The sequence below is a fragment of the Cyanobium sp. NS01 genome (assembly GCF_014280235.1).
Lineage (GTDB): Bacteria > Cyanobacteriota > Cyanobacteriia > PCC-6307 > Cyanobiaceae > NIES-981.
Genome location: NZ_CP047940.1, coordinates 496,763 through 553,152, shown reverse-complemented (window position 1 = coordinate 553,152; position 56,390 = coordinate 496,763). Strand labels below are relative to the sequence as shown.

Genomic DNA, 56,390 nt, shown 5'->3' with positions numbered 1-56,390 from the left:
CCCTTTATCTTGGTATCAGCGAAGATCCTTTCGAAGAGGATTACTTCTCCAACTTCGATGTGCAGCTGGACCTAGACGAAGAAGGCTACCGGGTGCTGGCTTCCAAGATCATTGTTGAGGAAGTGGAGAGCGAAGACCACCAGATTGCCCTTTCTGAGGTTCAGCAGGTTGCTGAGGATGCCCAGATCGGCGACACCGTGGTGCTGGATGTAACTCCGGAGAAAGACGACTTCGGGCGCATGGCCGCAGCCACCACCAAGCAGGTGCTCGCCCAGAAGCTGCGCGACCAGCAACGGCGGATGATCCAGGAGGAGTTCGCCGATCTGGAAGATCCTGTGCTGACCTCCCGGGTGATCCGCTTCGAGCGCCAGAGCGTGATCATGGCCGTGAGCAGCGGCCTCGGGCGCCCCGAGGTGGAAGCCGAACTGCCGCGCCGTGACCAGCTCCCCAACGACAACTACCGCGCCAACGCCACCTTCAAGGTGTTTCTGAAGGAAGTGAGCGAGGTGCCCAGACGCGGCCCGCAGCTGTTTGTGAGCCGCTCCAATGCCGGGCTGGTGGTCTATCTGTTTGAAAACGAAGTGCCCGAGATCCAGGAGGGCTCCGTGCGCATCGTTGCCGTGGCCCGGGAAGCCAATCCGCCCAGCCGTTCAGTTGGACCACGCACCAAAGTGGCCGTTGACTCAGTGGAGCGGGAGGTGGATCCCGTGGGGGCCTGCATCGGCGCTCGTGGTTCGCGCATTCAGCAGGTGGTCAACGAGCTGCGCGGCGAAAAGATCGATGTGATCCGCTGGTCCCACGATCCGGGGCAGTACATCGCCAATTCGCTCAGCCCGGCCCGGGTGGAGGCCGTGCGCCTGGTGGACCCCGACGGGCAACACGCCCACGTGCTGGTCCCCCCCGATCAGCTCAGCCTGGCGATCGGCCGCGAGGGCCAGAATGTCCGCCTGGCGGCCCGGCTCACCGGCTGGAAGATCGACATCAAGAATGCCCATGAGTACGACCAGGCCGGTGAGGACGCGGCCGTGGCCGAACTGATTGCCCTGCGGGAAGAGGATGAGGCGCTGCAGGCCGAGGCCGAGGCCCGGCTGGCGGTGGAGCAGGCCACCCGCGCCGAGGAAGATGCCCGGCTCAGGGAGCTTTACCCCTTGCCTGAGGACGAAGAGGGTGGGCCCTATGGCTATGGCGGGGGCAACCTGGGCGAGGCCGAGGCTGGGGCCACCGATCCCCAGGCCGTCGAACCCGCAGACACGCAACCTGCAGACGCGGAGCCCGCAGAGGCGGAAGCCCGGTGAGCCCCTCCTCAGCCCCGCCAGTGGTGCTGCGGCGCTGCGTGGCCTGCCGGGTCCTCGCCGATCGGCGTGGACTCTGGCGAGTGGTCCGCCTGGCCTCCGGGGGCCTGCAGCTGGATCAGGGGATGGGCCGCTCGGCCTATCTCTGCCCCTGCCGCGACTGCCTGGAGGAGGCCCGACGGCGGCGGCGTCTGCAGCGATCCCTGCGCTGCCAGGGGGCCGACGCTCTGCTCGATGTGCTGCGCGAGCGTCTGGATGCGACGCCTCAGCCAGCCCCCGGGGCCAGCTCTGAGGCAAGATGAACCTTGGCTGCAGCTTGCGTGCAGCCTCGTGCCCACGGCCCCCTCGAGAGGCCGGAGCCCGGACCATTGGAGACTTGAATGACCAGCAGCGGCAAAGTCAGAATCTATGAGCTTTCCCGGGACCTGGGCCTGGAGAACAAGGACGTGCTGGATGCTGCCGAGAAGCTGGGGGTGGCGGCCAAGAGCCACAGCAGTTCGATCAGTGACGGCGAAGCCAGCCAGATTCGCCGGCTGATCCAGCAGGGCACCAACGGTGCTCCCCAGCCAGCCGCGGCAGCTGCCCCACGACCCGGCAAGGCCATCCTCGCTGTGCAGAAGGCGGCACCAGCCGCTCCTGCACGCCCGGCGACTCCCGCTGCAGCGGCGCCCAGTCGTGCCGCGGCAGCACCGGCCCGGCCCGCAGTTCCTGCCAAGCCGCCCGCCTCGCCGAAGCCACCTGGCGCCGAGTCCCGCCAGCCCCGGCCCACCCTGCAGAAGCCCGCCGTGACAGCGGACACCAGGCCAGTGGTGAAGCCCGCCGCCCCGCCTTCCGCCACCGGCTCAACCGACAAGGCCCCGCTCAAGCCGGTGGTCAAGCCGGCAGCCATGCCCGCTGGGTCCAAGGCTCAACCCGCTCAACCCGCTCAACCCGCCCAACCCGCCCAGCCCGCCCAGCCCGCCCGCCCGGCGGCCGCGCCGCTCCGGCCTGCCGCCGCCAAGCCGGCAGCCAATCCATCTCGACCGGCGGCCGCTCCAGGTCGGCCGGGTACGCCGGCTCGACCACCTGTGGTGATTGCCTCACGGCCGGCCCGGCCGAGCACCCCAGCCCCCAGCCGCAAGCAGGAAGCTCCTGCCCGTCCAAGCAGCGGCAGACCTCAGCTGGTCGGCAGGCCCATCAGTCCCACGGCCGGCAGCAGCAGGCCGCCGGGTCCGGGCACGCGACCCTCCCCTCCAGGCAGCAGGACGCCCCAGGGCCAACGCCCCGCCCCACCCCAGCGGGCCGGCGCGCCGGCCCCGATCCGCCCCGGCCAGGGCGGCGGTGGCGGGCGTCCCGCCCCCACCCCGCTGGAACTGGTGGGCAAGCCCATCCGCCGCGACAGCAGCGGGCCCGCTGGCCCCAGGGTCGCCGGTCCCGGCCGTCCCGGCATGCCGGCCGGCATGCGCAAGCCCGTGGCCCCAGGCGAGCTGATGCAGCTCCAGAAGCCCGGTGGACGCACCCCGGCTCCGCCACCGCGCCGCCCCGGGGATCGCCCCGCGGACAGCGGCACTGGCAGCGGCAACACCCCCGATCTGGTCCGCCCGAACGCCGCGCCGGCGGCAGCCCCGCGCCGCCCGGGCTTTCGCGCCCCCGTGCCCGCCGGGCGCCCGCGGCGTCCCGACTGGGATGACAGCGCCAAGCTCGAGGCCCTGCGCAGTCGTGCACCCCAGCGGCAACGGCCCAAAGTCCACATCATTGGCGACAACGACGACGCCCTCACGGCCGAAACCGGCGGCTACGCCGGTGAACAGGAGGCGGTGGTGCTGCAGGCCAGCCTGGCCCGCCCCTCCAAGGCCAGAGTGCGCACCGCAGCCGCGCCCAGGCCCACGGTGGCGGCGCGCAAGCGCAAGAAGGAAACCACCCGTCAACGCCAGCGACGCCGTGCCATGGAACTGCGCGCTTCCCGCGAGGCCAAGCAGCAGCGGCCCGAGATGCTGATCGTGCCGGAGGGCAACCTCACGGTGCAGGAACTGGCTGAAAAACTCGGTCTTGAGAGCTCCGAGATCATCAAGAGCCTCTTCTTCAAAGGCATCATCGCCACGGTGACCCAGAGCCTGGATCTCTCCACGATTGAGGCGGTGTCCGAGGAATTCGGTGTGCCTGTGCTGCAGGATGACGCCGAGGAAGCCGCCGCCAAGACGGTGGAGATGATCGAGGCGAGCGACCTCGAGCACCTGATCCGGCGGCCCCCCGTGGTGACGGTGATGGGCCACGTGGACCACGGCAAAACCAGCCTGCTCGATGCGATCCGCAAGACCAGGGTGGCCGCTGGAGAGGCCGGGGGCATCACCCAGCACATCGGCGCCTACCAGGTGGAGATCGAGCACGAGGGGGAGCCGCGCAAGCTCACCTTCCTGGACACCCCAGGCCACGAGGCCTTCACGGCCATGCGGGCCCGGGGCACCAAGGTGACCGACGTGGCCGTGCTGGTGGTGGCCGCCGACGACGGCGTGCGACCCCAGACCCTGGAAGCGATCAGCCATGCCCGGGCCGCCAAGGTGCCGATCGTGGTGGCGATCAACAAGATCGACAAGGAAGGGGCTTCGCCGGAACGGGTGAAGCAGGAGCTCTCCGGTCTCGAGCTGGTGGCTGAAGACTGGGGCGGCAACGTGGTGATGGTGCCCGTGAGCGCCATCAAAGGCGAGAACGTGGACAAGCTGCTGGAGATGATCCTGCTGCAGTCCGAAGTGGAGGACCTTCAGGCCAACCCCGATCGCCGCGCCAAGGGCACCGTGATCGAGGCCCACCTGGACAAGGCCAAGGGTCCGGTGGCCACCCTGCTGGTACAGAACGGCACCCTCCGCCCCGGCAATGTGCTCGCCGCTGGCCCGATCCTGGGCAAGGTGCGGGCCATGGTGGATGACACCGGCAAGCGGGTCAAGGAAGCCGGCCCCTCCTATGCCGTGGAGGCGCTGGGCTTCAGCGAAGTGCCCACCGCGGGCGATGAGTTCGAGGTGTTCGCCGATGAGAAGTCGGCCCGGGCCGTGGTGGGCGATCGGGCCAATGAGGCCCGGGCGACGCGCCTGGCCCAGCAGATGGCCTCCAGGCGGGTGTCCCTGGCCTCGATGTCCGGCCAGGCCAGCGAAGGCGAGCTCAAGGAACTCAACCTGATCCTCAAGGCCGACGTGCAGGGCTCGGTGGAAGCGATTCTGGGCTCCCTCGAACAGCTGCCCCAGGGCGAGGTGCAGGTGCGGGTGCTGCTCTCGGCGCCAGGAGAGATCACGGAAACCGACGTGGATCTGGCCGCCGCCTCCGGCGCGGTGATCGTGGGCTTCAACACCTCGATGGCCCCCGGTGCCAAGCGCTCTGCCGACGCCACCGGCGTGGACGTGCGCGACTACGACGTGATCTACAAGCTCCTGGAGGACATCCAGCTGGCCATGGAGGGCCTGCTGGAGCCGGAGCTGGTGGAGGAAGCCCTCGGCGAAGCCGAGGTGCGGGCGGTGTTCACCATCGGCAAGAGCGCCGTGGCGGGCTGCTACGTGACCACGGGCAAGCTGCAACGCAACTGCAAGATCAGGGTGCGCCGTGGCCGCGAGGTGGCCTACGAGGGCGATCTCGACTCCCTGCGCCGCAACAAGGACGATGTGAAGGAGGTGGCCACCGGCTTCGAGTGCGGCATCGGCTGTGATCGTTTCACCGGCTGGCAGGAAGGGGATCGGGTGGAGGCGTACAAACTGGTCACCCAGCGACGCACGCTCAGCACCTGAGCGCCGCCCTCTCCTGAGCCCTCCAGCCTTGACCCCCCGCAGCGAGCCCCTGCTCTGGCTTCAGCTCATCGCCCTGGGGGCCATCCCCCTGGAGCTGGTGCTGCTGCTCCTGCTACTGGCTGGGGCCGACCCGGGGCCGGCTCCAGCCCTGGAGCGTCTTCTGATCTGGGGTCTTGGCGTTCTGGCCCCGTCACTGCTGCTCTGGCGGCAGCCGGCCGACTGCTGTTCGCTGTTGCTGGTTCAGGTGCCGCCGGGGGGACGCAGCCCGCTGCAGAGCCGGCTCGCTGCCCTGCAGGACGCTCTGCCGGCCAGGCTGCTCTGTGCTCTGGGTGCCCTGGGGCTGCTGCCCCTGCTCTGGACACTGGACGCAAGGGCCGCTGCCGTCTCGGGCTTCTCTCCCCTGGCCCAGAGCAACCGCCTGGTGGTGCTGCTGCTGAGCGTCCCGCTGCTGGCGGTACTGCTCTGGCAGTGGCACCAGCTGACCCAGGGCTTCTGGCTGCTGAGCCGCAGCAAGGAGCAACTGGAGCAGGCGGTGCCGCTCAGCGCCGCGGAGCTGGCGCAACGACGCCTCTCTCTGGGCTTGCCCCTGCTGCTGCTGGGCCCGCTGGTTTCAGTCGGGATCGGCGGCAACAGTGCGGTTGCGATCGAACCAGAGCAATCCCCCGAACAGGACGAGAGCACTGATCTGGATGAGCAGGTCAGCTGAGGCCACCTCGGCTCCAGAGGCCCCGCGCATCGCCATCGTGGCCAGCCCCACGGCGCCGGAGGCCGCCAGAGCCAGCCACAGGGCACGGCGTAGGCCGCGCCAGGGGGTGCGCAGTTCCTGCATCAACCGAGCCCTGAGCTCTGGGTCTATCGGGCGTGGCTGGTTCCCCATGGGCGGCCTGGTTGGAGCGGACCCCACAATGCTAATTTCGATCCGGTGCCGGTGTAGCTCAGCGGTAGAGCAACTGATTCGTAATCAGTAGGCCATCGGTTCAAATCCGATCATCGGCTTCAGCCATCCCAAGCAGCTTGAATCAGACGCGCCGTGCTCATCAGCTTCAGGAGCCTGATGGTGACAGCCACTGGGGTGCGAGTCGTCTCCAAGGCGGCTCACCTTTCACCCTTGATCCAGGGCGCCTCAAGGGGTAGAGCTAGGAGCAAGAGACGCGTTTGAGATCATGACCACAACGGAGAAAAGAAGCCTGTTGAGCACCTGAACCACGGCTCAGCATGGCTCGAGGACACTAATCACAGGCCATCAGAACATTCAGCCGTAATAGTAGAGCTTCAATTCTCCATCCAATCATGGATAGAGGCAGGCAAGCGGCCTGATCGTTCCAGAAGTGAGTCATCCAGGCACCGCTCCGATAACCCTAGGAGCCACCATTCCATTAGCCCCCCCTCTCCAGGGGGCTGTTGTCGTGGTGGGTCTGTCTGATCTTGGTGCATCGGCTGGGAGCACCAGCCGTTTGCAGTTCCAGCGCATCAGTGGCGCTGGATGCAATCAGCGGGGGTTGTGGGGAGCCAGATCGCTGGGGCGGGAGAGAACGAAGCCCACCATGGCGGTGAGCACGATCACGAGGCCAGTGAGCCCGGCGATAGCTGCGGAATAGTCGGTGCTCATGGCGATCAACCCAGACCGATCTGGGAAAGGATGCCCTGGCCGGTGAGCAGCTCGGTGCCGAGGCCGATCACGAAGCCGAGCATGGCCAGGCGGCCGTTCCAGGTCTCTGCGAAGGCGCTGAAGCCAAAGCGTGTGGTGGTGTCGTCCATGGAGATCACGAAGTGTTGAGCCTAGTGTAACAGACTGTAAAGGGGTCGTGGCTGGCCAGGGTGGCCAACCGGGCCAGTAGCGCCGGCGTGCGGAGTGCTCACAGAAACCTGGCGCACTCAGCGGGCAGGTCGATGCGCTCCGGACTCTCGGCAAGGAGTTCGAAGTCGTCGAACTCGAAACCGGGGCTCACGGTGCAGACCACCAGGCTCCAGCCCCCGCAACTGCAGGCGGCCTGCCACCAGTCGGCCGGCACGACAGTCACGGGGTTGGGCGGGCTGGCTTGCGGGCTCGTGGCGCCAGGCCGGGCCAGGGCCGTGAGGCTCGACACGCTGGCTTGTCCCCCCGTGGGCCGCATCTGCCAGAGATCGAGGGGGTCGCCGCCGAGATGCTGCCACGACTCTTCCGCCTGCCTGACACGGTGCCAGCGGCTGACCCCGCCTGCAGCGAGCAGAAACAGGATCTGAGTGAAGGCGCAGCGCCTGGCTCCATCGGGCCGCCTCACCGCCAGGCTGCTGCGGTGCAGTTCGCGATACCAGCCCCCCTCCGGGTGGGCCTGGAGCTGGAGCTGCTCCACCAGGGCAGCGATCTCAGGGTCTGAATGCATCCGCTCGGGCCTTGCAGGTGAAACCATCAAAAAGCCCCCCTGCTGAGAGGGGGACTGGGGGGATTCCGTCAGGTCTGGAACTGATGAGGGCTGAAGCCTCAGCCGATCGCAGGGGCGGTCAGAGCCACGGGGGTGGCTTCAGCAGCCGCCAGGTCGAGGGGGAAGTTGTGAGCGTTGCGCTCGTGCATCACTTCCATACCCAGGTTGGCGCGGTTCAGCACGTCGGCCCAGGTGTTCACCACACGGCCCTGGCCGTCGAGGATCGACTGGTTGAAGTTGAAACCGTTCAGGTTGAAGGCCATCGTGCTCACGCCCAGGGCGGTGAACCAGATGCCGATCACCGGCCAGGCAGCCAGGAAGAAGTGCAGGCTGCGGCTGTTGTTGAAGCTGGCGTATTGGAAGATCAGGCGACCGAAGTAACCGTGGGCAGCCACGATGTTGTAGGTCTCTTCCTCTTGGCCGAACTTGTAGCCGTAGTTCTGGCTCTCGCTCTCGGTGGTTTCACGCACCAGCGAGGAGGTCACCAGTGAGCCGTGCATGGCGGAGAACAGCGAGCCACCGAACACACCGGCCACACCCAGCATGTGGAAGGGGTGCATCAGGATGTTGTGCTCAGCCTGGAACACCAGCATGAAGTTGAAGGTGCCGCTGATGCCGAGGGGCATGCCGTCGGAGAAGGAGCCCTGACCGAAGGGGTACACCAGGAACACAGCCGAAGCAGCAGCCACGGGGGCGCTGTAGGCGACGCAGATCCAGGGGCGCATGCCGAGGCGGTAGGAGAGTTCCCACTCGCGGCCCATGTAGCAGAAGATGCCGATCAGGAAGTGGAAGACAACCAGCTGGTAAGGACCGCCGTTGTAGAGCCACTCGTCGAGGCTGGCAGCTTCCCAGATGGGATAGAAGTGCAGGCCGATGGCGTTGCTGGAGGGCACAACAGCACCGGAGATGATGTTGTTGCCGTAGATCAGCGAACCAGCGACCGGCTCACGGATGCCGTCGATGTCGACAGGGGGAGCGGCGATGAAGGCCACGATGTAGCAGATGGTCGCAGCCAGCAGGGTGGGGATCATCAGCACGCCGAACCAGCCCACGTAGAGGCGGTTGTTGGTGGAGGTGACCCACTCGCAGAACTGCGCCCAGCTGGAGGCGCCGGAGCGCTGCTGGAGAGTGGTGGTCATGAGAACAGGTGATGGGTGCTCGAAAGAGCAGGTAAGTAGGACGGCAAAAGCACTTCAGGCCAGAGCCCGGAAGCAGAGTCGGCCGCGGGACGGAACCCCGTCGCTGCTTAACGTAACAGAACATTGCGGGGTTGGTGAAGAGGGGTGTCCAGGTTTGTGAAGAGGAGTGTCGCGGTGGGAGGCGATCGGCCCCCAGCGATGGCCTCTCCGCTATGTCTGCGAGACCCTTATGCGATCAAGGCATGGCCATGCCAGCCCACCCGGCCCGCTTTCAGGTCCGCCTGCCGCTGGCCCTGGCGCTGACGCTGGCGGCGGCCTTCGCCCTGGGCGCCTGTGAGAAGAAGCCCTCCGCCGAGCTGCAGCAACTGCAGCAGCGCCTCGAGCAGCAGGACCTCAAGATCCAGCAGCTGGAGCAGAAGCTCAATGCGGTGACGCCCAGGGGAGCAGCCGACAGCAGCGGCAAGCCCCCGGCCGGACCGGTGAAGTCGCTCACCTACAGGAGCGGCACCAGCGACGACCGCCTGCGCATCTACTGGGCCGACGGCACCAAGAGCGATCTGCCCTGCACCGAGGAGCAGGCCACCCTCGTTTGTGGCTGATCGAGCCTTCCGCAGGAGCGGCGAAAGCTCCAGCCTCTGGTGATTCCAAGAGCCGCAGGCCTTCCTCCATGGGGCGCTCCACCACCTGCCATCTCCAGAGGTCCTGTCGGGCCACCCAGGCCATGACCGGCCCGCTGCTGAAGCGCGCGGGGCGGCTGGTGACCCGCTGCCTGCTCAGCTCAGGCCTCGTGCTGGCCGTCAGCGTGCTGGAGGCCCCCCTCGGCCGGGCCCAGGAGCCATCACCGGGAAGCCTCACGGGCCAGACCCTGCAACGGATCGAACAGATCATGGGCGAGGCGGCGGGCCTGCAGCGGGGCATCAACCTGGCCCGGGGCACCGCCGCCAAACTCAACGGCGGCCTGAGCGCCTACCGCCCAGCGGTGTGCATGTTCCAGGGGGTCAGCAACAACCCCTGCCTGGTGGATCGCTCCGAGGCGGGATTCACCTTCCGCTTCCTGGGGGGCAGCCCTGGCTGGGAGCAGCTGCAACTTCCTGCCACGGTGGAAACCGAGCTGGTGATCTCCCCCGACGGCCGCAGCGTGGTGCAGATCCTCTACAACGGCTTTCCCAGGCCAGAGCCTGCCCCCACGCCTGAGGCGGCCGCTCCTGATGCCGGCAATACTGCATTCTGATTCTCTGGCTCAGCGGCGGCCGCGGCTCAGCTCAAACCCAGCCCAGCGGCCACCTGCGCCAGGGCCTGCCCCCAGGACTCCTCGACACTCCAGAGCTGCCGCCGGGTGAGGCTCAGGGCAATGCCCTTCTCGCCATAGGCGGCCTCATTGATGAACACCGCCACCGGCGGCTCGCCGCTCTGCTCGGCCTCAAAGCGCAGCACCGTGCCATCGGCATCGAGGAAGAGGGGATCGCCGTCGTGCAGCGGCACCCAGTCGCGCGACTGCAGCGCCGGGTGAATGCAGGCCCGGGGCGACCCATCGGCGCGGCGGGGCACATCGAGGCTGCCCAGATGGCAGTGCACCACCAACTCGGGGGGCAGCCGCAGCGTGCCGGCCCGGGCGGCCGCCAGCACCGCCAGGGCCGCCTCCAGCCCCAGCTGGGTCTGCCGGCAGATCCGGGCCTGGAGCACCCCCTGAGGCACGGGGCCCACCTCGATCACCACCCCACAGGGCCACTGCTCCAGCAGAAAGCCCGTCTGGCTGGCATCCCCCTCATGCAGGTAGATCGGCAGGCCCAGACGGCCCTGGATGCCGGCGGCCAGGGCCAGATCGGCGGGGCGCCGGCCGTAGACCACCAGGCAGTTGCCCATGGCGCTGGTGGTGCTGTGCAGATCGATCACCGCCCCACAGGGCGCGGTGCCCTTGGGGCCATGGCTGGCGATCAGCTCGCGGGCGCGGCGCACGTCGAGGCCCTGCTCGGCGGGGTCCTGCAGCAAGGCCTCACGGAAACAGCGGTTCAGGTCGCGCTCCAGATAGCGGCGGTTGCAAGCGTAGGCGGCGGGGTTGCCGAGCACCAGGTGCAGGGGCAGTCCTGCGGAGGCGAGGGTTTCGGGGCGCTGCTGCCAGTGCTCCAGCAGCCAGGGGGCATTGCGCTCATTGCCATGGGTGCCCGCCACCACCAGCACGCCGGCGGCCTGACCTGAACGCTCCTGCACGGGCCTCTCCCTGGCGTCTGGCCCCAGCCTGGCGCAGAGTCGAAGCAGCAGTGAGGGCAGGCCGATGGCACCAGCACCGATCCTGGTGCGCAGCGCCCGCTGCGCCTGGCAGTGGCAATGGCGGCAGCTGATGGGGGGCCTGGCGCCCGCCGATGCGGCCGGCAACTACCGCCGCCCTGAGGGGGTGTTCACCTCCCCACCCCCGCCGCCGCCGGACGCCGCTGAACCCGGTGCCCATGTGCTGATCGTGGGCAGGAGCTGCCCCTGGGCGCACCGGGCCTGGCTGGTGTGGAGCCTGCGCCAGCTCGGCGGCAGCATCAGCCTGCAGGTGGCGGAGCCCGATCCGGAGGCGGGCCGCTGGCGCTTCCGGCAGCCGTTCCTGGGCTGCGACAGCCTGCAGGAGCTCTACCGCCTGTGCGGGGCCCCGGCCGGGGTGCGGGCGACGGTGCCGGTGCTGGTGTCGCCGCGGCGGGGCGAGGTGCTGGTGGGCGAGAGCGCCCGGCTGATCGAACTGCTCAACCGCTGGCCCTCCCCTGTCGACTGCGACCTCGACCCTGCCGCCCAGCAGGAGCTGAGCCAGGCCTGGCGGCAGCGGCTCCAGCACGCTGTGAACGACGGCGTCTACCGCTGCGGCTTTGCCCGCAACCAACGGGCCTACGACCGTGCCGAAGCCGCCCTGTTCGCCACCCTCACCGAGGCCGAGCAACAGCTCGGCGACAACGAGGCCACCAGCCCCTGGCTCAGCGGTACCCAGCCCAGCCTGGCCGATGTGCAGCTGTTCCCCACCCTGATCCGGCTGGAGCTGGTGTACGCCCCCCTGTTCGGGGTGAGCCGGCTGCCCCTGAACCAGCTGCCGGCGCTGTGGCGCTGGCGCTCGCGCTTCCATGCCCTGCCCGGGGTGGCGGACACCTGCTGGCCGGACGCCTGGCGGCAGGACTACTTCGGAGCCCTGTTTCCGCTGCATCCCTCGGGGATCGTCCCGGCCGGCCCGCCCCTGGCCACACTGGTGGGAGATCCACCCGCACCTGGGGCGCCATGACGGACTCAGCCATTGATCCCACCAGGCCTTCCGCAGCGGAGCCGGTGTTCCAGGGCGTCTATGGCCCGTTCACGATCACGGCCGAGGACCGCCGCGAGGTGCTGGGCTACCGGCTCAGCCTGCTGCTGGTGGCCCTGGCTCAGATCGCCCTGCTGGCCCAGTGGCGCTGGCTGGGGGATGGCTGGCTCTGGCCCTGGCTGCTGCCGATGGCAGCGGGCCTGGGGCTGGCCCTGCGCTGGATTCACATTTATCTCAGGCCCCTGCATCAGGCCCTGAGGGCCTTCTGGCTGCTGGGCTGCGGCGGCTTTCTGGCCCTGGCCATCCAGGCCGGTCCCGTGGCCATGGCCACGGCCCTGCAGGCCGACGGCCGCTGGATCTGGGCCGTGGGACCCTTCTTCGCGGCCCTGGCGGGGATCGGCTTCAAGGAGTTCTTCTGTTTCCAGCGGCCCGAGGCGATCGGCGTGACCCTGCTGTTGCCCCTGGCCCTGCTCGGCCAGCTCAGCGGCCTGCTATCGCCGACGGCCAGCGGCAGCCTGCTGGCCGTCGAGGCGGCGCTGCTGCTGGTGCTCTGCCTGCGCAAGTTCCCCATGCCCGCCGCAGCCGACGTGGGCGACAAGAGCGTCTTCGCCGCGCTGCAGGATCGCCGCCAGGGCGCCGGAGCCTGACGTGAGCCTGATCAGCCTGGTGGACGTCCGCAAGGACTTCGGCATCCGCACCCTGTTCGAGCAGCTCACCCTGCACATCGGCGAGCGCGAGCGCCTGGGTCTGATCGGACCCAACGGCGCCGGCAAGAGCACCCTGCTGAAGCTGCTGGCCGGCGAGGAGCCCCCCGGCGCCGGGCAGCGCCGCACCCTGCCCCAGGCCCGCGTCGTGCTGGTGAGCCAGGACCCGGTGCTCGATCCGGAGCGCACCGTGCTCGACCAGGTGTTCGAGGGCAGTGGCGAAAAACTGGCCCTGCTGCGCCGTTATACGGCGGTGAGCGATGCTCTGGCCCACGCCCGGGGCGATGACGCCACGGCCCTGCTGGCGGAGCTGGGCGAGCTGAACAGCCGCATGGACCAGAGCCAGGCCTGGGGCCTGGAGCAGCAGGTGCGGGAGGTGCTGGATCGTCTCGGCGTCGACGGCGTGGGGCGCCGGGTGGGGGAGCTCTCGGGGGGGTTCCGCAAGCGCCTCGCCCTGGCCTCCGCCCTGGTGGCCGAACCCGATGTGCTGCTGCTGGATGAGCCCACCAACCACCTCGATGCCGACTGCATCCAGTGGCTGCAGGGCTACCTGGGGCGCTTCCCCGGGGCCCTGGTGCTGATCACCCACGACCGTTACGTGCTCGACCAGGTGGCCGATCGGATCGTGGAGGTGGACCGCGGCGAGGCCAGGAGCTACGGCGGCAACTACGCCACCTACCTGGCCCGCAAGGCCGAGGACGAGGCCTCAGCCGCATCCAGCGAAGCCAAGTTCAAGGGGGTGCTGCGGCGGGAGCTGGAGTGGCTGCGGCGCGGTCCCCAGGCCCGCAGCACCAAGCAGAAAGCCCGCATCCAGCGGATCGAGGCGATGCAGGAGGCGCCACGCCGCCAGAGCCGCGGCCAGCTGAGCCTGGCCAGCAACCAGCGCCGGCTGGGCAAGCGGGCGATCGAGGCGGAGGCCCTGAGCGCCTGGGCCAACGAGGCCTGCAGGCAGCGGGGCGAGCCCCCGCTGCTGCGGGAGTTCAGCTACGACTTCAGCCCCGAAGACCGGGTGGGGATCATCGGCCCCAACGGCTCGGGCAAATCCACCCTGCTGGACCTGATCGCCGGGCGGCGTCCGGTGCAGGAGGGCCGCCTGGAGCTGGGCTCCACCGTGAAGCTGGCCTATTTCGACCAGCACAGCGACGTGCTGGGGGAGGAGCGCGATGCGGCCGGCCGCGAGCGCAAGGTGATCGACGTGGTGACCGAGGCGGCCAGCAGCGTGGAGCTGGAGGGCAGCCGGATCAGCGCCTCCCAGCTGCTGGAGCGCTTCCTGTTCCCCCCGGCCCAGCAGCACCAGCCGGTGAGCAGGCTCTCGGGCGGCGAGCGGCGGCGGCTGCACCTCTGCCGGCTGCTGATCGAGGCCCCGAATGTGCTGCTGCTGGATGAGCCCACCAACGATCTGGACGTCCAGACCCTCACGGTGCTCGAAGACTTCCTCGAGGACTTCCGCGGCTGCGTGGTGGTGGTGTCCCACGACCGGTACTTCCTCGATCGCAGCGTGGACCGGCTGTTCGCCTTCCATGACGGCGTGCTGGAGCGATTCGAGGGCAACTACAGCGCCTACCTGGAGCAGCAGCAGCAACGGCGCAGCAGGGCCCGGGACAGTTCGCGGACGAAGCCGGAGGCCTCGCTGGTCGGCCCATCAGCACAGGACGGCCCCCGCACCGCTGCGCCCGAGCCCAAGGCCCTCCAGACCACAACCAGCGCCATCCCAGAGCAGAAGCGACGGCGCAGCTTCCGGGAAAGCCGCGAGCTGAGCCAGATCGATCACGATCTCCCCGTGTGGGAGGAGCACTGCCGGGTGCTGCAGCGGCGGATGGCCGAAGCGAGCAGCGACTACGCCGCCCTGGAGGCCCTGACCCAGGAGCTCTCGGAGCTGAGCGGCCGCATCGCCAGGGCCGAGGAGCGCTGGCTCGAGCTCAGCGAGCTGGCCGGCTGACGGCGCCAGGGCTCCATCAGCGGCCCACCACAGAGCCACGATCAGCAGGCATCCGGGCTTGCATGGCCCGTAAGGTGGGCGTCAATGCGCTTCGGACCGACCCGGCCGGCAACTGCATGAACAACATCGACGAGCACATCCAGAAGGACGAGACCGAGATGGAAGCGGCGAAAGCTGCCGGCAACCTCGGCAAGGCCCGCCATCTGGAGGATGAGCTCAAGGGGCTCCAGGAGTACAAGGCCCACCACCCCGAAGACAGCCACGATCCCTCACCGCTCGAGGTGTACTGCGAGCTGAACCCCGAAGCCCCCGAGTGCCGGGTCTACGACGACTGAGCCCCTCAGGACTCAGACCGTGCTGAAGCTGGAGCCGCCAGGGCCAGAGCCTCTGGCCGCTTCACTGCCCCCAGAGCCGTAGCGGCTGCCTCTTCATCCCTACGGACCGCAGCGGCGGCGTCGAGTTCTCGCCACACCACAGCCAGCAACTGGTCCAGGTTTTGGGATGTGGCGCCGGAGACGGCGAGTACTTCCTGAATTCCAGCCTTGAAGGTGGTGCCATCTGGGCGGCAGTGCTCGCAGACCTCTTCCTTCAGGCCTGCCAGGATCTCCGGATCCAGCAGCTCAATCTTGTTGAGCGCCACCAGCCGGGGCCGCTCGCTGAGCCCATGGCCATAGGCCTTCAGCTCGCTTTCCACCACCTTGAGGTCCTCGAGCACCGAGGCTGAGGCGGCGTCGACCAGATGCACCAGCAGCCGCGTGCGCTCGATGTGCCGCAGGAAGTCGTGGCCGAGTCCGGCGCCCTGGGCGGCCCCGGCGATCAGGCCAGGGATGTCGGCAAACACGGTGCCATCGCCACTGGGGCGACGCACCACCCCCAGGTTGGGCACCAGGGTGGTGAAGGGGTAGTCGGCGACCTTCGGCCGGGCGGCTGAGAGCACCGAGATCAGGGTGCTCTTGCCGGCATTGGGCAGGCCGATGATCCCCACCTCGGCCAGCAGCTTGAGTTCGAGCTGCAGCAGCCACTCCTCGCCCTCCTTGCCCTCGGTGAACTTCTCTGGCGCCCGGTTGCGGTTGCTGAGGTAGTGGGCATTGCCCAGGCCACCGCGGCCGCCCAGGGCCACCAGCAGCTCATCGCCCGGGGCCGTCAGATCCCCGAACAGGATGCCGGTGCGGGAGTCGCGCACCTCGGTGCCACAGGGCACCTTGATGCGCAGCACATCGCCGCCGGCACCGCTGCGGCGGTTGGGCCCGCCGCGGCGGCCATCGATGGCCTGGAACAGGCGCCGGTAGCGGAAATCCAGCAGGGTCTGAAGGTTGGCGTCGGCCTGCAGCAGCACATCGCCGCCGCGGCCGCCATCGCCACCGGAGGGGCCGCCGGCTGGAACGTATTTCTCCCGTCGGAAAGCCACGATGCCATCGCCACCGCGGCCGGCCTTGACGGCGATTCGGGCCTGATCGATGAACTGCATGGCCCAAACCTAGGATTCCAGCTGAAAGCGGGCCACGTGGGAGCAGGTTTGGCGGAGGTTCGGTTCCACGGCGTCGGCAAGATCTATCCACCCCGCCGGGGCGGAGCGCCGGTGGAGGTGCTGCGGCAGCTGGAGCTGCATGTGCGCGACGGCGAATTCCTGGTGCTGGTGGGGCCTTCCGGCTGCGGCAAGAGCACCCTGCTGCGCCTGCTGGCCGGGCTGGAGCAGCCCACTTCCGGCACGATCTCAGTGGGGGAGCGCGACGTGACGGGGCTGCGGCCGGCCCAGCGCGATGTGGCCATGGTGTTCCAGAGCTATGCCCTCTATCCCCACCTGACGGTGGCCGGCAACCTGAGCTTTGGGCTGCGGCGCAGCCGGCCCCGCACCGCCATCCAGCAGCTGCAGGACAGGCTGCACCTGGCCAGCCAGCATCTGCCCCGCCCCCTGCGCGTCCGCTCGCCCCGGGAAGAACGGATCGCCGCCCGGGTGCGCCAGGTGGCCGGCAGCCTCGAACTCGATCCGCTGCTGCAGCGCCTGCCCAAGGAACTCTCCGGGGGGCAGAAGCAACGGGTGGCTCTGGGGCGGGCGATCGCACGCCAGCCAGCCGTGTTCCTGATGGATGAACCGCTCAGCAACCTCGATGCCAAGTTGCGCGCCGGCACCCGCGCCCAGATCGTGGAGCTGCAGCGCTCTCTGGGCACCACCACCCTCTACGTGACCCACGACCAGGTGGAGGCGATGACGATGGGCCACCGCATCGCCGTGCTCAATGGCGGCAGGCTGCAGCAGCTGGGCACGCCGCTGGAGCTCTACCAGTGGCCCGCCAACCTGTTCGTGGCCCAGTTCATCGGCAGCCCGCCGATGAATCTGCTGCCGGTCGCCGCCGTGGCGGCGGGGCAGCTGCAGCTGGGGGGCCGCAAGCTGCCGGTGGAGGGGCCCATGGCCGAGGTGCTTGCTGCCAAGGCTGGCCAGGAGCTCACCGCCGGGCTGCGGCCGGAGCACCTGCGGCTGGCCCCGGCCACGAACCGCAACCTGGCGGCGGAGGTGCAGCACGTGGAGGCCCTGGGCAATGAGCAACTGCTGAGCTGCCGGCTGGAGGCCGGCGACCATCTGGTGCAGGTAAGGGTGGCGCCGGAGGAGCGCCTGGCCGCGGGGCACACCATCCATCTCGATCCAGAGCCGGCGGGCTGGCGCCTGTTCGACGCCGCCGGCAACGCCCTGGCGCCGGAGAGCCAGCCGGCCCTGAGCCTGCCGGATCTCTAGCGCCGGCGGCTCTCTAGCGCAGATGGATCACGCTGCAGCCGGGGCCGCCGTCGCCCTGGGCCGCGTCGTCCACCCGCTCCACGTAGGCCACGCCCCGCAGCCACTCGCGCAGGCCGCGCTTGAGTTTGCCGGTGCCGATGCCGTGGATCACCCACACCGGCCCGCTGGCCCGGCGCAGCTGCTCCTCCACGGCGGCTTCCGCCTCATGCACCCGCAGCCCGCGCACGTCCACGGTGTTGCGCTCGGTGCGCACGTCGGCGCCCCGGCCGCCGAGGCCCGAGCGGGCCCGCACCTGCACCTCGGGGGGCGGCGGTGGCGAGGGCTTCTCGCCATTCAGGCCTTCGATGCCCTCCAGGGGCACGTTGAGGCGCATCACGCCACAGCGCACGCTGAGCTCCCGGCCAGCCTCGCTCAGGGCCAGCACCTCGCCGGCCTTGCCCAGCGAAAGCACCCGCACCCGCTCTCCCACCCCCGGCATCCAGCCGCCATGGTTGCGGCGCTCAGGCTCCGGCCGGTGCTCCAGCTCCAGCTGCCGCAGCCGCTGGCCGGCCTGGCGGGCCGTCTCGCCGAGCGGGCGGCTGGCCTCCCCCCCCTGGCGCAGCCGGTGGATGATGCGGCGCACTTCCTGCTGTCCCTGGCGAATCGAGCGCTCCAGATCGCGGCGGCGCTGGTGCTGCAGCTCGGCGCTCTGCTGCTGCTGCTGCTGCCAGCGCAGCAGCAGTTCCTCGTGCAGCAGCTCGGTGCGGGCCAGCAGGGCGGCCGCCTCCTCAGCCGCCTCCTGCTGCCGCTGGCGCTGGCTCTCCAGGCCCACGATCACCTGGTTCACCTCCCCCTCGCCCAGGGAGCCGAGCTGTCTCTGGGCCTCCTCCAGCACGGCCTCGCTGAGGCCGAGGCGTCGGGCAATGGCGAGGGCATTGCTGCGACCGGGAATGCCCCACTGCAGGCGGTAGGTGGGCGAGAGGGTCTCCACGTCGAAGGCCACCGAGGCGTTCTCGAAGCGGGCATCGGCGTACTTGAGCGCCTTGAGCTCACCGAAATGGGTGGTGGCCAGGGTGAGCCGGGCCCGCTCGGCCAGGTGGCGCAGCAGGGCGGCGGCCAGGGCTGAGCCCTCCACCGGATCGGTGCCGGCGCCCACCTCATCGAGCAACACCAGCGAAGCGCCCGGAGCGGGGCTGCTGAGGGCGGCCAGGATCCTGGCGATGCGCCGGATGTGGCCGCTGAAGGTGGAGAGGTTCTGCTGCAGCGACTGCTCATCGCCGATATCGGCCAGCACCTGGCCGCACCAGGGCAGCCGCGGCGTGCCCGAGCAGGGCAGGAACAGGCCGGCGCGGGCCATCAGCACGGCCAGCCCCAGGCTCTTGAGGGTCACGGTCTTGCCGCCGGTGTTGGGGCCGGTGATCGCCACCACCCGCAGCTCCGGCGCCACGGCGAGGGTCACGGGCACCACCGGGTGGCCTCCCTGGCGCCGCTGTTGCCAGAGCAGCAGCGGGTGGCGCAGGTCCACCAGGGAGAAGGGCGCCAGGGGGTCGGCCTCCAGTTCGGGCCGCACGGCCCCGAGCCAGGCGCCGTAGCGGGCCCTGGCCAGGCCGGCATCGAGGCGGCGCAGCACTTGCTGCAGCTGTGCCAGCGCCTCGGCCTCCTGGCCCACCAGGCCACTGAGCTCCCTGAGCACGGCCTGCTCCAGCTCCCGCTCCTGCCCCTCCAGCTCCCTGAGCCTGTTGCCCAGACCAATCACCGCCTGGGGTTCCACAAACACCGTGCTGCCGGAGGCGGAGCTGTCATGCACCAGCCCCGGCACCCGGGCCGCGGCCCCGGCCTTCACGGCCAGCACGGGCCGGCCGGCCCGCTCGGCCGCCACCGTGTCCTGCAGCAGGGGCGCGTAGCGACGCAGCAGCTCGGCGAGGCGATCACGGCGATCGCTGCGCACCCCCTGCAGCTGGCGGCGCAGCCCCGCCAGCTCGGGGCTGGCGCGATCGGCCACCCGGCCACCCTCATCGAGGCAGAACCGCAGCCGCTGCTCCAGCTCCGGCAGGGTGCGCAGCTCGGCCACCAGCGCCGCGCACACCGGCCGCAGCTGGGGGTCGTCGAGCTGGCGGCGCAGGCGACGGGCCGCCGCCAGGGTGGCCGCCAGCTGCAGCAGCGGTTCGCCCGCCGCGCAGCCGCCCTTGGCGCAGAGGAGCACCAGGGAGGCGATGTCAGCCACGCCCTCAAAGCTGAGCCCCCCCTCCAGCAGGCCGTCGAGGCCCAGCAGCTCCGTGGTTTCGGCCAGCAGGGCGCGGCTTTCCGGCAGGCTGGCCGCCAGGGGCAACTCCAGGCAGTGGTTGCGGCCGGCCACGGTGCTGGCGAACCCCGCCAGCTGCTCGGCCAGCCGCGGCCACTCCAACAGCTCAAGCGCCTCCTGCTCAATGCCGCTCAGCAGCTCAGGCCCTCTGCCGTTCACGGCAACGGGGGCGGAATGGGCGCCTGGCCGGCCACATTGCTGGGGATGCCGCCGGGGGGTTCGTAGAGCATCTCGAGCCAGTTGCCTTCGGGATCGCGCAGGTAGAAGCTGGCCGTGCCGTCGCGGTGGTCATGCACCGGACCGCAGGCGTGGCCGGCGGCGCTGAGGGCGCCATGCACGGCATCCACCTCAGCGCGATCGCGGAAGTGGAGCGCCATGTGGGGACCGGCAGCCGTGTAGGTGGGGCTGAGCAGGGCGATGCCCTCGCCGCTGCCGGGCCATTGCAGGTAGGCCCAGTCCTCGGCCTGCCAGGTGAGCCGCAGGCCGAGGCCCACGTAGAAGGCCGTGGCCCGCTCCATGTCCTGCACCCTCAGGGCCACATGGCCGAGGCGGTGGGAAGCGGCAGCGCCGCCTGGATCCCTGGGGGCAGCCGCCGGGGAACGCTCGGAGGGCAGGGGCGCTCGATGGGAGCCGGCCATAGCAACACGATCCGTGGGATGCGGAGTGGGAACGGAGAACGTGGACGCCATTCTCTCGAGAGCGGATGGCCCGCCGTGGCGGCCTCAGGCCTGCCGCAGCCAGGCCGCGGCGTCGCAGGCGTGGTAAGTGAGGATCAGATCTGCTCCGGCCCGCTTGAAGCAGAGCAGGGTTTCGAGCACCACGGCCCGCTCGTCGATCCAGCCCCGCTCGGCGGCAGCCTTCACCATGGCGTATTCGCCGCTCACGTTGTAGGCGGCGATCGGCTGCTCACTCTCGGCGCGCAGCCGGTGGATGATGTCGAGATAGGCCAGCCCAGGCTTCACCATCAGGATGTCGGCCCCCTCACCCTCATCGAGCTGGGCCTCCAGGATCGCCTCGCGGCCATTGGCCGGATCCATCTGATAGGTGCTCTTGTCCTTGGGGATCGGCTTGCCCGGGGCCGCCCTTGGAGCGGAATCGAGGGCTTCGCGGAAGGGGCCGTAGTAGGCGGAGGCGTACTTGGCCGTGTAGCTGATGATGCCCACATGCTCGAAGCCCTCCTCATCGAGGGCCTCGCGGATGGCAGCGACGCGGCCGTCCATCATGTCGCTGGGGCCGATCAGATCGGCACCGGCGCGGGCCTGGGCCACGGCCTGGCGGCAGAGGATCTCCACGGTGTCGTCGTTGAGCACCACGCCCTCGGGGCTGACGATGCCGTCATGGCCGTCGCAGGAGTAGGGATCGAGGGCCACGTCGGTCATGATCGCCATCTCCGGGTGCACCTCCTTGAGACGGCGGATGGCGCGGGGAATCAGGCCATGCTCGTTGAAGCACTCGGCGCCGTCTTCACTCTTGAGGCCATCGGCCACCTTGGGGAAGAGCACCACGCAGCGGATGCCCAGCTGCCAGGCGCGGCCCACCTCCTCCACCAGCCCCTCCAGGCTCCAGCGCTGGCAGCCGGGCATGGCGCCGATCGGCTCGTTCGTGGCTCCCTCATGCACGAACAGCGGGTAGATGAAGTCAGCAGCGCTGAGCTGGTGCTCCCGCACCATCGCCCGCAGGGCCGGCGTGCGGCGCAGTCGGCGGGGGCGGTAGCTGAGCTCCATGGAACCAGATGTGCTGAGGCGGATCCTAGGGAGGGGCAGGTCGCCGCTCCAGCGCAGAATCCGCTGAGCGCCCTCACCTCAGAGCCTGGCCGCCTCCATCCAGCCGGCCCGCGGGTCGGCACTGCGGGCGCTGCGCAGCTGCTGCAGCAGCTGCCGCTCCTCCTCGCTGAGGGTCTCGGGCAGGCGCAGCACGGGGGTGAGCAGCAGGTCGCCGCGGCCGTCCTTGAGGGGCCAGCCCTTGCCCTTGAGCCGCAGGCTGCGGCCCAGGGTCATGCCCGGCGGCACCTGCACGGAGGCCTCGCCATCGGGGGTGGCCACCCGCACCTCACCGCCGAGGGCCAGTTCATCGAGGCTGAGGGGCAGTTCGGAGCGCAACTGGTCGCCATCGAGCTTCCACACCGGGTGGCTCTGGATCTGGAGGTTGAGGTAGAGGTCGCCGCGACGGCCGGTGCCGGGCTGCAGGTTGCCCTTGCCCTTGAGCCTCAGGCGGCTGCCCTGGCGGACGCCGGCCGGGATGCGCACCTGCACCCGCTCATCGTTCACCGCCAGGGTGCGCTCACAGCCCCGGAAGGCATCTGAAATGCCGAGCGAGAGATTGGCCTCGGCATCGAGGTTCACCGCCGCAGCGCGGCCGCCGGGGCCGGCGAAGCCACCGGAACCGAAGCCGCTGCCCCCGAAACCGGCTGGGAAACCACTGCCGAAACCAAAGCCCCCCGGCGCGCCGGCAGCCCCGCCGCTGGCCCCGAAGCGGCCGAGCAGGTCGTTGATGAAATCGTCGAAGTTGCCGTAGCGGCCGAAGTCCACATCCATGCCGCCCATGCCGCCGCCAGCGCCGGCCTGGCTCCAGTACTGGCCGAACTGCTCGTAGCGACGGCGCTTGTCCGGGTCAGAGAGCACCTCGTAGGCCTCGCTGATCTCCTTGAAGCGCGCCTCGGCGCTCTTGTCGCCGGGATTCACATCCGGGTGGTACTGGCGGGCCAGCTTGCGGAAGGAACGCTTGATCGCGTCGGCATCGGCGCCCCGCTCCACACCCAGCACCTTGAAGTAGTCGCGGTAGCCGTTGGCGGTCATCAACTGGGGCTCGAAGGCAGGCTGGAAGGCGGAGGAGATGGACGGGATCCGGCCCACCAGTGCGTTCAGTCTCTCAGCCGCAGCGGCGATCCGGCGCCGGCGCACGGGGCGGAAGCCCGAACGGGGCCGAGCCAGCAGCAGGGCAGCCCGTCTAGCTTGCTGCCTGATTCATTGCACCCCAGGTGAGCGCTCCTCCTCGTCATTCGGCCCTGCTCGGCAGCCTGGCCCTGGGCTTGCTGGCGGGGGTGCTGACAGCCTGCGCCGATGCCCGAGGCAGCGCGGTGGCGAACTCAGGGTCCACTTCCCCCCATGTGGGCGAAGCTCTGAACAAGTCCACGGCGGAGCAGCGCTCGCTCAGCGCCCATCTGGCGGCCGAGGGAGCCATCTTCTACGGGGCCTGGTGGTGTCCGGCCTGCTTCCAGCAGAAAAACCTGTTCGGCAAGGAGGCTGGCAACAGCCTCCCCTATGTGGAGTGCGACAAGAGCGACGAGGGTCGCCAGCGCTGCCAGGCCGCAGAGGTGCGCGCCTTCCCCACCTGGGATCTGGAGGGCAAGCCACGGCTGGAGGGGGTGCAGAGCCTCGACGAGCTCAAGGCCTGGAGCGACTACGGCAGTGCCAGCCGCGCCTCCCAGCCCTGATCTGGTTCAGGATGGGAGCCAAGGCCCAGGGCGACCTGCCATGTCCTGCTTGCCCTTCGTTCTTCCCACCTGAATGGCCCTCTGTTCCCCACAAGCCTGGCCGCGACTAGTGCTGCTGGCAGCGCTGTGCTCACCCACGGCAGCCCAATCCCAGGGCCTGGCGGGCAGCGCCGGAGCGGCCGCGATCCAGGGCAGCCTCAACACCGTGCCTGTGCCAGGCGCCCAGTCCACTCTCAATCAGGTGCAGCGGAACAGAGCGGCCTTCAATGCGCTGAATGGATCGGCCTCCGGTGACATGGTGCCCCCACCTGAGCCCCCACCCGCACCGGCCACCGCCGCCAGCGCCCCTGCAGCGGCAGCGGCACCAGCCGTCAGCGGCGCCCGCATCAACGGCCGCCTGGTGCCCTACTGCTCCCATGGTGCGCTGTGCCACGGAGCCATGCTGAGGGCAGTGGGTCTGCGCTGAACCGCCAACCTGGGTGTCCCTCGCAGCTCTGTCCGATTACGATCGGATTCCTGCACCACGGGCCTGATGATCATCATCAAGGTGAGCAATCCTTCCGACGTTGTGGCTTCTCGCATTGGCCGATTCCTGGCTGATCTCACCCCCAGCGGCTTCGACCAGAGCAAGGTGGAAATCGAGCTGATCAAGCAACTTGTGGAACAGATGGCCGCCCAGGGCCTCCAGGGCGAGGTGGCCTCGGTGCGCGGACTGGATCTCCACAACAAAAAACTCCAGGTGGGCTCTGAACTCCAGGTACGGCACCACAAGGTGATCTGAACCTGCTGACTCTGCGGCGCTGAACACTCAGAAGAAGCTGGCCACACCGGCCCCATTCACATCGAGAATGCCGGTGCGCAGCGCGAAGGAACGGCCACGGGTGCCGCCGATGCGCTCGAAGCGGTTATTAACTGAAAGATCATTCACCATTCACCATTCCACTTCCAGAACCCATCAGAATTCCAGATCCGTCATCACGGCGAATACCTGAAGGCTGAGCCCTGCCGACGACACGATCATTGCCGGCACCCAGGCTGATCACCCTACCTCTATCGCTGTCTGTGCATTCATTATCAGGCGAAGCACCTTCAATTCTATCTTTTCCCTAGCTGGTCAGAATATGTCCAGAACTAGAAATTTCGTCCCCCCCGTGAAAGCTGTGCCGCGGGCGAGATCGTTACCGCACCTCGCATTCACGGTACGGTTAGCAGCCAGCGTCCAGCCATCATTGGAGATGGCACGATCTCTCCCGTTGGCAAAGAAAACTGAAAAGATCAGCCATGCGTACGACCCCAATAATGTCCGAGATCTAGCACTTTGCACCTAGGAGTCAGGAGTGGTTTTCATTTTGCGCTCAATGATCTTGACCAGCCGGCCCTCTCAGCCCGGAGAACACCATCCCCCAGGTAAATACTCCTGTACCAGGTGTTTCTGATCTGGCGATGCATCCTTCATCACATCCCGCAGCGCCCCCCCCCCCAACAACCCCCCTAGGAGCCTGTCGCGCGTAGATCACGCCCAGCCTCTGCACAGACGCCTATCAATCTGCCCGGATCCCAGTGACAGCAGTGGATCTGAGCGAGAAAATGGGGCATGCAGAAGCCCAAGTCCTTCCGTCCCTGGCAGCCGGAGCAGACCACCCTGCTGCCGCCGTCACCCCGTGAGTGGCTCTCGGAAGACCACCAGGTGTATTTCCTGCTGGATCTGGTGGATGAGCTGGATCTCTCGGCCATCCTGATCCCTGCTCAGGCCAAGGACCCGCGTGGGGGGAAGGGTGTTGACCCCAGGATGATGACGCTCTTGCTGCTCTACGCCTACTGCGTGGGCACCGTCTCCTCCCGCAAAATTGAGCGCGCCTGCTACGAGGATCTGGCCTTCCGGGTGTTGACCGGCAACCAGCAGCCCGACCACAGCCGGATCAGTGAGTTCCGCCGGCGCAATCTTGATGCCCTCAAGGATCTGTTCATTCAGATTCTGCGGCTGTGCCAGAAGGCCGGCATGGTGAGCCTGGGCCATGTGGCGCTGGATGGCACCAAGGTTCAGGCCAATGCCTCCAAGCGCAAGGCGATGAGCCACGAGCGGATGCTCAGGACCGAGAAGGAGCTGGAGAAGGAGATCAACGCCTTGATGGGCAAAGCCGAGATCCTCGACGCCCAGGAAGATCGCCGCTACGGCAAGGGCAAGCTGGGCAGCGAGTTGCCGGATGAGCTGAGGAGACGGCAGGACCGCCTGGCCAGGATCCGCCAGGCCCGCAAGGAGATGGAAGCGGAGACCGCAGCAGCTGCGGCGCGACAGCGACGGGAGGAAGCAGAAGAGGCCAGGGCCAAAGCGGCGTCTGCGCATGAAGCCGATGCACTGGCTGCTGAGCAGGCCGAGCTGAACAGAAAGGCGGAGGCGGCAGCAGCCAAAGCCATGGCGGCCCGTGAGGCGGCGATCGAGGCCGCTGAGCAGGCGGGCCTGGAACCCCCGGATCTGGAGCCATTGGCGGCTGACGCCATGCCCAAGCGCGGGCTGGCCAGGAAAGCTGATGGTGCACCAACCAAGAAGACTCAGCGCAATTTCACGGATCCCGACAGTCACCTCATGCAGTCAGGTGGGTCCTATCTGCAGGGCTACAACTGCCAGCTGGCAGTCGACAGCGACCATCAGGTGATCGTGGCCGTGGGCGTCAGCAACCAGCCGCCGGATGTCGAGCACCTGGAGCCCATGCTGCAGCGCATCGCGACAAGCGCCGGTGCCTTGCCGGATGTGATGACGCTGGATGCGGGCTACTGGAGCGAGGACAACGTCAAGGTCTGCGCCGATCAGGGCATTGATGCCTACATCGCCACCGGCCGCCTGCCGCACGGGCAGCCCCCGCCGCCGCAGCGAGGACCGCTCCCCACAGATGCCGATGCCAAAACCCGCATGGCCCGCAAGCTCAGAAGCAAAAAGGGCTCAAGGATCTACGCCCAGCGCAAGGCGATCGTGGAGCCGGTGAACGGGCAGATCAAGGAAGGGCGTGGCCTGCGGCGCTTTCTGTTGCGCGGCCTGGAGAAAGTGAACGGCGAGTGGCACCTGATCGCTGCAACCCACAACCTGCTCAAGTTGTTCCGGTTCAGGCGATCACAACAACAGGCGCAGTGGGTAGCCACGGCATGAAGGGCCATGGCCCTGGCGGGGGCGGCCAGCGATGAATCGGCCAACATCCAATGGCACAACCAGCAGAAGAGCGAACCAGCAGAGGACCAGCTGACCCGCGGTATTCGCTGCGTCAGAAGGCCTGAAGCTCTATCGGCAACAACCCCCCTAGGGAGAGCCCATCTGGCCTGAACGTAACCCCAAAGACCGATCCAATGGTGAAGGATGGGCCCATCGCCAGGGGTCCATGTCTGATCCGGTTGCGCCGGCCTTGCCGGCCCTGTTCGAGCGGCTTCACACCGATGGCCAGGGCCTGAGCAGCCGCGAGGCCGGCGAGCGTCTGCAGAGCTTCGGGCCGAATGCTCTCCAGGAGCACAGCCGCAGCCGGCTGCAGATTCTGCTCTCCTACCTGTGGGGGCCGATGCCCTGGATGATCGAGGTGGCGATCCTGCTTTGCGCCTTGGTGGGCGACTGGGTGGATTTCCTGATCATCTCGGCCCTGCTGCTGGGCAACACGGCAATCGCCTACCTGGAGGAAACCTCCGCCGGCGATGCCGTGGCCGCGCTCAAGGCCCAGCTGGCGCTGGAGTCTCTGGCGAAGCGCGACGGCCGCTGGACCTCCATCCCCGCCAGCCAGGTGGTGCCCGGCGATCGCCTCCGCATCGCCCTCGGCGATGTGATCCCCGCCGACATGGTGCTGCTAACAGAGGATCCGATCGAGGTGGACCAATCCGCCCTCACGGGGGAATCCCTGGCGGTGGAGCATCGCAGCGGCGAGCTCATCTATTCCGGCTCGATCCTCAAGCGTGGCCGCGCCGAGGGGATCGTGGCCGCCACAGGAGCCAACACCTTCTTCGGCAAGACGGCCACGTTGGTGTCGGAGGCCACCAGCACCGATCACCTGCAGGCGGCGGTGCTGAAACTTTCCGACTACCTGATCGTGGTGAATCTCGTGCTGGTGGGCACGATTCTGGTGGTGCGGATCCAGCTCGGGGACGACTGGCTGCGGGTGCTCAAGTACTGCCTGGTGCTCACGGTGGCCTCGATTCCGCTGGCCACCCCCACCGTGCTGGCGGTGACCATGGCGATCGGCGCCCAGGCCATGGCACGCAAGGGGGCCCTGGTGACCCAGCTGGGCGCCATTGACGAACTCGCCAGCGTCGACATGCTCTGCTCCGACAAGACCGGCACCCTCACCCTCAACCAGCTCAGCCTCGGCGATCCCTTCACCCTTGATGGCATCAGCCCCGCCCAGCTCCTGCTGGCGGCTGGCCTGGCCAGTGAACAGCAGGAGGGGGATGCGATCGATCAGACGATCCTCAACGCCCTCGGCGCCAACCAGGATCTGGCGCGCTACCAGCGGGGTCACTTCACGCCGTTCGACCCGGTGAGCAAGCGCACCGAGGTGGCTGTGATCGATCCCCAGGGAAGAAAACTGCGCTTCAGCAAGGGAGCGCCCCAGGCGATCCTGGCCCTGGTGCAGGAGCCGCAGCCCATCCAGGAGCCGGTGGAAGAGCGGATCAAGGAGCTGGCCGGCAAGGGCCTGCGGGCCCTGGGGGTGGGGCAGGCAGTGGGGGATGGGCCCTGGCAGATGCTGGGCATCCTCTCGCTCTTCGATCCGCCCAGGCCGGATTCAGCCCATACCATCGCTGCGGCCCAGCAGCTGGGGGTGCCGCTGAAGATGGTCACCGGCGACCAGGTGCTGATCGCCCGCGAAACCTGCCGCCAGCTGGGTCTGCGCGACAACGTGCTCGATGCCTCCCTGTTCCGCCACACCCCGGCCACCCAGCTGGGGCAGCTGGGGCAGCAGATCACGGCGGCCGATGGCTTCGCGCAGGTCTACCCCGAAGACAAGTTCCACATCGTGGAGTCGTTGCAGAAGAGCGGCTTCGTGGTGGCCATGACCGGAGACGGCGTCAACGACGCTCCGGCGCTCAAGCAGGCCGATGCGGGGATCGCGGTGTCTGGAGCCACCGATGCGGCCCGGGCCGCGGCCAGCATCGTGCTGACGACACCTGGGTTGTCGGTGATCGTGGATGCGATCCAGCTGAGCCGCAAGATCTTCCTGCGCATGAACAGCTATTGCCTCTACCGGGTGGTGGAGACGGTGCGCATCCTGATCTTCACCACGGCAGCCATTCTCTGGCTGAACGACTATCCGGTGACCGTGGTGATGCTGATCCTGCTGGCCGTGATCAACGACGGATCGATGGTGACGATCGCCTACGACAACACGCTCACCCCAGCCTTGCCGCAACGCTGGAACATGCCCTATCTGATCCTGGTGGCCTCGGCAATCGGGCTGGTGGGTGTGGTGGAAACCTTCCTGCTCTATCTGTTCACCGCCCAGCAGCTGGGGCTTCCGCTCAGCACCGTGCACACCCTGGTGTATCTGCACCTGGCGGTAGGCGGAATGATGACCATCTACGCCACCCGCGTCCAGGGGCCGTTCTGGTCGATCAAGCCGAGCGCCCGGATGCTCTGGGCCACGGGGGCCTCGGTGGCGGTGTCCACCCTGCTGGCCCGGTTCGGCTGGCTGATGGCCCCGATCGACTGGGCCTGGATCGCCGCCAGCTGGGGCTATGCCTTTGTGTGGTTCCTGGTGTTCGACGTGGTGAAGCTGGGGCTCTACAGGCTGATCGATCCCAGTCACTTCGTGATGCATGGGGCCGGCTATCTCAGGCGCTGGCGGGGCCTGAGCCCCAGCCCCTGAACCCCTGCCCGATCCGTTGGCCCCGCTGATCCGCAAGCACAGCATTGAGCGGAGCATGGGGGGCGGTGAGTCGCCAAGCTGATCACACCTGCCGGAGGTTCCCCTGGCCACTCCTCTGCTGCGCTGGCTGGGCTGGGCCGGCTGGCTGGCTCTGGGCTACGGCGGGATCTGCCTGCTGATGGCCGTGGCCCAGCGCTCCTTCATCTACCTGCCCCGGCCCGCCGCTGACCCCACCGGACAGCTGGAGCTGCCGGTGCAGGGCAAACGGGTGCTGGTGGCCCATCGGCCCCACGCCGGCCCCCGGGCGCTGATCTACTTCGGCGGCAACGCTGAGGATGTGTCGCTCACCCGCGCCGAGCTGGCCGCCCTGCTGCCGAACACCGCCCTCTACCTGCTCCATTACCGCGGCTATGGCGGCAGCGAGGGCCGCCCCAGCGAAACGGCCCTGCGCGCCGATGCCCAGGCCCTCTACGCCCAGGTGGCCCGGCGCCACAGCGCCGTGACGGTGGCCGGCCGGAGCCTGGGCACCGGACCCGCCGTGCACCTGGCCGCCACCCAGCCGGTGCAGCGGCTGGTGCTGCTGGTGCCGTTCGACAGCCTGCTGGCGGTGGCGCGCGGTGCCATGCCCTGGCTGCCGGTGGACCTGCTGCTGCGCGACCGCTGGGAGGCGGCGGCCGAAGCCCCCCTGGTGGAGGCCCCCACCACGATCGTGGCGGCCCAGTTCGATGCGGTGGTGCCGCTGGCCCGGGCCCGGGCCCTGCACCGCGCCTTCCGGCCGGGCGTAGCGGAGCTGCTGGTGGTGAACGAGCTCGACCACAACACCCCGATCCTGACTGCCGAGGCCTTCCGCACAGCGCTGACGGCGCACCCCGCACCTAGCCTCCCAAGGTGACCCTGCGCCGCCGTTCAGGCCTGGAATGATGTCCGAGATCAACCTGCGGCAGGTCATCCTCGGCGTGCTCACCGTCGTCATCTCCCTGGTGCTGCTGGTGGTCGCGGCGGTCAAGCTCTATCCCACCCAGAACGCGGAAGCCCCTGCCGCCGATGAGGCCGGCCAGCTGCTGTCCCTGGAGATGGGAGTGTCCTCTGAGCTGGATCCGTGAGGTGATCGACACCTTCACTGAGCTGGTGGGGCACACCCTGCGCCTCCAGCCCGACGCCTTCCAGCTGCTCGGCGCCGGCGAGCTGTCGGCCTGGTGGGGGGTGCTGATCGCCCTGCTGGCCGGATTGTCTCAGGCGATCGGCCACGGCTTCATCCTGTTTGTGAATCGGGTGTCGCCGCTGCGCTTCGGCCTCAGCCTGGTGGTGGAGGCGGTGCTGGTGGTGGTGGGCTTTCTGTTCTGGGCCCTGAGTACCTGGCTGGTGGCGCGCCTGGGCTTCGGCGTGGCGATCAGCCCCACCACGGTGGTGCTGGCGCTGGGGGTGGCCCATGCCCCGGAGCTGCTGGCCTTCCTCGGCGCCTTGCCCTACCTCGGCGTGCCCTGGCTCACGCTGCTCTCCCTCTGGACGGCGGTCGCCTTCGTGGTGGCGATGGTGGAGGTGGCCGGCCTGGGGGCCTGGCAGGCCTTCATCGCCCTGCTCGGCGGCTGGCTGGTGATGCTGCTGCTGCAGCGCCGCGCCGGTCAGCCGCTGATGCGTCTGGGGCGCGGCCTGCTGAATCGCACCGCCGGGGTGCAGCTGGTGCAGGACCGCCGCGCCCTGAGCCTGTTGCTGGATGCCGACCCCCGCGCCCGGCAGCGGCGATGAGGCTGTGGGTGCGTCGCCATCGCCGCTGGCTGCTGGGCGGCCTGCTGCTGGCCCTGGCGGTGCTGCTGCCGGGCGCGGGCCTGCTGCTGGCCCTGGCCCGCCACACCCTGGTGCGCAGCTTCGGGGTGGTGGTGGACCTGGTGGGCATCGGCCTGGTGCTGTTTCTGGTGGCCGCTCTGCTGGCACCGCTGCAGGCCCTGGGCTGGTGGGCCGGCTGGTTCGGCGACGCCGAGGAGGGCCCCTCAAGCCTCGGGCAGCTGGCGGTGCCCGTGGCCGAGGGCCGCAGCATGCGGCGCTGGGTGGTGTATCTCGACGGCATCGGCCAGGCCTCCCAGCAGGCCCTGCCGGAGGGCGAAGACTTCCTGCGCCGGCTGGCGGCCGCCCTGCCGGGTGACATCGCCATCCTGCGCGGGATCATGCCCTACTCGATCACCAACCAGCCGCTCACCGAGGGGCGCTGGCTGGCCCGGTTCTGGCGCTGGGTCGACGCCTGGCGGGTGCGCCGTCCCCTGGCCTGGCTGGGGCTGCTGGTGAACCTGCGCAACCTCACCGTGGTGGCGGTGTCGGCCGATGGCCGCTATGGCCCGCTGTACAACGCCGGCATGGCGGAGCTGATCGTGGGCTCCCTGCTGGTCAACGGCTATGCCCCGGGCAGCGGCACGCCGGTGACGCTGCTGGGCTTCAGCGGCGGCGGCCAGATCTCCCTCGGCGCCCTGCCCCATGTGCGCCAGAGGCTCGCCGCCCCGGTGCAGGTGATCTCCCTGGCCGGCGTGTTCGCGGGCAACAACCGGGTGCTGCAGGCCGAGCATCTCTTCCATCTGGTGGGAGCCCGCGACCGGGTGGCACCCCTGGGCTCGATCCTGTTTCCGCGTCGCTGGCCCATCTATCTTTTCTCCCCCTGGAACCGGGCGTTGCAACGCGGCCGGGTGAGCCTGGTGCCGCTGGGGCCGGTGGGCCATGAGCTGCCGGGCGGGGTGATGGAAACCCGGCTCACCCTCCCCGATGGACGCACGCCCATGCAACAGACCGTGGACCTGGTGAGTGCCATCCTCGCCACCCCGGACGGCGGCCCTTCGGCCCTGGCGGCGGCCGGCGGCAACTACAGCCGCTTCATCACCAACCCCTGGCACCGGCCTGATGCCCGCCGCGACCTGGCCCCCCTGCCGGATCCGCGCCTGCAGAGGCGGCCCCACTGGATCGGCCGGCTGATCCTGCCGGAGGCGGCCAGGCGCGATGGCTCCGTGGGCTTCGAGGTGCTGCAGACGCCGCCCGGCTGGGGCCACTGCCGCGGCCGTATCGCCGCCCTGCGCTGGCGGGATCCGGCCATGGCCCAGGTGACCATGGACGTGTGCTTCAGCGACGAGGCCCGCGACAGCGCCCGCTCCGGCAACCTGCACCCGCTGCGGCTGGATGGCTGGGCCCAGGTGACGCCGCTGGAGTCGCTGGCCGGGGCCCATCCCCACGACGACATCCTGGTGCGGCTGCCCGAACCGGTGGCCGTGCTGCACGACAGGACGCCAGCGGCGGAGGGCGAGCCGCTACAGCTGGAGGTGAGCGCCGAACCGCTGCAGACCGCTGGCCTGGCCAGGGCCCTGGTGCGGTTCGTGAGACCCCTGGAGGGCGACGCCTGGGAGGCGCTGGTGTTCGATCCGGCCTGCGCCGCCTTCACGGGGCCGCCCCTGCGGCTGAGGCTTCCCCAGCCGGTGGCCAATGCGGAGGGCATCCTGCCCGCCTGCGCCACTGGGCTGGCGGAGGGGGAGCTCAACCAGGAGGGCTGGGAGGTGAGCGGGGTGCCAGACGGCAGTGGCGCCTTTGTGGTGCAGGCGCTGCTGCCGCGGCGGCTGCGGCGGCTGGCCCCCGAGCGGCTGATCCCCCAGCGCCGCGCTGCCTGGCGCTACCTGCGTCACCAGGCCTGGGGCGACACCACCGCCGGCGCCGCCAGTTCGGTGCTGATCGCGGGGCGCCGTGGGGAGACGACCGATGGACAGGCGCTGCTAGCCGAGTGGCAGGAGGGCGACCGGCTGCTGGTGCTGCACGTGTTCGGCGGTATCGGCGGCGAGCAACGGGAGCAGGCCCTGCGCGGCGGCCTCTGCACAGGACACTTCGCCTACGGCTTCGGCAGGGTGCTGCGCAATCCCCTGGCCGGTGGCGAGCTCTCCGTGGCGGTGGACTACCGCCAGGTGTATGCCCACAACCCCGATGGCGTCGTGGCCGGCGCCCAGGACCGCTGGCGCTATCTCGGCGAGCGCCAGTGGGGCTGGCTCGGCTACCGGCCCGTGGCCGACATTCTGGTGCGCTTTCCGCCCTTCACCGGCAGCTACAGCCTCGGGCCAGCGGGCGCCGAGCGGCAGCGCTCTCCGCTGGAGGCCTTCGGCCGCCAGCTCACCGCGATGATGGCCCGCTACCGCATCGGCGACGGCAGCGGCGGCAGCTTCGTGGGGCCGGCCCACAACTGCGCCCAGGATTCCAACCTGGCCCTATTCGCCGCAATCCGCGATCTGGACCGCGACATCCGCGGCGCTGAGTCACAGCGCCTTCAAGATTGGGAGCAGCGCCATCCCGAGCAGGCCGCACGCCTGGACGCCCTGCTGAAGCTGGAGCGCATCCTGCGGGGCCGGCTGCTGCCGGTGCCGCCCATGCGCGGCGACTGGCAGCGGGGGTCGTTTCAGCTCGGCAGCAGCCTCGACGACCAGCCGCTGCACGATCTGCTCCAGGGCCTCGGCAGCTGGCGTTCGCTGCTGCCACGCCTGGCCTGCGAGTCGGTGCTGAAGGTGTTCCTCGATCAGGGGGCCACGGCCCTGGTGCTGCGGGCGAACCAGGTGGGGGGGCACAACCCGCGCATTGCCCCGGTGGCGCCGTTCACGCTGGGGTGCTGACCGGCCAGTCCACCAGCCATCGGTAGCGAAAGGAACATTGCGTTAACGGGTCCGCATAAGCTGCCAGGGCTTTAAAGCTTCTGCCTCAAAAGCCTGCTTTGGCAAGGAATCGACTTGCGGGCAGAACATGGCGAGGAGCTTATGCTGGCAAGAGGGCTCACTTGCAGGTGGATAACGGACCCATCCATTGAGCGTTGCTTCGACCGTGTTTTTACGGTTGTTCACGGTGCCTAGGATATCTGCACGGCTAAGCAACAGCAAGCTCGAGCCGACACCGCCTGCTAGCCGAACGACGTTCGTCAAGAACGGCGGTGCGGCTCAGCTAATCGTTAGGGTGACACCAAGCTTGGTCATTCCTTCTTCTATTGCAAAAGCCACCACCCGCCGATGCAAAACTCATACAATACAGCTACACCGAGTCTAAACGAACCTCAACAGGCGTCTTAATCGAGAAATCTTCTGAAGAATTATGGCCACGTCAGCAAAAAAGCGGCTTGATCTCCAAGCAGAGACTATTTCAGTTGAGGCATTAATTCGTGAAACCAAGCGTGGCTTAATACGAGTTCCTGATTTTCAGCGACCACTCCGATGGGAATCAGAGGACGTGAAATTGTTTTTTGACAGCATCTATCAAGGATATCCTGTTGGCTCATTTTTGATGAGAAGGGCGTATGCTCCTGCTTCTGCACTACAATATGGAGCTGTTAGAGTCGATGCATCAGAGTCAAATACAGCATTATGGGTTGTCGATGGACAACAACGGTTGACTGCGCTTGCTGCTGGATTGGCGCGTGATAAAGAAATGCCAGTAACTCCAGATGATCCCTGGGTTCTTTACTTTGATGCTAGTAAACAAGTCTTTCATGTCCCACCCAGAAGCGGCAATATCCCCACAACATGGGTACCAATTACGCAGCTATTAGATGCATCGTCCTTAAGCGAATGGGTTTTTAATTGGAAGCATGCTAAAGATTCACAACTGCGAAAGTCTGTTTTTGATGCTGGCGCGCGAATTCGTCAATACGAAATTCCACTTTATGTTGTTGAAACAGGGGACGAGAAGCTTCTTCGAGATATCTTTTACCGAATTAACGATTCAGGAAAAAAGATGAAATGGGAGGATATTCATGATGCACTGTTTGGCCGGAAGTCGGATGAGCCATCTACCCTTAGTGGTTTAGCTGATGAATTGATGGCTCTCGGTATCGGGCGACCTTCAGAAGATCAACTGCTTTCTGCCATTATTGCCTTTAAAGGTCTAGATGCTACCCGAAGCATTTCAGATCACTATCGTCGAGATCCTGATATACTTCGTCATGCAGTCAGCGAAGCGTTACCTGCACTTAGGCAAGTACTAATATTCCTCAAAACACATGCTGAGATCCCTCATCTTAGACTACTGCCACGTTCACTTCCGCTCTTTGTTCTGACGAAGTTTTTTGGCCTTTATCCAGAGCCTAATAGCAGAACAATAAACTTACTCGTCCGGTGGATATGGCGAACTCTATTGGGAGTAAAGTCGATTGATGAAAGAACCTTGCTTCGCCACAGCCTAGACGCTATCAAAGGTAATGAACCAGAAAGAACCATGCAAATATTATTAGGTGAAATCCCTCGCACAAAAGGGACAGGCTTTGCCTTGCCACAAAAATTTGATGCTCGAGCAACAGATAGCCGAATTATTCTTGTTTCTTTAAGTTCACTTCGTCCACTTAATCCTGAAAATGAAAAAATGATTGATATTGCCGATCTAATTCAGGAACACGATCTTAATGCCTTTCGCAAAATCATTTCAACTGGAACCGAAGCAACACATCATCCGTCGAATCGCATTCTGCTGCCCCCTATCGTTAAAGGAGTCCGAAAAGAGATTGTTGACCTAATCAATAGAGAGGGACCGGATTCGAGGATACTTAGATCACACTGCATCGATAAACACGCTGCGGAACTTCTCGGGGCTGGTAAGCTTGATGAATTCTTGTCATGCCGGGGTGAGCTTCTTATAGAGGCAGTTGAATCCTTTGGTTCACGCTTGGCTGCTTGGGACATGAATGACCGACCAAGCATTAAATACATCTTACAACAAACAGGAGAAGAGGAGTGACAGTCACTTTGGGAGTCGGTCTTCATGGAAAGATAATTGGATATTTGAGCCAGACTACAAAAGGGCAGATCGCTTTTCGCTTCACTGAGTCCTATTTGTCAATGACTGATCGTCCTGTACTAAGCCAGGCTTTTGAGGATGATCTCTCCCGATCTTACTATGGAAAGAATCGTTCGCTTCCTTCCTTTTTTGCGAATTTAGTTCCGGAGCATGGTGCACTACGGAATCTTATCGAAGATAGCCTAGGAGTTAGTCCGGGTGACGATCTGGCTCTATTAGGGGCTGTTGGGCGTGACTTGCCTGGCGCAGTGGAGATCGTTAGTGTAGATGGAGATGATTTACCAGTTCAAGAAGACTTAGAAGTCTCTGCATATGAAACAGATCATGATAATATACTAAATAGTGACCCTGGTCTTCGATTTTCATTAGCTGGTGTCCAAATGAAATTCTCTGTTCTGCGCGAACCAGACAGGATAACTCTGCCTGCAAGCAATCAAGATGGTGAATGGATTGTCAAGCTAGGCTCAGCCCGCTTTCCGTTTACCGTCGAGAATGAATATGCCATGATGCAGTGGGCGATGTCTGCTGGGTTTGACGTGCCTGAATGTTACTTACAAGATGCCAGTACGGTTAGCATTTCGCTGAAAAAACATACTGACTTTGGAAATCATGTTTTTGTAATCCGACGGTACGACAGGCATGAAGGACTGCGCATTCATCAAGAGGACTTTGCCCAGGTTGCTAACTTGCGTCCACAACTTAAATATGACCACATAAAGTATGAACAGTGTGGCGGATTAGTCAAGCAACTTCTTGGTTGTGAAGCATACTATGAATTCATTCGCCGCCTAACATTTGTCATTGCCTCTGGAAATGCAGACGCTCATCTAAAGAACTGGTCTTTTCTCTATTTGAATAAGCAGCAACCAAGCCTTGCACCCATGTACGATCAGGTCTGCACAATTGCATGGCCAGAGCTAAGCTCTGAGCTTGCTCTTAAGCTGGCAGGTACAAAAAACTGGTTCGCTTTAGAATTAGAAAGATTCGAGTTACTTGCTAAGCGTGCTGGTGCTGATCCAATTAAGACGACTCAAACGGTTCAAGAGACGTTAATTCAATTAGTAGATGCGTGGAATAGCTCACAAGCCTCGACCTTGCTTCCCCTGCCTCATTTAAAACGTCTTCAGGATTTCTGGGGGCGAGTGCCGCTGTTGCGCCCGCATGCGATTCAAATGAACTGGCCTATATAAATAGCATAATGAATTCTATTGCTTCTCGCAAGCTCGCATACCCTAACAAACGCGCCGCACCGGAACGTGCCAATACGTTTGTCTGAGTTGCATATGCAACCAACGTCCGGTGAGGCGAACCGCTAAAACAGGAAAATCATGAAGAAATTTCACATCGCCATTTCTACAAACAGAATAGAAGAAACTATTGCTGACTATTCTTCTCGCCTGGGGATTCAGCCATGCTCAACCATTCCTGGCGAATACGCACTGTGGCGAACGGAATCTTTAAACATTTCTGTGCGAAAAGACCCTGACCACGATGCAGGAACTTTAAGGCATTTGGGCTGGGAAGACTCTACGGCACTCGAATTCTCGGAGGATACCGACGTGAACGGTATTACCTGGGAACGCTTTAGTGAACAACATCAGGCCCATGAAATCAATGATTTATGGCCAGGTGCAAACTATCAGCCCTGAACTCTAAATCAACAGATTCACGGCACCTGATTGTTTTGCTGTTCCACAGCTCAATAACGGCATGGGAACCGGGCCGGGCGTCAGAAAGACTCTTCAGGTGATCAACCATGTCATGGCCCTCCAGTGCCGTGGCAAGAGTGCTGGGTAGACCATTCCATCGCTCAGGGCTAAGGTTCGCCATGAACGATTTTCGATCTCATGCGCTCCTCCCTGTTTGCTTCGGCCTGCCTGCTCGCCCTCGCCACCACCGCATGCCAACAGCAGGACATGGCCGCCCGCAAGGAGAAGACCGAAGCCAAGATCTGCGCCCAGCTCACTGAGGTCAGCCAGGCCCTCACCACCGTGGCCCAGCTGACCCCCGCCTCCACGGTGGGAGAGGCCAAGGAGGCTGAAGGGGCCCTGGGTACAGCCATTACCAACCTTGAAGCCTCGGAGCAGAAGCTTGAGGAGCTGCGCACCAAAGCCTTTCAAGAGCAGCTGAAAACCTTCCGCTCCGAGGTGGCCCAGGTGGCCAGCAGTAAGGACACCACCCTCGAGGAGGCCGCCGCCCAGCTCAAGGCCAAGGCCCAGCCGGTGATGGCGGCGCGGGCTGAACTCTCCCGCGCTGTGGAGTGCGAGGAACCCGGCCAGCCCTGAGGTGAGGTGTCCTGCCCAGGGCTGGAGCGCGATCGCTGGATCCTGTTAGCGTTGAATCAGGGCCTTGGCGCCCCCTTGGTTCCTGCAGCACAACAGACAGCATGAAACGCATGGCGATCGGCACCCTTACAACCGCCAGCATCAGCGCCGCGGCGGCGCTGATGCTGGCCCTGCCCGCCCAGGCCAATCAGCCCAACATGAAGGCTGCACTGGCGAGCCTCAATGAGGCCAAGCAGAGCCTGGAGAAAGCCAGTTCGGGCAAAGGCGGCCACCGTGTAAAGGCCATTGAGTTAATCGATGAGGCCATCGAACAAGTGAAAAAAGGCATCAAAGCTGGCCGGATGTAGGCGCTGGTCAGCGCATCGAGCCTGACCTCCGGGGTCACGTCAGGCTTGCGGGGCTTTGTCAAGAAGCCGGCGAAGCTGATCAGCCATGGTCTGGCCCGGCATATCGGCCGTCACGATGTCGATCCGCTCCGCCGAGTCGACGCCCAGATTCAGCTCCACAGCGCGTTGAATCTGCTCCAGATCCCAGATCGAGCCACGAGACAGCGCGGCTGTGGTACCCATCAGGCGCAGAAGTGCGATCCCCACCACATCCACCGCCACCCGATCCGTGCCGGCAAGAATCACGTTGGGCCTGGCGATTGTGCCCCGGTCAGGGCCACCGTCCACGAAGGCTTCCACCGCATCGAGAAGCACCAGAGCTGGCGTGCAGGCCTGGTTCACCTCAGCGATCATGCGCCGCTGATGGGGAGAGGAGTGGAGGTCGGCCATGTAGTTGTGGGAATCTACGGGCACGGTTTTAGCCACCAGTCCCACCGTGTTCTTCAGGGACAGGGTGAACTGCCCTCCGAAGCGATGGGTCTTCAGGCAGCAGGTGTTCACCACGGCGCCGGCGTCGAGAGCCGGGCGGGCAAAAGCGTACCCCCGGGGCCAGTGGGTGCCCTCAGCGGCAACATGCCTCCATTCGTCGCGTTCCAGTTCATCAAGCACCAGGGCCTCCAGAAGGATCGGATCGGTGGCAGCCGGCGCTGGATCCGCCGTGTTGGAATTCGGCTTGAGGAACACGCTGTTGCCCTCCAGCCCTGGGGGCTGCAGCAAGTCAAGTGCCTGATGGGTTCCAGCCGCCCGGTCGTCAGTGCGAATCAGCACCACCCGGCTCACCCCTGGCCTGAGTCGCGGCGGACTCGGAGGGAGGACTGGATTGGCAGGCCACCGAGAGTGCCGCGCTGCCGGTGGCCCACCCAACGAGCTTGAGGAGCTGGCGTCTCGGATTCGCGGCCCAAGTGCTGGCCACGGCAGAAACCCAACCCAATGAGAGACGTTCCTGGCCAGGTTGCGCGATCCTCAGACGGATCGGCAGGGCATGGGGAGTGTGTGGATCAATCTGGCCGTGCTGTTGGCCGGCGTGTTGCTGCTGCTGGGCATTGCCTCCAGCAAGTTCTCTGCCCGGCTGGGGATGCCGGTGCTGGTGCTCTTCCTCGCGGTGGGGATGCTGGCCGGATCAGAAGGGATCGGCCGCATCCCCTTCGAGAACTACGACCTGGCCAACAGCATCGGCAGCGTCGCCCTCGCCCTGATCCTGTTCGACGGCGGCCTGCGCACGTCCCTGGCCTCAGTGCGACGGGTATGGCGGCCGGCCCTGGCGCTCTCCACCCTCGGGGTGCTGCTCACCTCAGTGCTCACGGGTGTTGCGGCGGCCTGGGTGCTGAAGCTCCCCATCCTGCAGGGGCTACTGCTGGGCAGCATCGTCGGCTCCACCGATGCCGCCGCCGTGTTCTCGGTGCTGCGCAGCAGCGGCCTGAAGCTGCCTGACCGGCTCATCTCCACCCTTGAGGTGGAGAGCGGCTCCAATGACCCGATGGCGATCTTCCTCACACTGGGCCTGATCGGGGTGATCACCGGCCGCACCGACTCTGCCCAGGAACTGGCCCTTCTGTTTCTCGCCCAGTTCGGCGTGGGAAGCCTCGCTGGAGTTGGCGTGGGCCGCCTGGCCACCTGGGCGATCAATCGCATCAACCTCGACTACCCAGGCCTCTATCCCCTCCTGGCTCTCGCCTTCGGCCTGGTGGCTTTCGGGCTGGCGGCCGTGCTGGGGGGCAGCGGCTTCCTGGCGGTTTACGTCGCCGGAATCGTGCTCGGCAGCAGCTCGCTGGTGTTTCGGCGGGGAATCTTCTCCTTCCACGACGCCACTGCCTGGCTGGGACAGATCGTGTTGTTCGTGATGCTGGGGCTGCTCAGCTTTCCCAGCCGGCTGCTGGCGGTGGCCTGGGACGGTCTGTTGATTGCCCTGGTGCTGATCCTGGTGGCACGGCCGATCGCGGTCTGTGTGGCGGCCTGGCCGTTCCGCTTCCGGCGGCGGGAACTCACCTTCCTCTCCTGGGTGGGCCTCAAGGGGGCCGTGCCGATCACCCTGGCCACTTTCCCCTTGATGGCCGGTGTTCCCCAGAGCCAGCTGATCTTCAACGCGGTGTTCTTCGTGGTGCTGCTCTCGGCGATCACCCAGGGCTGGTCGCTGCCGCTGGTGGCGCGATGGCTGCACATCGGCCGGCCCGCTGATCCCACGCCGGCCCTGTCGGTGGAGATCAACGCCCTGCGCAAGGTCGATGGTGAGATCGTCGACTACACCGTCAAAGCCAAGGCACAGGTGGCCGGCCAGCGCCTGCGCGACCTGGCCCTGCCCGATGGCGTGCTCGTCACCCTGATCCTGCGGGGCCGGGAGGTGGTCATGCCCCGCGGCAGCACGGCCTTGGAACCCGGCGACCATGTCTTCGTGGCCATGCGCACCAAGCTGCAGCCCTTGATTGATCGCCTGTTCGATCCCGACCCGGAAGCACCCGGGTTGCCTGTAGAACAGCTACTGATGTTCAATGCGGCGACAACACTCGCGCAGCTGCATCGCTTTTTCGGCTTGCCTCTGCCGCTAGAGATCAGTCCTCGTACTGCGGCACAGAAGCTTGGCCAGCTCCTCGCCGAGGCTCCGCCGCCAGGGAGGCTACGCCTTGGGCCCCTGGGCATTCAGGCGGGAGTGGATTCAGACCATGTGGCGGTGCGCTGGCTTGCCGATGGCGGTGCAATCGCTGCTCAGCCTGGTGCTGTTGCAGGTGAGCTGGCTCCTCGCAACCCCCCTTGAGCTGCTGAGCACAGCCCTGCGGCTGTAGTCAGATTGCGTAGTGTTCGCTACCGTTGGAGTGAACCATCGATGAGGAGGTTCCCCATGATCGAATGCATGAGCGGGCTGCCTGAAGGCACCCTCGGTTTTTCCTTCCAGGGGAAGATCAGCGCGGACGATTATGACCACGTGCTCACCCCAGCTCTGGATACCGCCCTGGCGCAGCACGATCGCCTCAAGCTGCTCGCCCAGCTTGGTCCCAGCTTTGAGGGTTACGACCTGGGCGCCGCCTGGGCGGACGGCCGGGAGGCCTTACGGCACTGGGATGGCTTTGAGCGGCTGGCTTTGGTGTCCGACTTGGCCTGGGTGCGCACAGCCGTGGCGGCCTTCAGCCTGGTGATGCCCTGCCCCGTGCGTGTCTTCGCCAACGCGTCCGTTGAGGAGGCCCGCCGTTGGTTATCGGAATCGCTGGGCACGATGCATCTGGAGCGTCACGGCGATGTGATCCAGGTGCAGCTCATCGGCACGCTGGAGAGTTTTGTCTATGACCGGGTCGAAGCCAACATCGATGCTGAACTTCAGGGGCTCGATGGGGTGCGACTGCTGTTGGATCTGCGCCAATTCGATGGCTGGGCCGGCCTCGGTGCCCTGGGGCGTCACCTGGCTCTGATCCGGGACCATCGACGGGCCGTCCGGCGGGTGGTGGTGGTGGGCAACCAGGCCTGGCAGGCCCTGGCGGAAAAGCTGGTCAAGCAATTCGTGAACGCTGAGACGCGTTTCTTCGAGGGTGCTGACTATGCCCTGGCTGAAACATGGATACGGCAATGACTTGGGCTGGAGCCTGACTGCATCGATCCAGGTCGTTCCTGTTGCAGAAGCGGGCCAACGGAACCACAGGGTCGGCTCAAGGCCCCCCGTCTTCGTCGTTGCCGCCGCTGCCGCTCCAGGCGATGTGGGCCAGCTCCGCCAGGGGCCGCTGCCAGCTGGCCAGGTCATTGCGATTCAAAGGGCCCGGGCCAGGGCGGCAATGGTGGGCACAGCGATGTGATCCCGCAGCAGTTGCGGGGACGCACCGGTGCCGCCACCGCGGCCATCGAGAATCAGATAGTCGGCCCCGGCCTCGAGGGCAAAATCGAGATCCTGTTCAATGTGCTGGGCGCTGAGCTTGAAGCCCACAGGGATCCCGCCGCTGAGCTCCCGCACCCGATCGCCGAAACGGCGAAAATCAGCCGGGGTGCACAGGTCCTCGAAGCGCGCCGGAGAACAGGAGGATTCACCTGCGGGGATGCCACGCACCTCGGCGATGCGCTCGGTGACCTTGGCGCCGGGCAGATGACCGCCCGTGCCGGTCTTGGCCGCCTGGCCGGCCTTGAAGTGAAAGGCCTGCACCTGGGAGAGAAGATCCTCGCGATGGCCGAACATGGCCGGCGCGAGCTCGTAGAGGTAGCGGTGGTTGGCGGCCTGTTCTTGCGGCAGCATTCCGCCTTCGCCGGAGCAGATGCCCGTGCCGGCACGCTCCGCGCCCATGGCCAGAGCACGCTTGGCCTCCTGGGAGAGGGCACCGAAGCTCATGTCGGACACCAGCAGAGGAATCTCCAGCCGCAACGGGCGCCGGGCGCTCGGGCCGATCACCAGCTCGGTGCCCACCGGGGCGGCTTCGGCCAGGGGACGCCGCGCCAGCTGGGCCGTGAGGATCTGGATGTCGTCCCAGAGGGGCAGCTGGGAGCGGGGCACCCCCATCGACACCACCGGCCCCTGGGCCCCCAGCCGCTCGAGGCCGTGCTCGGCCAGCTGGTGGATCAGCTCAAGGCTGGGCTCTTCCTGCGTGGCCCGGGGCTGGGGCATCCCGCCGCTGGTTGAACCGCCATCCTCCGGCTCCTCGTCATCCCTGTCTCCCTCACCACGGTCGTCGTCAAGGGCAAAGTCGGTGCCCACTCGGTCGGCCGGAACCCGGGCATGGGTGCCATCGCAGTAGGGAGGTGTGGAAGTTTGTTTGCAGCGGCAGAGCTGCACCTTGCCACTCTTGTTGGCCTCGAAGGCCACGGGGCTGAAGCCGCTGCCCTGGTGGGATCCGTCACAGAACGGCTGATCCGAGGAGCGGCCGCAGGCGCAGTAGACGTACTCCTTGCCCTCCTCGAGGCTCACGGCGATGGGCGTACGGGCGGCAACCTTTGGTGCTGTCATCGAACATGCGGCAGAGAATCCAGAGCTTGAGGGCCTTCGCCCCTTGGGAGCAAGGAAATACGTACGAGCAATAAGTTGATGATCTTCAGTTCGTCATCTGATGTGGGCTGGCGGAAGCCGCAGCGGCTGTGCGTAGCTGTTCGGCCAGGCCGTCTGGGTGAGCGATGGCGTCTGTGCTCGGGCCGGCATTGCCCAGCAGCTGGGGATGGGTCGAGAGGTTGTCGAGTAGCTGGGCCAAGAACAGCTCGTGGTCCTGCAGCATTGAGCCATCCAGGCTGCCGTGACGGCCGCCGATGCACCAGTGGAGACCTCCGGCTGCATCGCTGATCAGCACCGCGGGTTTCTGGGGTAGCTTGTCGTGCATCCGCACCGGATCCCGCGTTCCAAAGAAGGTTTCAGCCTCCTCTCCGGTGCAACGGATGAGCTGAGCGGCCAATACCAACGGCCAGACACGGTCCAAGACCTCGCCGGTGGGTGGGGACTGGGGCGGCAGGCTCCAACGTTGTGGCTGCCAGCCCACCGTGAGAGCCACCGAGACGCCACTGGGTACAGCCCGCTCCACGATCATGCGCAGGGCTTGGATGTCGTCGCGATCAATCACGGCACTGCTGGAAACCAGCAACCAGAAGGACTCCTTGACCTCAGGCAGCAGGGCCTCGGTGAGGGCCGCAGGAGTGTCGGGGGTTGAGTCGTCACGCAGAGCCCGGAAGAGATCAAACGTGGAAGTGTATCGATCCGCGTAGGCGGCGTGAGAAGACGTCTTGGCGAAAGTCATGGTGACGAAAAACAGAGGTCAGTTGATGGGAAGGCGGCGTCATCCAAGCCATGGCGATCAGTTCTCCGCGCTCACAAATGCGTGGAAACGCTCAGCCAGATCCTGAAAAAAGTGATCGCTCTTCTGAAGCAGAGAGTCCCAGCTGTCCTGGGTGGCCTGCTGGAGGCTTTCCAGCTGAGCACGGGCCTGACCACGGGCCTGGCGCAGCTCCTCCAACCGTTTCTCGGTTTCATCGCGCAGGTTTTCTGCAACGCTCTGCATGCCCTGCTGCAACTGCTCGATCTGGGCAGACCAGGCCTCGATCTGGGCCTGTTTCTTATCGAGGATCGCTTGGCGAAGCTGCTCATTGGCGAGGGTCTGATCGACCTTGGCGACTTCTTGATGCACTTCGCTTGGGGAGCTCGGCTGCAGTTCGCTGGGGGCAGTGGGCATCGGGGTATAGATGTTGGTGGTGTTCATGCAGGGCTGATTCAAAGTCTTAACTCGAGCTTGGTTCTGGCTTTCTCGTCGCCATCGCCAGTAGCGCTTTGATGTCGTGAGTTACGGCCTGCATCCCGGCACGAATCGACTCAAAACCCGCCAGTCGCAACAGGTTCAGCGCTGCCGTTCGCAGCGTGGCCATGGCTCCAGCGCCATTGCCCCGGTACCGGTGGGCGTCTTCATGGAGCTGGGTGTCGCGGATCCAGTGCCAGCCCTCAATGCTCCAGCGGTCTCGCACCAGTTGCAGCAGAGCTTCTGGAGTGGTCCGCAGGCTGGTGAGGAATCGGTGCGTGGCATGGAAAGGCTTGTCCCCGCGGGTGCCGGTGGCTGTCACCTCCACGATCCAGCTGGTGCCGCTCCACTCTGTTCTGATGTGCTCCGGGGCCTGTTTGGCGCGGAGCGTCCAGGTGATTGCACGACCATGACCCTCCTCGAAAACACTTGCCTCGACAGGGATGCGGCGTTTCCCCTGGAACTGGCTCCTGATCTGGCGATGCAGTGTCTTCTGATTCCCCTTGACGGTCAGGAGGAAGTCGGCCCCCTGCTCCTGGAGCTGTTGAAAAACGGTTTCTGGGTGTGGAGGGCATCCGCCTGGATCAGCACCCCTTCGAGATCCAGCTCCCCGAGCAGTTGCCGGAGCACTGCCCGTTCGTGGTTCTCACCGGTGGCGTAGCAGGCCTGAGAGATCGCCACACCCAAGGCAGCCGAGTACAGCGTCACCTGGGCAATGAACGCTGAGCCGCCACCAAGTGTCGGCTCGATCGAGCCTCGCAGGGTCTTGCCGTCACACACCAGCTGATCGAGATCCGCTGCACCACCAGGGATCTGGGCGATTGTCCAGTCACGGATGGCCGCGCACAAGACCTCGACATCCACCTGCAGGAAGAAGTAGCGGAACGCAGAATCCGATGGGGGCCGCCGCAGTTCAAGACCAACCGACTTGGTGAGCGTGGCGTGATGACGGCGAGCAAACCGCTCCAGATCTCGCAAGCTTTCACAGCCGCTCAAGATGCCCAGCACCGCCACGAGCAGCAGGTACCAGGCCGGAATGCGCACCCCACGCCGCATTCGCGCATCAGGAATCGCCTTGAGGAAGCTGATCAGATCAAGATCAGTTGCGGCAGAGGCGGTTTCGGGCACAAGGAAGCGGCGATACCACCGACCAAACCCCATGCAGGCAGCTCAGGCAAGAGCGACTGTGACACACTTTGAATCAGTCCTGGGTGTTCATGGGAGTTCCTCCTGTAGTTCAACGACGGATACGCCCCTGCACATGGCGTGTCGGGATGCACCCAAGGCAACACCAGGTCATCACTGGAAAGCGTGAAGGCATCACCGAGATCCGCATCTGAAATCCAGATCGAGCGCTCACACGGCCATTGCTACAGCCGCAGGAAAGCACAGATTGTCGATGTGGACTGGAAGCGAATGAGGCGTCCGTTATTTCCAACGTACCACTAACAGCCTCCTTGTCAACACCCCGGCTGGAGATCAGTGGGATCCAGAGATAGCTGTTCTGCTCAGATCAGTTGCGAATAAAACCATCTCGGCGGGCCAGTGGATCGATACAGGCCGACGACCAAGGGGGGCCAGCCAGGCCCAACCTCGCAATTGCCCAACGTTATTGAGAGTCAACAAGAGCTTCTGCTGCTCTCACGCGGATCAGGGCGCCACTGTCTGGAAGGCCAGCTGGCTTGACCCTGCAGGCTGCTCGTGCAGTCGTCGAACAGTTGCTGGCTCAGGATCATTGAAGGTTCAGTTGGTGCCGATCAAGTGAACATCGCGCTGGGGGAACGGGATGGCGATACCCTCTGAATCCAGCCGCTTCTTGACTTGTTCCTGGAAGCCGAAGAAGGCCGGCCAGTAGTCATCCACATTGACCCATGGACGCACAGCAAAGTTGACACTGCTGTCTGCAAGCTCAAGAACACCAATCACAGGTTCGGGGTCAACAAGAAAACGGCCATAGGTCTTTACTTCGTCGGCAAGGAGGGCCTTCACGATGTCAATATCGGCCTGGTAACTGACCCCAAATACGAAGTCGAGGCGCCTACGGCCAAGGGCGTTGAAATTGGTGATGTTGTCACTGTTCAGCTTGCTGTTGGGGATAATCACAATTTTATTATCTGGGCTCTGCAGGGTCGTGGTGAAGAGCGTCAGCTCCTTGACGGTGCCCATCGTGCCTGCTCCCTCGATAAAGTCACCGATCTGGAAGGGGCGGAAGAAAACCATCAACACCCCTGCAGCAAAGTTCGACAATGACCCCTGCAGCGCCAAGCCGATCGCCAGACCCGCGGCGCCAACAACGGCAATGATGGATGTCGTCTGAATGCCCAGCCGGTTCAGGGCAGCGATGACAACAAAGGCAAGCAAAGCATAATAGGTGAATGTTGTCAGGAAACCCACCAGGATCGAATCGATCCTGGGATTGCGGGTCAAGCTTCGCTTGACAATTCTGGAGATCAATTTGGCCAGCCAGCGGCCAATCACAAAAATGGCGAGGGCAGCGAGAAGATTCAGCCCCAACTCCACACCAACCTCTTGAGCAAGCGAGAGCCACTGTCGAATGTTTTCCAAGACCTGTTGCATTAGACTCGAAATGATTTAAGCAGTGGTGGTCGCTTGCTGCGGCAATTCCCCAAGAAGCGAAGCAGCGTGTCAGCGTCTCAACACATTACGCGGTTCAATAGATTGAACGGCACGTGCATACCGTGCCTGCCCCCGGTTTCAGGAAAGGTGTCACCCCTCTCATCCCTACACCCAGAAGCCTGAGGACAGGACCAACACGTCGCTACAGCCAGGCCGTCTAGCCCCAGGCTTCTGCGAAGCCGTGGGCTGATGTGCGGGGGAGAATGGACCCGCAGCGGCCGCTTGGATCCAGCCCATCATGCAGGCTGTTGCACGCGGAGAGCAGCATCAAAGCAGCTCCTTGAGTGCAGGCAGTTGCCGCTTCATCGCCGTGTAGCCCTTGCCGATGATCGCATCGGCCTTGTGGAAATCGAAGATGGCGAACTCAGCCAGAGCCGGCTGAATCAACAGGTCGGGGGCGTGCTCATTCAATCTGCTGTGGGTGACCTGCTGCTCCAGCACATTCAGCGACAGACCGATCACATCGAAAATGTTCGGACTGGGGTCGCCATCGGGAAACCAGCGCTCCGCACTGCCCTGCGACGACTTCATGCGGCGTTTTGACGCCTCACTGGTGGAGCTGGGTGCAGGGCCAACCAGTGCCTGCTCAGGGTCATACACCCCCGATGGATCGCCATTGGGCTCCACGTCTGCGCCGTGGTCCGGACAGTTGAGGAAGATGCCAGGCACTGAAATACTGGCACGCACCGCGTCCACCATGGATCCTGAGCGGAGGTGAACTTCTTCACTCTTGAGCAGATCGGTAGCCACGCAGCAGAAGGGAACTTCGGAGTTTTCAATCCGCATCTCGTGCAGGTGTTCCGAGAGCAATTCGTAGATCTTGTTGCCATCCAGGAGCCCACTGGTGGGAAGCACCATGTCGAAGTAGGCGAGCACGTCTTTCCAGTCCAGATCCCGAATCAAATCTTCGAGGTCATTGAGTTCTCCGGCGCAGTGGAAGGCTCCAACGAGAGCGCCGATGCTGGAGCCGGAGATCATGTTGATCTCGATCCCCTCCTCCTGAAGTGCCTTGAGCACACCGATATGGGCCCACCCTCTGGCTCCACCACTGCCGAGTGCAAGGCCAACCCTCTTCATGCCGATAGAACCATGATCAGAGAGTTCAAGGATGCGGCACTGGCCCTCTGGCAGGCTGTCATGGCTGCTTGGTTGGTGAGCCCAATCCTGCCTCGTTCTCAACAGTTTGCAGCCACCAAGCACCCACTGCTGCACAGGAGACGGGCAAAAGCAGGAATGCCAGCCGGTTCTCTACGACGCAGCCCAGAAAAGTAGGGTCGCGCGCAGAATGAACAACACGTGTCGAACCAAACACAACCGAGCAGCTCAAGGCCTGAGCGGTCATGGCGGCGATCAGTGGCCGCCGGTGTCACCCTGCGGGTCGCGTTCGAGGCAGCGCCCTCGAGTGGCATCGGCGATCCGCCGCAGATCTCAAGGTGTGGGCAGCGCCGGCCAGCTTGGCCCCTGTTTGCTACGAAGGGGGTTCGCCACGCCCGATCCCATGTCCGTAGCCTCGCTCAAGGCCTTCTGCGCCAGCATCGCCGCCGATGACGATCTGCGCAGCCAGGTGCATGCCGCCGCCGGCGTGGATGACATCGTGACGATCGCTGCGGCCCACGGCCATGCCGTGGACAAGACGGTGCTGCTGCGGGAGCACGCCCGCGCCATCACGGCAGCGCCGGATCATGCCCTGGCTGGGATCAACAGCTGGGCCGATGCCCTGATCCATTGCTTCGGCGCCGAGGCGGCTGAAACCGAGACGTGACCCAGGGGAGATGATGAATCGCGGCGCTCACGGTTGTCATCGAGATCGAGATCCAATCACTGCTTCGCAGAAACCTTCGGCTACATGGTGGAGAATCAGAGGAGGCGCAGGATACAGCGGTGGTACCGAAGAGGGGACGGTAAGGGGCAGCCAGTCCCCACTCTGAAGCTGAATCTGCCGGGGCCGATCCGCCCCACCAGAGTGGTGCCTGGTTGCGCCCGCCGCCGCAGGGCCCCGAGATGGACTCCCATACTGTTCGCTTTCTCCTGCGGCCCTGCTGGCTGGGCTGGATCCTGCTGGCTGCCACGCCGCGGGGCGTTCTGGCCATCGCCCTGGGCGATGGCCCCGAGCTGCTCGCCCAGGACCTGCTGCAGCACCATCCCGGAGCCGAAGCGGTCACCGACGATCCCCTGCTTGAAGCCTGGCTGGCCGGGGTGCTTGCCACCACCGAGGCCCTGGCAGCAGAGGCCGTCCCACCGCTCCCGCCACTCGATCTGCGCGGCACGCCTTTCCGCCGGCGCGTCTGGCAGGAGCTGGGCCTGATCCCCACCGGCAGCACCGTGAGCTACGCCGAGCTCGCCCGCCGGCTGGGCGCCCCCCAGGCGGTGCGGGCCGTGGCCCAGGCCTGCGGCGCCAACCCGATCGCCCTGGCCATCCCCTGCCACCGCGTGATCGGCAGTGACGGCTCCCTGCGCGGCTACCGCTGGGGCCTCGCCCGTAAACGGGCGCTGCTGGCGTGCGAAGCCGGACGAAACGACCCGGAACAACCTGGTGGCACGACACACCTGAGCAAAGCAGCCTGGCCTGCTGATCGGGCCGAGGCCACAGTCGCGGATCAGGCGATGTCCCAGGTCTCGGCCATGGTCAGGTTCGGGCACCAATCCAATGAGCCAGCCAGGAGCCCAGCCCAAGACACGTAAAAGGGGCCCTTCCAGGCCCCATGGGTCATTTGGGTGATAAGGCTGACCTCACCCCATCTCCCTTAGAGATGTCAGGCGGCCACAGGGGCGGGCTGACGGGAGAAACGAACGATGTTGTTCGCTGTTACGGGTTTGCTCTTACCGAGCAGGCTTCAGTCACCCTCCTTATACCCCGTCGAAACCATTGCAGCCCCCTGATGGATCCGGCCCAGGGACGGAACCCTGAACGGAAATGGAGCTGAGCGGAATCGAACCGCTGTCCGAAGCACTGGTGTGAGCCACCTAGTCCGGCCGAAACCGAACTCAGCCATTGTGGCAGCACCCAAGCGCCGGTGCAGAGGTGGGCATCACCGAACCAGGGGGCGACAGCATCGAGGGCATCGCGGTGGTGCCCCCCGGCCTGGAGGCCCCGGCCGCAGAGGAGCTGATCGCCCTCGGCTGCCGGGCCGTGGCGCCCCTGCGGCGGGCCGTGCGCTTCCGCAGTGACCTGGCCGGCTACTACCGCCTGCACCTGCAGGCCCGGCTGCCCTTCCGGCTGCTGCGCCAGCTGGCCAGCTTTCCCTGCCACGGCCGCGACGACCTCTACGACGGAGTGCAGCGCGCCGTGGACTGGGCCACCTGGCTGCCCCCCAGCGCCAGCTTCCGCGTGGACGTGAGCGGCACCGCCCCGGGCCTGAACCACAGCCACTACAGCGCCCTGCAGGTGAAGAACGCCCTGGTGGACCTGCAGCGCCAGCAGTGGGGCCAGCGCTCCTCGATCGACCTCGAGGCCCCGGACCTCAGCCTGCACCTGCACCTCGGCGGCGGCCTGGCCAGCCTCAGCGTGGATGGCAGCGGCAGCAGCCTGCACCGCCGCGGTTACCGCGCCGCCGTGGGCCTGGCGCCCCTGAAGGAAAACCTGGCCGCCGGCCTGATCGCCCTCACCGGCTGGGATGGCCGCCGTCCCCTGGCCGATCCGCTCTGTGGCAGCGGCACCCTCCTGATCGAAGCGGTGCGGATGGCCCTGGGCCGGGCGCCGGGCCTCGGCCCCGAGGGTGCCCGCTCCTTCGCTCTGGAGCGCTGGCCCGATGCCCAGAGCGCCCTGTGGCAACAGGAGGTGCGGGCCGCCAGCGCCCTGGCCCGCTCCTGCCTGGCGGATCAGCAGCCCCTGGCCCCGGTGCTCGGCCTGGAGCAGGATCCCGCCGTGCTGGCCCAGGCCCAAGACAATGCCGAGGCCGCGGGGGTGGCGCCCTGGATCCGCCTCAGCGGCGGCGACTGCCGCGACTTCATCCCCCCCGAGCAGCCCGGCGTGCTGGTGTGCAACCCCCCCTACGGCGAGCGCCTCGGCCACAGCGATGCATTGGAAGGCCTTTACGGCGATCTCGGCCGCATGCTCAAGGAGCGCTGCAGCGGCTGGGATCTGTGGCTGCTGAGCGGCAATCCCGAACTCACCGGCGCCCTGAAGATGAAGGCGAGTCGCCGCATCCCGATCAGCAATGGCGGCATCGACTGCCGCTGGCTGCACTACGCGATCCGCTAGCGGCCCAGCAGGGCCCGGGTGGTCTTGGTGAGGCCGGCGGTGGTCTGGGGCAGGTAGGGGCCCTTGAGCAGGCCACCGCCGATGCGCAGGAACACCCCCGCCAGCACCACATTCAGGCCCGCCATGGCCAGGGCGCTGCGGATCCAGCTGAGCCGCAGCCCTTCGTGCAGCCACAGCAGCAGCGCCAGCTCCGCCCCGATCAGCGACAGCAGCATCAAGGTGAGCCCGCCGCTGAGCAGCAGGGCCCCGGTGATCAGGCGCCGCTTCTCGCTGTCGGCCTCCTGCAGCGCGATGCGCACGTGCAGGTCCATCACCGAGGTCATCAGCGAGCCGATGCGGCCCATGGCCACGCGGGCTCCGCCGTTGCGCCGCTCGCGCTCGCCGAACTGTTCCTCCGTCATGCCGAGCGCCGTCCGGAGGAGAGCAGCATCCCCACCAGCACCCCCACCCCGGCGGCGATGCCGACCGCCAGCAGCGGACGCTCCCGCACCGGCTTCTCCAGCCGCGGCCGCAGGGTGTCGTTGAGGTCGTCGAGCAGGCCTTCGAGCTGCTTCTCCAGGGGCGCCAGGTTGTCGGCCAGACGGCCGGTCTGGGTGCCGGCCACATCCAGCAGCTCCAGCAACTGGCGCCGCACCACGGTGGCGGTACGGCCGGTCTGGGAGGAGATCACCTCAGCCACCTCGTCAAAGCTGCCGCGGGTGGCCTCCAGGGTCTGGCGGGCCACCTGGGGCCACTCCCGCTGAATCGTGGGCATCAGCGCCTCGAAGCGCTCGCGGAAGGTCTCCTGGTGGCCGTCGGGCTGACCTGCCGCCTCGGGCTGCTGCTGGAGAATGGGCTCAGGGGTCTGGGACTCGGAGAGCTGATCCAGCGGTGGGGTGCCGGTCATGGGCGCAGCGGGCCAGTGTTGCCTTCAAGCTAAGGACGGGCTTGTGAAACCGGAACCCTCCGCTACATTTCCCGTGCTCGGCGCACGGGCCTGTTGGTTCACATCAATCAGGTCGAGCTCACCCAGTTCAAGTCGTTCGGCGGATCGATGGCGATCCCGCTCGAAGAGGGCTTCACGGTGGTCACCGGGCCCAACGGCTCCGGCAAGAGCAACATCCTCGATGCGGTGCTGTTCTGCCTCGGCCTGGCCAACAGCCGCGGCATGCGGGCCGAGCGGCTGCCCGACCTGATCAACAGCGCCATGCTCAAGGCGGGACGGGCCGCCGAAACCTCCGTAAGCGTGCGCTTCGACCTGGGCGACTGGCAGCCCGATGGTGCCGAAGACGGCCTCGAGGCCCCCGCCGAGGGCCCCTGGATCCACACCGGCCAGACCAGCTGGACCGTGAGCCGCCGCCTGCGGGTGGCCCCCGGGGGCACCTACGCCAGCAGCTTCAGCGCCGATGGCGTGCCCTGCAACCTGCAGCAGCTGCAGACCCAGCTGCGGCGCCTGCGGGTGGACCCCGAGGGCAGCAACGTGGTGATGCAGGGCGATGTGACCCGCATCGTGTCGATGAGCGCCCGCGACCGGCGCGGCATCATCGACGAGCTGGCCGGCGTGGCGCTGTTCGACAGCCGCATCGAGCAGAGCCGCACCAAGCTCGACGACGTGCAGGAACGGCAGGAGCGCTGCGGCATCGTGCAACAGGAGCTGCTCAGCAGCCGCCAGAAGCTGGAGCGCGACTGCACCCGGGCCCGCACCTATCAGGCCCTGCGCCAGCGGCTGCAGGAGGGGCGGCTGCAGGAGCAGGTGCTGGCGGTGGAGGCCGCCCGCACGGCCCTGCGGCAGCTGGTGAGCCGCCAGCAGGCCCTCACGACCCAGCAGGCCGCCGACCGCCTCGCCATCGCCGAGGCGGAAACCGTGCTGCAGGCGGCGGCCGCCGCCCTGGAGACGCTGCAGGCTGAGGTGAAGGCCCTCGGGGAAGACCAGCTGCTGGCCGTGCAGGCGGAGCTGGCGGGCCTGGAGGCCGGCAGCCGCGAGCTGGCCCGCCAGGCGGCCCAGCACCAGCAGCAGGCCGAGGCCCTGCAGCGCCAGCGCCAGGAGCTCAGCCAGCGCCAGGGGGAGCTGCGCCAGCAGCAGCTGCAGCTCGACAGCGCCGCCGACCAGGCCGAGCTGGAGGCCGCCGAGGCCGGCTGCCGCGCCGCCGAAGCCGCCGTGGAGCTCTCGCGCCGCCGCCTCGGCGAGGTGGCCGGCCGCTCCGGCAGCTGGATGGAGGAGCAGAAGCAGCGCAGCCTGCGGCGCCAGGAGCTGGGCGCGGCCAGCAGCCCCCTGGAGGCCGAGCAGCAGCAGCTCAGTGAGCGCCTGCGCCAGAGCCAGGAGCGGCTGGCGGAGCTGGAGGCCCAGCGCCAGCAGGAGGGCAGCACCCAGGTGAGCGCCGAGCAGCAGCTGGACCAGGCCGAAAAGGAGTGGCACGGCCTCAGCGGCTCGGTGGCCAGTGGCCAGCAGCAGCTGCAGGAGCTCGCCGAGGCCTTCGCCCTGCAGCAGCGCACCCGCAGCCGGCTGGAGCAGGAACAGGGCCAGCTGGAGCGGGAGATCGCCCGCCTCGACAGCCGCCGCGACACCCTGCAGGAGAGCCGCGGCACCGGCGCCCTGCGGGTGCTGCTGGAGGCCGGACTGGAGGGTATCCATGGCCCCGTGGCCCAGCTGGGGGAGGTGGAGGAACGCCACCGCACCGCCCTGGAGGTGGCGGCCGGAGGCCGCCTGGCCCAGGTGGTGGTGGACGACGACCGCATCGCCGCCCGGGCGATCGAGCTGCTCAAGCAGCGCCGCGCCGGCCGCCTCACCTTCCTGCCCCTCAACAGGATCCGCGCTGGCGGCAGCCAGGGCAGGGGGGGCAGCGGCTCGGCGGCCCTGCAGCGGGGCACCACTGCCGGGCCGGGGGGCCTGCTGGGCCGGGCTGTCGACCTGGTGCAGCACGAGCCCGTCTACGCCGAGGTGTTCCGCTACGTGTTCGGCGACACGCTGGTGTTCGCCGACCTGGCCAGCGCCCGCCAGGAACTGGGGCGCTGCCGGGCCGTGACCCTGGAGGGGGAGCTGCTGGAGAAGAGCGGCGCCATGACCGGCGGCAGCCTGCAGCAGCGGGGCAACCAGCTCAGCTTTGGCCGCTCCCAGGAGGGGGACGAGGCCGAGCCCCTGCGCCGGCGACTGTTGGAGCTGGGCGAAACCCTGCTGGCCTGCCGCCGCCGCGAAGCCGACCTGGCCCGCCAGCTGGAGGAGCAACGCCCCCAGCTGCAGCAGCTGCAACAGCGCCAGGCGGCCCTGGAGGCCGAGCGGCGCAGCACCCGCCAGGCCCTGGCCCCCCAGCTGCAGCGCCAGCAGCAGCTGGAAGAACGGCTCGCTCAACTGCGCCTCAGCCTTGCCAGCGACCAGGGCCGGCTGCAGGAGATCGCCCTGCAGCTGGCGCCCCTGCAGCAGGCCCTTGCATCACTGCAGCAGGAGGAGGCCTGCGCCGTGGCCTCGGGCGATGCCGCCCGCTGGCAGGGGCTGCAGGGGGAGCTCGAGGCCGCCGACCAGGCCCTGGCCGCGGCGCGGCTGCAGCGCGATGGCCTGCTCGCCGCCCGCCGCGAACGGGCCCTGGCCGCTGAGCGCTTGCGCAACCAGCTCGAGGCCCTTGGCAGCGACGAGCAGCGGCTGATCGCCGCCGTGAACGCCCTGGTGGCGGAGAGGGCCGAGTGGAAGGGGCGTCAGCAGGCCGACCAGGAGCGCCGCTCAGCCCTCGAGGAACGGCAGGCCGAGCTGCAGACCCGCTTCGGGGAGCGCCGCCGCGCCCGCGATGCCGCCGAGGCTGAGCTGGCCCGCCAGCGGCAGGCCCTGCAGCAACGCCAGTGGGAGCTGCAGCGGCTGGGCGAGGAGCTCGAGGCCCTGGCCGAGCAGCAGCGCGGCGATGAGCTGCGGCTGCAGCAGCTGGAGCGCCAGCTGCCCGACCCCCTGCCAGAAATCCCCGCTGAGCTGCGGGAGGCCGGCCTGGAGGCCCTGGCCAGGGAACTGGCCAGCCTGCAGGCGCGCATGGAGGCGCTCGAACCGGTGAACATGCTGGCGATCGAAGAGCTCGAAGCCCTCGAAACCCGCCTGGCGGAGTTGCAGGAGCGGCTGGACGTGCTCAGCAAGGAGCGCGAGGAGCTGCTGCTGCGCATCGAAACCGTGGGCACCCTGCGCCAGGAGGCCTTCCTGGAGGCGTTCACGGCAGTGGATGGCCACTTCCGCGAGATCTTCGCGGAGCTCTCCGATGGCGAGGGCCACCTGCAGCTCGAGAACCCGGAAGCGCCGCTGGAGGGGGGCCTCACCCTGGTGGCCCATCCCAAGGGCAAGGCGGTGCGGCGCCTGGCGGCCATGAGTGGTGGCGAGAAGTCGCTCACCGCCCTGAGCTTCCTGTTCGCCCTGCAGCGCTTCCGGCCCTCGCCCTTCTACGCCCTCGATGAGGTGGACAGCTTCCTCGACGGCGTGAACGTGGAGCGCCTGGCCGGATTGATCGCCCGCCAGGCCGATCAGGCCCAGTTCATGGTGGTGAGCCACCGGCGCCCGATGATCGCCGCGGCCACCCGCACGATCGGCGTCACCCAGGCCCGCGGCGCCCACACCCAGGTGGTGGGCCTGCCCCCCGCCGCCTGAGCATCGTCAGCGCCGCCTGTGCTGGGTGAGAATGCGCCGATGACGACGACCCCGCCGCCCGGCAGCGACCCCGCCGCCGCCCCCAGCGATCGCCTCTGGCTGCGCTCAGAGCTGATGGGCACCCAGGTGATCACCCGGGACACCGGCCGCCGGCTCGGCGTGGTGGGTGAGGTGGTGGTGGACATCGACCGCCGTGAGGTGATCGCCCTCGGCCTGCGGGACAACCCCCTCACCCGCTTTCTGCCGGGCCTGCCCCGCTGGATGCCCCTGGATCGCATCCGCCAGGTGGGCGACGTGATCCTGGTGGATTCGGCCGATTCCCTGGCCGAGAGCTTCAGCGCCGATCGCTTCAGCAAGGTGATCAACTGCGATGTGGTGACCGAGGCCGGTCAGCAGCTGGGCAAGGTGCTGGGCTTCAGTTTCGACATCGAAACCGGCGAACTCACCACCCTGGTGCTGGGCGCCCTGGGCGTGCCGCTGCTGGGCGAAGGGGTGCTCAGCACCTGGGAACTGCCGGTGGTGGAGGTGGTCAGCAGCGGTCCAGACCGCATCGTGG

50 protein-coding genes, 1 tRNA gene and 2 pseudogenes (2 of these 53 running past the window's edge) are annotated in these 56,390 nt (G+C 66.5%); 33 read left to right on the top strand and 20 right to left on the bottom strand.

What is annotated here, in order from left to right; all coding sequences use genetic code 11:
• The 4 genes from nusA to CyaNS01_RS02775 all read left to right on the top strand — a co-directional run.
• Nucleotides 1-1,295, top strand: partial view of a transcription termination factor NusA gene (nusA, locus tag CyaNS01_RS02790; protein WP_186698666.1) — the 3' portion only. 133 nt of this gene lie to the left of the window's left edge; 1,295 of the gene's 1,428 nt are visible here — the last part of the coding sequence; its start codon lies beyond the left edge, outside the window; its stop codon occupies nt 1,293-1,295.
• Complete coding sequence (locus tag CyaNS01_RS02785; protein WP_225875770.1) at nt 1,292-1,594, top strand: YlxR family protein; 303 nt, start codon at nt 1,292-1,294, stop codon at nt 1,592-1,594. Before nusA ends, CyaNS01_RS02785 begins: the two co-directional genes overlap by 4 nt.
• Nucleotides 1,595-1,672: 78 nt before the next feature.
• The gene (infB, locus tag CyaNS01_RS02780; RefSeq protein WP_186698664.1) at nt 1,673-5,041 is read left to right on the top strand and encodes a translation initiation factor IF-2; all 3,369 of its coding nucleotides are present in this window, start codon (nt 1,673-1,675) and stop codon (nt 5,039-5,041) included.
• A gap of 28 nt (nt 5,042-5,069) precedes the next feature.
• Nucleotides 5,070-5,747: a low-complexity tail membrane protein gene (locus tag CyaNS01_RS02775; RefSeq protein ID WP_186698662.1), complete on the top strand. Its 678-nt coding sequence runs from the start codon at nt 5,070-5,072 to the stop codon at nt 5,745-5,747.
• Here CyaNS01_RS02775 and CyaNS01_RS02770 read toward each other — a convergent pair.
• Nucleotides 5,652-5,870, bottom strand: a complete 219-nt coding sequence (locus CyaNS01_RS02770) for a photosystem II assembly family protein (RefSeq protein WP_370561646.1) — start codon at nt 5,868-5,870, stop codon at nt 5,652-5,654. The two genes, CyaNS01_RS02775 and CyaNS01_RS02770, sit on opposite strands and share 96 nt — an antisense overlap.
• A 95-nt stretch (nt 5,871-5,965) precedes the next feature.
• Between CyaNS01_RS02770 and CyaNS01_RS02765 the strand changes: the two genes are divergently transcribed.
• Nucleotides 5,966-6,037, top strand: a tRNA-Thr gene (locus tag CyaNS01_RS02765).
• Nucleotides 6,038-6,655: 618 nt separating this feature from the next.
• On the opposite strand, the gene CyaNS01_RS02760 is transcribed toward CyaNS01_RS02765, so the two are convergent.
• The 3 genes from CyaNS01_RS02760 to psbA form a co-directional block, all read right to left on the bottom strand.
• Nucleotides 6,656-6,799, bottom strand: a complete 144-nt coding sequence (locus CyaNS01_RS02760) for a high light inducible protein (RefSeq protein WP_186698658.1) — start codon at nt 6,797-6,799, stop codon at nt 6,656-6,658.
• A gap of 98 nt (nt 6,800-6,897) precedes the next feature.
• Nucleotides 6,898-7,404 (bottom strand): cupin domain-containing protein, encoded by a 507-nt coding sequence (locus tag CyaNS01_RS02755; protein ID WP_186698656.1) that lies wholly within the window; start codon nt 7,402-7,404, stop codon nt 6,898-6,900.
• A 98-nt stretch (nt 7,405-7,502) separates the two neighbouring features.
• Nucleotides 7,503-8,582 (bottom strand): photosystem II q(b) protein, encoded by a 1,080-nt coding sequence (psbA, locus tag CyaNS01_RS02750; RefSeq protein WP_186697343.1) that lies wholly within the window; start codon nt 8,580-8,582, stop codon nt 7,503-7,505.
• Nucleotides 8,583-8,824: 242 nt separating this feature from the next.
• Here psbA and CyaNS01_RS02745 point away from each other — a divergent pair, with 242 nt between their 5' ends.
• Together CyaNS01_RS02745 and CyaNS01_RS02740 are read left to right on the top strand one after the other, a co-directional pair.
• Entirely contained in the window at nt 8,825-9,181 is a 357-nt protein-coding gene (locus tag CyaNS01_RS02745) for a hypothetical protein (RefSeq protein WP_186698655.1), read from the top strand.
• Nucleotides 9,182-9,249: 68 nt separating this feature from the next.
• Entirely contained in the window at nt 9,250-9,813 is a 564-nt protein-coding gene (locus tag CyaNS01_RS02740; protein ID WP_225875769.1) for a hypothetical protein, read from the top strand.
• A 26-nt stretch (nt 9,814-9,839) separates the two neighbouring features.
• Here the strand turns inward: CyaNS01_RS02740 and CyaNS01_RS02735 are convergent, their stop codons facing one another.
• Entirely contained in the window at nt 9,840-10,790 is a 951-nt protein-coding gene (locus CyaNS01_RS02735; protein WP_225875768.1) for an aspartoacylase, read from the bottom strand.
• Between the two features lie 64 nt (nt 10,791-10,854).
• On the opposite strand from CyaNS01_RS02735, the gene CyaNS01_RS02730 reads away from it, so the two are divergent.
• The 4 genes from CyaNS01_RS02730 (at nt 10,855) to CyaNS01_RS02715 (ending at nt 14,825) form a co-directional block, all read left to right on the top strand.
• Nucleotides 10,855-11,829: a glutathione S-transferase C-terminal domain-containing protein gene (locus CyaNS01_RS02730; protein WP_186698653.1), complete on the top strand. Its 975-nt coding sequence runs from the start codon at nt 10,855-10,857 to the stop codon at nt 11,827-11,829.
• A complete protein-coding gene (locus CyaNS01_RS02725) occupies nt 11,826-12,494 on the top strand; it encodes a DUF2301 domain-containing membrane protein (RefSeq protein ID WP_186698651.1) in 669 nt (222 codons plus the stop codon). The genes CyaNS01_RS02730 and CyaNS01_RS02725 overlap by 4 nt, the downstream gene beginning before the upstream one ends.
• A 1-nt stretch (nt 12,495) precedes the next feature.
• Nucleotides 12,496-14,490 (top strand): ABC-F family ATP-binding cassette domain-containing protein, encoded by a 1,995-nt coding sequence (locus CyaNS01_RS02720; protein WP_186698649.1) that lies wholly within the window; start codon nt 12,496-12,498, stop codon nt 14,488-14,490.
• 116 nt (nt 14,491-14,606) lie between these two features.
• A complete protein-coding gene (locus tag CyaNS01_RS02715; protein WP_186700128.1) occupies nt 14,607-14,825 on the top strand; it encodes a Calvin cycle protein CP12 in 219 nt (72 codons plus the stop codon).
• Nucleotides 14,826-14,947: 122 nt separating this feature from the next.
• Here the strand turns inward: CyaNS01_RS02715 and obgE are convergent.
• Nucleotides 14,948-15,958: pseudogene (gene obgE, locus CyaNS01_RS02710) on the bottom strand (GTPase ObgE); the annotation flags it as partial.
• 48 nt (nt 15,959-16,006) lie between these two features.
• Between obgE and CyaNS01_RS02705 the strand changes: the two are divergent.
• Complete coding sequence (locus CyaNS01_RS02705) at nt 16,007-17,221, top strand: ABC transporter ATP-binding protein (protein WP_186700126.1); 1,215 nt, start codon at nt 16,007-16,009, stop codon at nt 17,219-17,221.
• A 13-nt stretch (nt 17,222-17,234) separates the two neighbouring features.
• On the opposite strand, the gene CyaNS01_RS02700 is transcribed toward CyaNS01_RS02705, so the two are convergent.
• The 4 genes from CyaNS01_RS02700 to CyaNS01_RS02685 form a co-directional block, all read right to left on the bottom strand.
• Nucleotides 17,235-19,661: an endonuclease MutS2 gene (locus CyaNS01_RS02700; protein WP_370561645.1), complete on the bottom strand. Its 2,427-nt coding sequence runs from the start codon at nt 19,659-19,661 to the stop codon at nt 17,235-17,237.
• Nucleotides 19,658-20,140: a VOC family protein gene (locus tag CyaNS01_RS02695; protein ID WP_186698645.1), complete on the bottom strand. Its 483-nt coding sequence runs from the start codon at nt 20,138-20,140 to the stop codon at nt 19,658-19,660. Before CyaNS01_RS02695 ends, CyaNS01_RS02700 begins: the two co-directional genes overlap by 4 nt.
• Nucleotides 20,141-20,224: 84 nt before the next feature.
• On the bottom strand, nt 20,225-21,226 hold the full coding sequence (hemB, locus tag CyaNS01_RS02690) for a porphobilinogen synthase (protein ID WP_186698643.1): 1,002 nt from the start codon (nt 21,224-21,226) through the stop codon (nt 20,225-20,227).
• 78 nt (nt 21,227-21,304) lie between these two features.
• Nucleotides 21,305-22,297 (bottom strand): DnaJ C-terminal domain-containing protein, encoded by a 993-nt coding sequence (locus CyaNS01_RS02685; protein ID WP_186700122.1) that lies wholly within the window; start codon nt 22,295-22,297, stop codon nt 21,305-21,307.
• A gap of 182 nt (nt 22,298-22,479) precedes the next feature.
• Between CyaNS01_RS02685 and CyaNS01_RS02680 the strand changes: the two genes are divergently transcribed.
• From CyaNS01_RS02680 to CyaNS01_RS02670, 3 genes are all read left to right on the top strand, one after another.
• Nucleotides 22,480-22,935, top strand: a complete 456-nt coding sequence (locus CyaNS01_RS02680; RefSeq protein WP_225875767.1) for a hypothetical protein — start codon at nt 22,480-22,482, stop codon at nt 22,933-22,935.
• Between the two features lie 73 nt (nt 22,936-23,008).
• On the top strand, nt 23,009-23,401 hold the full coding sequence (locus tag CyaNS01_RS02675; protein ID WP_186698641.1) for a hypothetical protein: 393 nt from the start codon (nt 23,009-23,011) through the stop codon (nt 23,399-23,401).
• Nucleotides 23,402-23,482: 81 nt separating this feature from the next.
• The gene (locus CyaNS01_RS02670) at nt 23,483-23,716 is read left to right on the top strand and encodes a hypothetical protein (protein ID WP_370561644.1); all 234 of its coding nucleotides are present in this window, start codon (nt 23,483-23,485) and stop codon (nt 23,714-23,716) included.
• Nucleotides 23,717-23,743: 27 nt separating this feature from the next.
• Here the strand turns inward: CyaNS01_RS02670 and CyaNS01_RS14720 are convergent, their stop codons facing one another.
• Nucleotides 23,744-23,866 (bottom strand): hypothetical protein, encoded by a 123-nt coding sequence (locus CyaNS01_RS14720; RefSeq protein WP_255460122.1) that lies wholly within the window; start codon nt 23,864-23,866, stop codon nt 23,744-23,746.
• Nucleotides 23,867-24,529: 663 nt separating this feature from the next.
• On the opposite strand from CyaNS01_RS14720, the gene CyaNS01_RS02665 reads away from it, so the two are divergent.
• From CyaNS01_RS02665 to CyaNS01_RS02615, 11 genes are all read left to right on the top strand, one after another.
• Complete coding sequence (locus tag CyaNS01_RS02665; RefSeq protein WP_186698637.1) at nt 24,530-26,077, top strand: IS1182 family transposase; 1,548 nt, start codon at nt 24,530-24,532, stop codon at nt 26,075-26,077.
• Nucleotides 26,078-26,303: 226 nt separating this feature from the next.
• Entirely contained in the window at nt 26,304-28,769 is a 2,466-nt protein-coding gene (locus tag CyaNS01_RS02660) for a plasma-membrane proton-efflux P-type ATPase (protein ID WP_186698635.1), read from the top strand.
• 184 nt (nt 28,770-28,953) lie between these two features.
• Nucleotides 28,954-29,661 (top strand): alpha/beta hydrolase, encoded by a 708-nt coding sequence (locus tag CyaNS01_RS02655; protein ID WP_186698633.1) that lies wholly within the window; start codon nt 28,954-28,956, stop codon nt 29,659-29,661.
• Between the two features lie 28 nt (nt 29,662-29,689).
• On the top strand, nt 29,690-29,872 hold the full coding sequence (locus tag CyaNS01_RS02650) for a hypothetical protein (RefSeq protein ID WP_186698631.1): 183 nt from the start codon (nt 29,690-29,692) through the stop codon (nt 29,870-29,872).
• A 1-nt stretch (nt 29,873) separates the two neighbouring features.
• Nucleotides 29,874-30,515 carry a hypothetical protein gene (locus CyaNS01_RS02645; RefSeq protein ID WP_186698629.1) on the top strand — a complete coding sequence of 214 codons (642 nt, stop codon included), beginning with the start codon at nt 29,874-29,876 and terminating at the stop codon, nt 30,513-30,515.
• Nucleotides 30,512-33,391 carry a CAAX protease gene (locus CyaNS01_RS02640; protein WP_186698628.1) on the top strand — a complete coding sequence of 960 codons (2,880 nt, stop codon included), beginning with the start codon at nt 30,512-30,514 and terminating at the stop codon, nt 33,389-33,391. Before CyaNS01_RS02645 ends, CyaNS01_RS02640 begins: the two co-directional genes overlap by 4 nt.
• 469 nt (nt 33,392-33,860) lie before the next feature.
• Entirely contained in the window at nt 33,861-35,495 is a 1,635-nt protein-coding gene (locus CyaNS01_RS02635; protein ID WP_186698626.1) for a DUF262 domain-containing protein, read from the top strand.
• Nucleotides 35,492-36,745 carry a type II toxin-antitoxin system HipA family toxin gene (locus tag CyaNS01_RS02630; RefSeq protein ID WP_186698624.1) on the top strand — a complete coding sequence of 418 codons (1,254 nt, stop codon included), beginning with the start codon at nt 35,492-35,494 and terminating at the stop codon, nt 36,743-36,745. Before CyaNS01_RS02635 ends, CyaNS01_RS02630 begins: the two co-directional genes overlap by 4 nt.
• 138 nt (nt 36,746-36,883) lie before the next feature.
• Entirely contained in the window at nt 36,884-37,204 is a 321-nt protein-coding gene (locus tag CyaNS01_RS02625) for a hypothetical protein (protein WP_186698622.1), read from the top strand.
• A 198-nt stretch (nt 37,205-37,402) separates the two neighbouring features.
• Nucleotides 37,403-37,840 carry a hypothetical protein gene (locus tag CyaNS01_RS02620; protein WP_186698620.1) on the top strand — a complete coding sequence of 146 codons (438 nt, stop codon included), beginning with the start codon at nt 37,403-37,405 and terminating at the stop codon, nt 37,838-37,840.
• Between the two features lie 110 nt (nt 37,841-37,950).
• Entirely contained in the window at nt 37,951-38,187 is a 237-nt protein-coding gene (locus CyaNS01_RS02615; RefSeq protein WP_186698618.1) for a hypothetical protein, read from the top strand.
• Between the two features lie 39 nt (nt 38,188-38,226).
• Here CyaNS01_RS02615 and CyaNS01_RS02610 read toward each other — a convergent pair whose 3' ends face one another.
• Nucleotides 38,227-38,943, bottom strand: a complete 717-nt coding sequence (locus tag CyaNS01_RS02610; RefSeq protein ID WP_222934193.1) for a DUF362 domain-containing protein — start codon at nt 38,941-38,943, stop codon at nt 38,227-38,229.
• 235 nt (nt 38,944-39,178) lie between these two features.
• On the opposite strand from CyaNS01_RS02610, the gene CyaNS01_RS02605 reads away from it, so the two are divergent.
• Together CyaNS01_RS02605 and CyaNS01_RS02600 are read left to right on the top strand one after the other, a co-directional pair.
• Nucleotides 39,179-40,975 (top strand): potassium/proton antiporter, encoded by a 1,797-nt coding sequence (locus tag CyaNS01_RS02605; RefSeq protein WP_225875766.1) that lies wholly within the window; start codon nt 39,179-39,181, stop codon nt 40,973-40,975.
• 96 nt (nt 40,976-41,071) lie between these two features.
• A complete protein-coding gene (locus CyaNS01_RS02600; RefSeq protein ID WP_186698617.1) occupies nt 41,072-41,782 on the top strand; it encodes an STAS/SEC14 domain-containing protein in 711 nt (236 codons plus the stop codon).
• A 174-nt stretch (nt 41,783-41,956) separates the two neighbouring features.
• On the opposite strand, the gene CyaNS01_RS02595 is transcribed toward CyaNS01_RS02600, so the two are convergent.
• The 6 genes and pseudogenes from CyaNS01_RS02595 to CyaNS01_RS02565 form a co-directional block, all read right to left on the bottom strand.
• Complete coding sequence (locus CyaNS01_RS02595) at nt 41,957-43,138, bottom strand: glutamate synthase-related protein (RefSeq protein WP_225875765.1); 1,182 nt, start codon at nt 43,136-43,138, stop codon at nt 41,957-41,959.
• Between the two features lie 85 nt (nt 43,139-43,223).
• Nucleotides 43,224-43,913 (bottom strand): fructokinase, encoded by a 690-nt coding sequence (locus CyaNS01_RS02590; protein WP_186698614.1) that lies wholly within the window; start codon nt 43,911-43,913, stop codon nt 43,224-43,226.
• A gap of 57 nt (nt 43,914-43,970) precedes the next feature.
• Entirely contained in the window at nt 43,971-44,372 is a 402-nt protein-coding gene (locus tag CyaNS01_RS02585) for a hypothetical protein (protein ID WP_225875764.1), read from the bottom strand.
• Nucleotides 44,373-44,391: 19 nt separating this feature from the next.
• Nucleotides 44,392-45,566, bottom strand: a pseudogene (locus CyaNS01_RS14440) (ISAs1 family transposase).
• Nucleotides 45,567-46,148: 582 nt separating this feature from the next.
• A complete protein-coding gene (locus tag CyaNS01_RS02570; RefSeq protein WP_186698610.1) occupies nt 46,149-46,982 on the bottom strand; it encodes a mechanosensitive ion channel family protein in 834 nt (277 codons plus the stop codon).
• Nucleotides 46,983-47,309: 327 nt separating this feature from the next.
• Complete coding sequence (locus CyaNS01_RS02565; protein WP_225875763.1) at nt 47,310-48,254, bottom strand: patatin-like phospholipase family protein; 945 nt, start codon at nt 48,252-48,254, stop codon at nt 47,310-47,312.
• A 286-nt stretch (nt 48,255-48,540) separates the two neighbouring features.
• Between CyaNS01_RS02565 and CyaNS01_RS02560 the strand changes: the two genes are divergently transcribed.
• The 3 genes from CyaNS01_RS02560 to CyaNS01_RS02545 all read left to right on the top strand — a co-directional run bounded on the left by CyaNS01_RS02560 (nt 48,541) and on the right by CyaNS01_RS02545 (nt 51,243).
• Nucleotides 48,541-48,804 (top strand): Nif11-like leader peptide family natural product precursor, encoded by a 264-nt coding sequence (locus CyaNS01_RS02560; RefSeq protein WP_186698608.1) that lies wholly within the window; start codon nt 48,541-48,543, stop codon nt 48,802-48,804.
• Between the two features lie 239 nt (nt 48,805-49,043).
• Nucleotides 49,044-49,724, top strand: coding sequence for a methylated-DNA--[protein]-cysteine S-methyltransferase (locus CyaNS01_RS14825; protein WP_186698606.1), 681 nt, complete (start codon nt 49,044-49,046; stop codon nt 49,722-49,724).
• Between the two features lie 340 nt (nt 49,725-50,064).
• On the top strand, nt 50,065-51,243 hold the full coding sequence (locus CyaNS01_RS02545; RefSeq protein WP_186698604.1) for a class I SAM-dependent RNA methyltransferase: 1,179 nt from the start codon (nt 50,065-50,067) through the stop codon (nt 51,241-51,243).
• Here the strand turns inward: CyaNS01_RS02545 and CyaNS01_RS02540 are convergent.
• Together CyaNS01_RS02540 and CyaNS01_RS02535 are read right to left on the bottom strand one after the other, a co-directional pair.
• Nucleotides 51,240-51,644 carry a phage holin family protein gene (locus CyaNS01_RS02540; RefSeq protein WP_186698602.1) on the bottom strand — a complete coding sequence of 135 codons (405 nt, stop codon included), beginning with the start codon at nt 51,642-51,644 and terminating at the stop codon, nt 51,240-51,242. The genes CyaNS01_RS02545 and CyaNS01_RS02540 overlap by 4 nt on opposite strands.
• On the bottom strand, nt 51,641-52,129 hold the full coding sequence (locus CyaNS01_RS02535) for a YqjD family protein (RefSeq protein ID WP_186698600.1): 489 nt from the start codon (nt 52,127-52,129) through the stop codon (nt 51,641-51,643). Before CyaNS01_RS02535 ends, CyaNS01_RS02540 begins: the two co-directional genes overlap by 4 nt.
• A 93-nt stretch (nt 52,130-52,222) precedes the next feature.
• On the opposite strand from CyaNS01_RS02535, the gene smc reads away from it, so the two are divergent.
• Both smc and CyaNS01_RS02525 read left to right on the top strand, forming a co-directional pair.
• Nucleotides 52,223-55,834: a chromosome segregation protein SMC gene (gene smc / locus CyaNS01_RS02530; protein WP_186698598.1), complete on the top strand. Its 3,612-nt coding sequence runs from the start codon at nt 52,223-52,225 to the stop codon at nt 55,832-55,834.
• 39 nt (nt 55,835-55,873) lie between these two features.
• Nucleotides 55,874-56,390: the 5' portion of a PRC-barrel domain-containing protein gene (locus CyaNS01_RS02525; RefSeq protein WP_186698596.1), read on the top strand. The gene runs 494 nt beyond the window's last position; 517 of the gene's 1,011 nt are visible here — the first part of the coding sequence; it begins with the start codon at nt 55,874-55,876; the stop codon falls past the right edge of the window.

Bases quoted from the DNA above. Each gene is read 5' to 3' on its own strand.
- infB (WP_186698664.1), top strand. From the start codon at position 1,673: ATGACCAGCAGCGGCAAAGTCAGAATCTATGAGCTTTCCCGGGACCTG.
- CyaNS01_RS02770 (WP_370561646.1), bottom strand. From the start codon at position 5,870: ATGCAGGAACTGCGCACCCCCTGGCGCGGCCTACGCCGTGCCCTGTGG.
- CyaNS01_RS02760 (WP_186698658.1), bottom strand. From the start codon at position 6,799: ATGGACGACACCACCACACGCTTTGGCTTCAGCGCCTTCGCAGAGACC.
- CyaNS01_RS02755 (WP_186698656.1), bottom strand. From the start codon at position 7,404: ATGCATTCAGACCCTGAGATCGCTGCCCTGGTGGAGCAGCTCCAGCTC.
- psbA (WP_186697343.1), bottom strand. From the start codon at position 8,582: ATGACCACCACTCTCCAGCAGCGCTCCGGCGCCTCCAGCTGGGCGCAG.
- CyaNS01_RS02745 (WP_186698655.1), top strand. From the start codon at position 8,825: ATGGCCATGCCAGCCCACCCGGCCCGCTTTCAGGTCCGCCTGCCGCTG.
- CyaNS01_RS02740 (WP_225875769.1), top strand. From the start codon at position 9,250: ATGGGGCGCTCCACCACCTGCCATCTCCAGAGGTCCTGTCGGGCCACC.
- CyaNS01_RS02730 (WP_186698653.1), top strand. From the start codon at position 10,855: ATGGCACCAGCACCGATCCTGGTGCGCAGCGCCCGCTGCGCCTGGCAG.
- CyaNS01_RS02725 (WP_186698651.1), top strand. From the start codon at position 11,826: ATGACGGACTCAGCCATTGATCCCACCAGGCCTTCCGCAGCGGAGCCG.
- CyaNS01_RS02715 (WP_186700128.1), top strand. From the start codon at position 14,607: ATGAACAACATCGACGAGCACATCCAGAAGGACGAGACCGAGATGGAA.
- CyaNS01_RS02695 (WP_186698645.1), bottom strand. From the start codon at position 20,140: ATGGCCGGCTCCCATCGAGCGCCCCTGCCCTCCGAGCGTTCCCCGGCG.
- hemB (WP_186698643.1), bottom strand. From the start codon at position 21,226: ATGGAGCTCAGCTACCGCCCCCGCCGACTGCGCCGCACGCCGGCCCTG.
- CyaNS01_RS02685 (WP_186700122.1), bottom strand. From the start codon at position 22,297: ATGACCGCCAACGGCTACCGCGACTACTTCAAGGTGCTGGGTGTGGAG.
- CyaNS01_RS02675 (WP_186698641.1), top strand. From the start codon at position 23,009: ATGGCCCTCTGTTCCCCACAAGCCTGGCCGCGACTAGTGCTGCTGGCA.
- CyaNS01_RS14720 (WP_255460122.1), bottom strand. From the start codon at position 23,866: ATGGTGAATGATCTTTCAGTTAATAACCGCTTCGAGCGCATCGGCGGC.
- CyaNS01_RS02665 (WP_186698637.1), top strand. From the start codon at position 24,530: ATGCAGAAGCCCAAGTCCTTCCGTCCCTGGCAGCCGGAGCAGACCACC.
- CyaNS01_RS02660 (WP_186698635.1), top strand. From the start codon at position 26,304: ATGTCTGATCCGGTTGCGCCGGCCTTGCCGGCCCTGTTCGAGCGGCTT.
- CyaNS01_RS02650 (WP_186698631.1), top strand. From the start codon at position 29,690: ATGTCCGAGATCAACCTGCGGCAGGTCATCCTCGGCGTGCTCACCGTC.
- CyaNS01_RS02640 (WP_186698628.1), top strand. From the start codon at position 30,512: ATGAGGCTGTGGGTGCGTCGCCATCGCCGCTGGCTGCTGGGCGGCCTG.
- CyaNS01_RS02635 (WP_186698626.1), top strand. From the start codon at position 33,861: ATGGCCACGTCAGCAAAAAAGCGGCTTGATCTCCAAGCAGAGACTATT.
- CyaNS01_RS02625 (WP_186698622.1), top strand. From the start codon at position 36,884: ATGAAGAAATTTCACATCGCCATTTCTACAAACAGAATAGAAGAAACT.
- CyaNS01_RS02620 (WP_186698620.1), top strand. From the start codon at position 37,403: ATGCGCTCCTCCCTGTTTGCTTCGGCCTGCCTGCTCGCCCTCGCCACC.
- CyaNS01_RS02615 (WP_186698618.1), top strand. From the start codon at position 37,951: ATGGCGATCGGCACCCTTACAACCGCCAGCATCAGCGCCGCGGCGGCG.
- CyaNS01_RS02600 (WP_186698617.1), top strand. From the start codon at position 41,072: ATGAGCGGGCTGCCTGAAGGCACCCTCGGTTTTTCCTTCCAGGGGAAG.
- CyaNS01_RS02595 (WP_225875765.1), bottom strand. From the start codon at position 43,138: ATGACAGCACCAAAGGTTGCCGCCCGTACGCCCATCGCCGTGAGCCTC.
- CyaNS01_RS02590 (WP_186698614.1), bottom strand. From the start codon at position 43,913: ATGACTTTCGCCAAGACGTCTTCTCACGCCGCCTACGCGGATCGATAC.
- CyaNS01_RS02585 (WP_225875764.1), bottom strand. From the start codon at position 44,372: ATGAACACCACCAACATCTATACCCCGATGCCCACTGCCCCCAGCGAA.
- CyaNS01_RS02570 (WP_186698610.1), bottom strand. From the start codon at position 46,982: ATGCAACAGGTCTTGGAAAACATTCGACAGTGGCTCTCGCTTGCTCAA.
- CyaNS01_RS02560 (WP_186698608.1), top strand. From the start codon at position 48,541: ATGTCCGTAGCCTCGCTCAAGGCCTTCTGCGCCAGCATCGCCGCCGAT.
- CyaNS01_RS14825 (WP_186698606.1), top strand. From the start codon at position 49,044: ATGGACTCCCATACTGTTCGCTTTCTCCTGCGGCCCTGCTGGCTGGGC.
- CyaNS01_RS02540 (WP_186698602.1), bottom strand. From the start codon at position 51,644: ATGACGGAGGAACAGTTCGGCGAGCGCGAGCGGCGCAACGGCGGAGCC.
- CyaNS01_RS02535 (WP_186698600.1), bottom strand. From the start codon at position 52,129: ATGACCGGCACCCCACCGCTGGATCAGCTCTCCGAGTCCCAGACCCCT.